45 protein-coding genes (2 of these 45 only partly in view) are annotated in these 57,671 nt (G+C 56.1%); 14 read left to right on the forward strand and 31 right to left on the reverse strand.

Annotation, left to right across the window (positions count from 1 at the left end; genetic code table 11):
• From KJZ99_06430 to KJZ99_06470, 9 genes are all read right to left on the reverse strand, one after another.
• Nucleotides 1-927, reverse strand: the 5' end (the start) of a protein-coding gene (locus KJZ99_06430; GenBank protein MCL4305531.1) for a hypothetical protein. Its footprint begins 1,659 nt before the window's first position; the window shows 927 of its 2,586 coding nt (coding positions 1-927); the start codon lies at nt 925-927; its stop codon lies off the left edge, out of view.
• Between the two features lie 137 nt (nt 928-1,064).
• Complete coding sequence (locus KJZ99_06435; protein ID MCL4305532.1) at nt 1,065-3,521, reverse strand: hypothetical protein; 2,457 nt, start codon at nt 3,519-3,521, stop codon at nt 1,065-1,067.
• Between the two features lie 132 nt (nt 3,522-3,653).
• On the reverse strand, nt 3,654-5,945 hold the full coding sequence (locus KJZ99_06440; GenBank protein MCL4305533.1) for a hypothetical protein: 2,292 nt from the start codon (nt 5,943-5,945) through the stop codon (nt 3,654-3,656).
• Nucleotides 5,942-6,232, reverse strand: a complete 291-nt coding sequence (locus KJZ99_06445; GenBank protein ID MCL4305534.1) for a hypothetical protein — start codon at nt 6,230-6,232, stop codon at nt 5,942-5,944. Before KJZ99_06445 ends, KJZ99_06440 begins: the two co-directional genes overlap by 4 nt.
• 144 nt (nt 6,233-6,376) lie before the next feature.
• Entirely contained in the window at nt 6,377-8,926 is a 2,550-nt protein-coding gene (locus KJZ99_06450) for a hypothetical protein (protein ID MCL4305535.1), read from the reverse strand.
• 217 nt (nt 8,927-9,143) lie between these two features.
• Nucleotides 9,144-10,595, reverse strand: coding sequence for a T9SS type A sorting domain-containing protein (locus KJZ99_06455; GenBank protein ID MCL4305536.1), 1,452 nt, complete (start codon nt 10,593-10,595; stop codon nt 9,144-9,146).
• 71 nt (nt 10,596-10,666) lie between these two features.
• Entirely contained in the window at nt 10,667-10,891 is a 225-nt protein-coding gene (locus KJZ99_06460; protein MCL4305537.1) for a hypothetical protein, read from the reverse strand.
• 93 nt (nt 10,892-10,984) lie between these two features.
• Entirely contained in the window at nt 10,985-12,556 is a 1,572-nt protein-coding gene (locus tag KJZ99_06465) for a T9SS type A sorting domain-containing protein (protein ID MCL4305538.1), read from the reverse strand.
• Between the two features lie 6 nt (nt 12,557-12,562).
• Entirely contained in the window at nt 12,563-13,060 is a 498-nt protein-coding gene (locus tag KJZ99_06470) for a hypothetical protein (protein MCL4305539.1), read from the reverse strand.
• A gap of 158 nt (nt 13,061-13,218) precedes the next feature.
• Between KJZ99_06470 and KJZ99_06475 the strand changes: the two genes are divergently transcribed.
• Nucleotides 13,219-14,508 carry a hypothetical protein gene (locus KJZ99_06475; protein ID MCL4305540.1) on the forward strand — a complete coding sequence of 430 codons (1,290 nt, stop codon included), beginning with the start codon at nt 13,219-13,221 and terminating at the stop codon, nt 14,506-14,508.
• A 49-nt stretch (nt 14,509-14,557) separates the two neighbouring features.
• Here the strand turns inward: KJZ99_06475 and KJZ99_06480 are convergent, their stop codons facing one another.
• From KJZ99_06480 to KJZ99_06490, 3 genes are all read right to left on the reverse strand, one after another.
• Complete coding sequence (locus KJZ99_06480) at nt 14,558-17,056, reverse strand: hypothetical protein (protein ID MCL4305541.1); 2,499 nt, start codon at nt 17,054-17,056, stop codon at nt 14,558-14,560.
• 273 nt (nt 17,057-17,329) lie between these two features.
• A complete protein-coding gene (locus KJZ99_06485) occupies nt 17,330-18,787 on the reverse strand; it encodes a T9SS type A sorting domain-containing protein (protein ID MCL4305542.1) in 1,458 nt (485 codons plus the stop codon).
• 312 nt (nt 18,788-19,099) lie between these two features.
• Nucleotides 19,100-22,444, reverse strand: coding sequence for a hypothetical protein (locus KJZ99_06490; protein ID MCL4305543.1), 3,345 nt, complete (start codon nt 22,442-22,444; stop codon nt 19,100-19,102).
• A gap of 199 nt (nt 22,445-22,643) precedes the next feature.
• Between KJZ99_06490 and KJZ99_06495 the strand changes: the two genes are divergently transcribed.
• A complete protein-coding gene (locus tag KJZ99_06495) occupies nt 22,644-23,315 on the forward strand; it encodes a hypothetical protein (protein MCL4305544.1) in 672 nt (223 codons plus the stop codon).
• Nucleotides 23,316-23,366: 51 nt separating this feature from the next.
• On the opposite strand, the gene KJZ99_06500 is transcribed toward KJZ99_06495, so the two are convergent.
• The 3 genes from KJZ99_06500 to KJZ99_06510 all read right to left on the reverse strand — a co-directional run bounded on the left by KJZ99_06500 (nt 23,367) and on the right by KJZ99_06510 (nt 27,146).
• Nucleotides 23,367-25,457, reverse strand: coding sequence for a lamin tail domain-containing protein (locus KJZ99_06500; protein ID MCL4305545.1), 2,091 nt, complete (start codon nt 25,455-25,457; stop codon nt 23,367-23,369).
• 305 nt (nt 25,458-25,762) lie between these two features.
• Nucleotides 25,763-26,083, reverse strand: coding sequence for an MGMT family protein (locus tag KJZ99_06505; GenBank protein MCL4305546.1), 321 nt, complete (start codon nt 26,081-26,083; stop codon nt 25,763-25,765).
• Entirely contained in the window at nt 26,073-27,146 is a 1,074-nt protein-coding gene (locus KJZ99_06510) for a hypothetical protein (protein MCL4305547.1), read from the reverse strand. Before KJZ99_06510 ends, KJZ99_06505 begins: the two co-directional genes overlap by 11 nt.
• A gap of 28 nt (nt 27,147-27,174) precedes the next feature.
• Between KJZ99_06510 and KJZ99_06515 the strand changes: the two genes are divergently transcribed.
• The gene (locus tag KJZ99_06515; protein ID MCL4305548.1) at nt 27,175-27,582 is read left to right on the forward strand and encodes a hypothetical protein; all 408 of its coding nucleotides are present in this window, start codon (nt 27,175-27,177) and stop codon (nt 27,580-27,582) included.
• Between the two features lie 76 nt (nt 27,583-27,658).
• Here the strand turns inward: KJZ99_06515 and KJZ99_06520 are convergent, their stop codons facing one another.
• The 6 genes from KJZ99_06520 to pyrF all read right to left on the reverse strand — a co-directional run bounded on the left by KJZ99_06520 (nt 27,659) and on the right by pyrF (nt 31,726).
• Nucleotides 27,659-28,351 (reverse strand): peptidylprolyl isomerase, encoded by a 693-nt coding sequence (locus KJZ99_06520; GenBank protein ID MCL4305549.1) that lies wholly within the window; start codon nt 28,349-28,351, stop codon nt 27,659-27,661.
• Between the two features lie 78 nt (nt 28,352-28,429).
• On the reverse strand, nt 28,430-29,191 hold the full coding sequence (locus tag KJZ99_06525) for an MBL fold metallo-hydrolase (GenBank protein MCL4305550.1): 762 nt from the start codon (nt 29,189-29,191) through the stop codon (nt 28,430-28,432).
• A 12-nt stretch (nt 29,192-29,203) separates the two neighbouring features.
• Nucleotides 29,204-29,710, reverse strand: a complete 507-nt coding sequence (locus KJZ99_06530) for an RDD family protein (GenBank protein MCL4305551.1) — start codon at nt 29,708-29,710, stop codon at nt 29,204-29,206.
• 19 nt (nt 29,711-29,729) lie between these two features.
• Nucleotides 29,730-30,290 carry an orotate phosphoribosyltransferase gene (gene pyrE, locus KJZ99_06535; GenBank protein ID MCL4305552.1) on the reverse strand — a complete coding sequence of 187 codons (561 nt, stop codon included), beginning with the start codon at nt 30,288-30,290 and terminating at the stop codon, nt 29,730-29,732.
• Entirely contained in the window at nt 30,287-30,883 is a 597-nt protein-coding gene (locus KJZ99_06540; protein MCL4305553.1) for an RDD family protein, read from the reverse strand. The genes pyrE and KJZ99_06540 overlap by 4 nt, the downstream gene beginning before the upstream one ends.
• A gap of 42 nt (nt 30,884-30,925) precedes the next feature.
• Nucleotides 30,926-31,726 carry an orotidine-5'-phosphate decarboxylase gene (gene pyrF / locus KJZ99_06545; protein MCL4305554.1) on the reverse strand — a complete coding sequence of 267 codons (801 nt, stop codon included), beginning with the start codon at nt 31,724-31,726 and terminating at the stop codon, nt 30,926-30,928.
• Between the two features lie 186 nt (nt 31,727-31,912).
• Between pyrF and KJZ99_06550 the strand changes: the two genes are divergently transcribed.
• The 3 genes from KJZ99_06550 to KJZ99_06560 are packed head-to-tail and all read left to right on the forward strand — an operon-like array spanning nt 31,913 to nt 34,746.
• Nucleotides 31,913-33,166 carry an SO_0444 family Cu/Zn efflux transporter gene (locus KJZ99_06550; GenBank protein ID MCL4305555.1) on the forward strand — a complete coding sequence of 418 codons (1,254 nt, stop codon included), beginning with the start codon at nt 31,913-31,915 and terminating at the stop codon, nt 33,164-33,166.
• Between the two features lie 9 nt (nt 33,167-33,175).
• A complete protein-coding gene (locus KJZ99_06555) occupies nt 33,176-33,613 on the forward strand; it encodes a hypothetical protein (protein ID MCL4305556.1) in 438 nt (145 codons plus the stop codon).
• Nucleotides 33,610-34,746 (forward strand): hypothetical protein, encoded by a 1,137-nt coding sequence (locus tag KJZ99_06560; protein ID MCL4305557.1) that lies wholly within the window; start codon nt 33,610-33,612, stop codon nt 34,744-34,746. The genes KJZ99_06555 and KJZ99_06560 overlap by 4 nt, the downstream gene beginning before the upstream one ends.
• A gap of 12 nt (nt 34,747-34,758) precedes the next feature.
• Here the strand turns inward: KJZ99_06560 and alr are convergent, their stop codons facing one another.
• The 3 genes from alr to KJZ99_06575 all read right to left on the reverse strand — a co-directional run bounded on the left by alr (nt 34,759) and on the right by KJZ99_06575 (nt 37,154).
• Nucleotides 34,759-35,862: an alanine racemase gene (gene alr, locus KJZ99_06565; protein MCL4305558.1), complete on the reverse strand. Its 1,104-nt coding sequence runs from the start codon at nt 35,860-35,862 to the stop codon at nt 34,759-34,761.
• Between the two features lie 101 nt (nt 35,863-35,963).
• Nucleotides 35,964-36,569: a hypothetical protein gene (locus KJZ99_06570; protein ID MCL4305559.1), complete on the reverse strand. Its 606-nt coding sequence runs from the start codon at nt 36,567-36,569 to the stop codon at nt 35,964-35,966.
• Between the two features lie 18 nt (nt 36,570-36,587).
• Entirely contained in the window at nt 36,588-37,154 is a 567-nt protein-coding gene (locus tag KJZ99_06575) for a hypothetical protein (GenBank protein MCL4305560.1), read from the reverse strand.
• Nucleotides 37,155-37,459: 305 nt separating this feature from the next.
• Here KJZ99_06575 and KJZ99_06580 point away from each other — a divergent pair, with 305 nt between their 5' ends.
• From KJZ99_06580 to KJZ99_06600, 5 genes are all read left to right on the forward strand, one after another.
• A complete protein-coding gene (locus KJZ99_06580) occupies nt 37,460-38,068 on the forward strand; it encodes a MotA/TolQ/ExbB proton channel family protein (GenBank protein MCL4305561.1) in 609 nt (202 codons plus the stop codon).
• A gap of 1 nt (nt 38,069) precedes the next feature.
• Entirely contained in the window at nt 38,070-38,513 is a 444-nt protein-coding gene (locus KJZ99_06585; GenBank protein MCL4305562.1) for a biopolymer transporter ExbD, read from the forward strand.
• The gene (locus tag KJZ99_06590) at nt 38,411-39,607 is read left to right on the forward strand and encodes a hypothetical protein (GenBank protein ID MCL4305563.1); all 1,197 of its coding nucleotides are present in this window, start codon (nt 38,411-38,413) and stop codon (nt 39,605-39,607) included. The genes KJZ99_06585 and KJZ99_06590 overlap by 103 nt, the downstream gene beginning before the upstream one ends.
• Before the next feature lie 140 nt (nt 39,608-39,747).
• Nucleotides 39,748-41,067 (forward strand): hypothetical protein, encoded by a 1,320-nt coding sequence (locus KJZ99_06595; protein MCL4305564.1) that lies wholly within the window; start codon nt 39,748-39,750, stop codon nt 41,065-41,067.
• Nucleotides 41,064-42,776 (forward strand): hypothetical protein, encoded by a 1,713-nt coding sequence (locus tag KJZ99_06600; GenBank protein ID MCL4305565.1) that lies wholly within the window; start codon nt 41,064-41,066, stop codon nt 42,774-42,776. Before KJZ99_06595 ends, KJZ99_06600 begins: the two co-directional genes overlap by 4 nt.
• Nucleotides 42,777-42,853: 77 nt before the next feature.
• On the opposite strand, the gene pgl is transcribed toward KJZ99_06600, so the two are convergent.
• The 4 genes from pgl to gnd are packed head-to-tail and all read right to left on the reverse strand — an operon-like array spanning nt 42,854 to nt 47,056.
• Complete coding sequence (pgl, locus tag KJZ99_06605; protein MCL4305566.1) at nt 42,854-43,576, reverse strand: 6-phosphogluconolactonase; 723 nt, start codon at nt 43,574-43,576, stop codon at nt 42,854-42,856.
• A complete protein-coding gene (locus KJZ99_06610) occupies nt 43,573-44,637 on the reverse strand; it encodes a glucose-6-phosphate dehydrogenase assembly protein OpcA (protein MCL4305567.1) in 1,065 nt (354 codons plus the stop codon). The genes pgl and KJZ99_06610 overlap by 4 nt, the downstream gene beginning before the upstream one ends.
• Nucleotides 44,634-46,160: a glucose-6-phosphate dehydrogenase gene (gene zwf, locus KJZ99_06615; protein ID MCL4305568.1), complete on the reverse strand. Its 1,527-nt coding sequence runs from the start codon at nt 46,158-46,160 to the stop codon at nt 44,634-44,636. The genes KJZ99_06610 and zwf overlap by 4 nt, the downstream gene beginning before the upstream one ends.
• Nucleotides 46,157-47,056, reverse strand: a complete 900-nt coding sequence (gene gnd, locus KJZ99_06620) for a decarboxylating 6-phosphogluconate dehydrogenase (GenBank protein ID MCL4305569.1) — start codon at nt 47,054-47,056, stop codon at nt 46,157-46,159. The genes zwf and gnd overlap by 4 nt, the downstream gene beginning before the upstream one ends.
• Before the next feature lie 192 nt (nt 47,057-47,248).
• On the opposite strand from gnd, the gene KJZ99_06625 reads away from it, so the two are divergent.
• From KJZ99_06625 to KJZ99_06635, 3 genes are read left to right on the forward strand one after another with little or no spacing between them, the layout of a single operon-like run.
• On the forward strand, nt 47,249-48,739 hold the full coding sequence (locus KJZ99_06625; GenBank protein MCL4305570.1) for a glycosyltransferase family 39 protein: 1,491 nt from the start codon (nt 47,249-47,251) through the stop codon (nt 48,737-48,739).
• A complete protein-coding gene (locus KJZ99_06630) occupies nt 48,736-50,505 on the forward strand; it encodes a glycosyltransferase (GenBank protein ID MCL4305571.1) in 1,770 nt (589 codons plus the stop codon). The genes KJZ99_06625 and KJZ99_06630 overlap by 4 nt, the downstream gene beginning before the upstream one ends.
• Nucleotides 50,477-52,462, forward strand: a complete 1,986-nt coding sequence (locus KJZ99_06635; GenBank protein MCL4305572.1) for a hypothetical protein — start codon at nt 50,477-50,479, stop codon at nt 52,460-52,462. The genes KJZ99_06630 and KJZ99_06635 overlap by 29 nt, the downstream gene beginning before the upstream one ends.
• A gap of 76 nt (nt 52,463-52,538) precedes the next feature.
• On the opposite strand, the gene KJZ99_06640 is transcribed toward KJZ99_06635, so the two are convergent.
• The 3 genes from KJZ99_06640 to KJZ99_06650 form a co-directional block, all read right to left on the reverse strand.
• Nucleotides 52,539-53,738, reverse strand: coding sequence for a T9SS type A sorting domain-containing protein (locus tag KJZ99_06640; protein MCL4305573.1), 1,200 nt, complete (start codon nt 53,736-53,738; stop codon nt 52,539-52,541).
• 659 nt (nt 53,739-54,397) lie between these two features.
• On the reverse strand, nt 54,398-56,080 hold the full coding sequence (locus KJZ99_06645) for a choice-of-anchor J domain-containing protein (GenBank protein ID MCL4305574.1): 1,683 nt from the start codon (nt 56,078-56,080) through the stop codon (nt 54,398-54,400).
• 150 nt (nt 56,081-56,230) lie between these two features.
• Nucleotides 56,231-57,671, reverse strand: partial view of a proprotein convertase P-domain-containing protein gene (locus tag KJZ99_06650; GenBank protein MCL4305575.1) — the 3' portion only. It continues 257 nt past the right edge of the window; the window shows 1,441 of its 1,698 coding nt (coding positions 258-1,698); its start codon lies beyond the right edge, outside the window; its stop codon occupies nt 56,231-56,233.

Raw genomic sequence — 57,671 nt, forward strand, 5'->3', positions numbered from 1 at the left:
GTTGTTGCAGGCTCCGTTACAGTCGTTCCACAGATTCTGTTCGCCCAGAACTTCCACACACTCCCGCGCATCCGCCGGCTGACACTCGACCACGCAGCTGTCCGAAATTTGCAGAGAATATGCACCCGCGTTTGTCGAGTAGCCGTCAATGATGATGTAGTACGTTTGGAACGCGTTCAGCGTCAAACCCAAATAGGATTGAAGCCCGAGGGCGTCGTCGTTGCAGCCGACCTGCGTCGAACCCGGACAGGTTTCGCCCGCGTTCACGTAGAGATACGTATCGTAACTCGACCCCTCCAGCGAAATATGGTAGGTTTGTGTTGCCAGCGGAATAAACTTGTAAATCACATCCGGCGCGTTGGTCTGATTGCAGGGCTGCAGCGGTGCGAAATTGTTCACTCTGCCCATCGTCGTTCCCGAGTCGTAATACGGCACACCGGTGACGACCGTGGCGGGACACGCGTCGCTGCCCTGATCGAGAGCGTTGCGTTCCCGATTCTCCGGACGCTGTGCGTAAAGCTCGTTTAACTGCTCTTTCAGATTCGCGCGCGTCACCTCATCCGGCAGCGACGTTCCCATTCCGCCGAGATATGCGAACTCCAGCGCGCTGATCTGCGCTTCGAGCGGGGTCACCTCTCGTGGGCGAATAATCCGCTCCGCGATAAACGGCTCACGTTCGAGAGGCGTGCTGAACTCAGCAGACTGCTTCGCCGATATATTACCGGATGCAGATACAAGCTCGTTCAGTCGCGTCACCCATCCCGCATCGGGAGTTTGACCTGCGGCGCGAGTCTCCGCGATGCTCTTTTCAAGTTCAGCAATTTCAATTTGGGTTGCAGAAAGACTCGCAGGCAACGTACCGGTTTTAGCGGCATAGACCCAGCACAAACACCCTAACACAACTAAGAATACATATATGTTTTTCATTAGACACTCCTTCAATACCTTGAAGTTCAAGTTAGTGCACAATTTCACATTCTGCAAACCTCTGTGACATTCACACAAAATGAAAAGCGGCCCCATCGCTGGAGCCGCTCTGTATCAAGTCTTCGGTTTGAAAGAAACTATTCGATGCGCCGGAACAGGCTTTCATCCTGCGGCGTGCCGGACACCGGCGGCGGGCCGCATTGATTGGTCAACACATAGCGCTCCTGCGGATCAATCGAGTTATGCTGAATCAGATAGTAGCCGGGCGGCAGATAGGCCCCTCCCACGGCCGTGTAGGTTGCGGGAAAGACCGCGTCAATGTTGGTTGAGTGCCAGAGTGTCGCGTAGCCCTGTTCCACCTGCCGGAAGTGAATCGGATAGAAATTCACCTGAAACATGTTGATGAACACGCTGTCGGGAGCCGCGCAGCCGCGCCCCAGACAGAGCGACACATCGCGCTGCAGTTCAATCGTTCCGCCCGAATTGACCAGCACGACCGAGTTGTTGCCCTGCGGCGACGTCGCCCAGTGAAAGACACAGCCGTCGTTGTCGTTGCCCACGATGCGAATGCGACCCGACAGAAGATTGCAGCTCGACGGCAGGTCCGCGTCATACATATACATCTGGTAATTCGCGCCGTAAAACAGCGGCACCGGATAACCCGTCACGGTCACATTGTAACTCTGCACCGCCGGACCGTTCGCGCTGTCAATGAACGTGATTTGGAAATTGTGCGGCTGGTCCGCCGAGCACGCCTGACCGGTGATGTAGTTGATATGCATTCCCCAGAAGCGCACCGAGTTAATGAGTCCCGGAGCGGAGTAGTCTTCGTAGAGCCGGTTGGGCAGCCAGTAGTCCGTCGCAAACGCGCTCCATGTCTCATCCGGCAGATGCGGCAGTTGCGAGAACTGCGAACCGTCTTCACACACTGGCCGTGTATAGCATAATCCCGGCGTGCACTGCTGTCCTTCCGTATATTGACCGCCCAGCGTCGCGCAGACGCTCGGCGTCGTGAATTGACAGGATGGATTGGACGGATCGCCATAGCAGCAGGAGCCGCGGCAGTTGGTTATGAGCAGTGTGTAGCTGCCGCAATCGCCCGCCGCATTGCCCTCAATGGTCAGGTAATAGTATCCTGCCTGCAGCGACACGCACTCCAGACTGGACAACCCCGTGCCTTCACAGCCGTCGTTGTTCTGCGCGATGATGTTACCACAGCAGGTTGATGTCAGATACATGTAGCTGTTCCACGCGGGCGAAGAACCGCACAGCGAGAAGGTGTAGTCCGAAGTCTGCGGAATGGTGATGCAGTAGGTGCGGTCCGCACTCGGCCTGAGTCCGCAGTCATTGCCCGCTCCGCAGGTGGAGTCTTGAATTCCGACGGGCGAGGTGAAGACGACAATGCCCGCGTCGATTTTGCAGCCCGAGCAGGGGAAATGGTCCAGCGAGAAGAAATACTCGCGCGGCGCGGGCATCCCAGCGACAAACGCCGGCATCACACCGAGTGCATACGTCCCGGGCGGAAAACAGACCGTCATGAAGGAATAGGACTGACAGGCCAGCGCCGACGCCGTGAAGTAGAAGTTGGGTTGACACGTCGAGACGTCCGAGATGAAAATGCCCGCGTTGAATTCCGCAACGAACCCGATGCGCAGACTGCACGACTCAAAGAGCGTGAACCGATACCAATCCACATCGCGCAGGTTCTGTCCCTGCGGTCCCAAGTAGGTAAAACCGCGACCGAATACAAACTGACACGGGCTGATTTCCTGCCAGTTTACACTTCCGCCATAGTTGGTGTTGCCGCAGCCGCCGTTGCAGTCCTGACTGGCGTGTGCGGGTGAATTAGCCGTCTCGGCGCATTCCCCGAACGGAGCTGTGTTGCTCGTCCCGATATTGCAGTTGTTCTCAACATGCAGAACGTAGTTACCCGCGGAGGTTCCTGCTCCGTCCACGATAATGAAATACTCCTGCCCGACATTCAAACTTACCTGCAACCGCGACTGCAGAGTGAACCATGCGTCGTCGTTGCAGTCCACGTGCGTGTTGCCCGGACAGGCGCCGCCCGTACGAATATACAGGTAGGTGTCAAAGTCCGAGCCGAACGTGTCAATGAAATGAATGCCGGTGTAGGTGGGAATGTAGCGGTAGATTTTGTCGGGCGCGTTGGTCGTCCCACAGGGAGTCAAGGGAGAGAAGTTGTTCGTGGCGCCGAGCGTTGTGCCTGTGTCGGTATACGGCAGAAGCTGCGGAATCAGCGGAGCGGGACAGGTATTGGCCCCGTCATCGAGCGGCGTGCGCTCGCGCGGCCGCTGCTCATACAAGTCGGCCAACTGTGCCTTGACGATCGCAAAGGTCGCCTCGTCGAGCGGCTCGGGCTGGCCATTGTTTTGCAGCCTCCACTCCAGCTCCTGAATCTGCAGCTCCAGCGGAGACAGCTCCTGCTGCCGCACGACCTGCGCGGTGGCAAAGTCAATCGGCGATACAACCTCTGACTGAGTTGCATCCTCCCACATCGCCGGATTGTCCTGACCCACGGCAAGACCGTAAACCAGACTGCCCAGCATCATCATGATGATTCCGGTTCTTTTCACGCGGCACCTCGGGTAAAATTGGACTCGTAATGTAAGCCAAAACCATCCTGCTGTCAACGCTTTTCAGGTGTTCAGAAAAAAAGAGCGGCTCGGGTCCGTCACCCAAGCCGCTCACGAAACCTTGCACGAAGCTTACTGCTGTCCGACTCTGAGAATCAATGGTCCTTGCTGCTGACCCGCAGCCGGCGGAGAGCAGTTGGCTTGTCCGAGGAAGGTCACAAAGTCAATTCCAATCGGAATAAAAACACTGCTTGCGTTGGGTCCGGCCCAAGCGGGAATGGTGCCTGCGGCTAAATAGTCCGCCGGGAATTGCGGATTGTTCACGAGCGAGTAGTAGAGCGTAAATGTTCCAGCATGACTCTGCCACCAATGCAACGGGTAATTCAAACTCGGATCCCAGAGAATCGTCAGGCTGTCAATCTCACATCCGGAGCCGGCCATACAGAATGCCAGGTCCACAGTCAGCGGATACGGCTCCGCGCCTAAATACGAGATGGCAGAGAGATCTCCTTCCTGGGATGACGCCCATGCGAAACTGCAGCCGGTTGGATTTGTTCCGTATATGGACAACCAGCCTGTGGATATGGGACACGGCGGGACCAGCTGCAGGTTATACTCGTACATTTCGTAAACACCGGAGACGATTACTCCGGTCGGTGTGCCGATGAGTGCTGCGGTATAGGTCTGCGACTCGTTGCTGGCCGTATCCACGAACAAAACTTCAAACGACGCGGGTTGTTGCACACACACGTCTCCCCAGAAACCCCAGAACCGTAAAGCTTGAATGTTCCCGACGGTATTGTAGTTGTCGTAGCAGCGCCAGCCGGTTTCAATGTCGCTGTAGAGGCCGGTCAAGCCGTTTTCAACGGGCCGCGGACTGTGCGAAACTGATGAACCTGTAACACAAAGCAGAGACGGGCAGGCATCGGTTGAGCACGGTTCAAACATCCTGAATCTGCCACCCAGCGCCTCACATTCTGCCTGACCGATATAGGCACAAGTAGGATCGTACGGATCCCCGTAGCAGCAGGCCCCTTGACACTCGCTCACGGTCAGCACATGCGGACCGCAGTGCGTGCTGTTGAATCCTTCGACGGTCAGGTAATACACTCCGCGAGTCAAACTTCTGCAGTTGATGGTGGACAGACCGATACCGCCGCAACCGTCGTCATCGAACGCAATCACTCCGCCGCAACAGGAGCTGGTCAGATAGATGAAGCTGTCCCAAATGACGTCCGGCCCGCAGAGCGAAAGAGTCCAGTCTCCGTCGTGGGGAATCGTCACACCATAGGTTACTTCCTGACTTCCGCGCAGATTACAATCATTGCCCGCATCGCACGTGTTCCGCGCGATGCTGCCCGGCGCATTAAGCGCGGCATCAATCCGGCAGCCATTGCACGGAATCAAATCCAGCCGCACGCGATACTCCCGCATGTCATTAATGCCAGTAACTGCGCGCGGCGTCACCACCAAGTCATAGGTCCCCGGCTGGAAGCAGGGGGAGATATAGGTTCCTGTTGAACAGGCAACATCCAACGTCTGGAACTGATACAGGGTAGACCACGGACAGGATGCAGATATAATGAACATGTTCACGACGAACTCGCTCGTGATTGTGACACTCAGCGAGCAGGCTTCCGTCAGCGTAAAGCGATAGGCGTCCGTGTCGCGGAAATTGCCGCCGTTCGGTCCGATATAGGTGAAACCGCGTCCACAAATTGTTTGAAACGGCAGGATTTCCTGCGAAATCGGGTCATTGCCGTAGACTTCGCGGAGGCAGCTGCCATTGCAATCGGTGGCGGGATGCAGAGAGTCGCGCACTTCGGGACACTCCATCACATCACCGGGCTGGCAGGTGATCTCGCAATTATCATAGATGTTCAAGACGTAGTCGCCGAAACTGCCCGTACCGTATCCGTCTACGATGATGAAATACGTTTGTCCGGCCAGAAGCGTCAACGTCACCTGAGACTGCAATCCGCCGAAGTCATCGTTGCAGGCCAACTGCAAGGCGCCCGGGCAAGCGCCGGCTGTGTTCACATACAGATAGGTATCGTAACTCGACCCGAGCAGGCTGATGGTATATTGCATCGTCACCGACGGCTCAAATCTGTACACAACGTCCGGCGAGGCCGTAGGAGCACAGGGCGCAATCGGATTGTAGTAATTCCCCATGCCTGCGGTAGTCCCGGTGTCGGTATAGGGAATTCCCGTCACCAGGGTCCCCGGGCAGAAATCGGCTCCCTGATCCAGTGGATTCGCATTCTCCCGAATGTTGCGCTGCATGTAGAGTTCATGAAGTTGTTCTTTCAGAGCCGCGCGGGTCACGGCGTCCGGCTCTTCACTGCCCAGCCCGCCACTGAACTGAAACTCCAGTTCTCGAATCTGCTGCTCCAGCGGGGTCAGTTGTTGTGGGCGAATCACCGCGCCGGGCGCGAAGCCTCCATCTCCTGACTGGAGAGGATAGTCATACTGCACGTTTGCAGGGTGGTTCGAAACCAGCGGCAGCAGCTCCGCCAGCCGCGCAGTCCACTCAGGATTGATTGGGAAACCGGCTTCCTGGTCGACGCGATTCTTGCTTCAAGTTCTGCAATCTCAACCGCCGGACTTAGTCCAGAGACCAAACTCGACTGTTTCGCGGGGGTCATGATCGCGGCGACAACAACCCCTGCGAACAGGACAATGCCAGACAAACGTAGGAACAACCTCATCCAAGTCTCCTTATAGGTAGTATATGACCAATGTAGTCCTATTCGCATCACCTGTCAACGTTATCCATATGTAAAAAAAGAAAAGAGCGGCCCACAAGGGGCCGCTCTAAGGGAGCAGCATGAAGCACAATCATGGATAATAAACTACTCGGTCTGCTTGACCAAAGTCAACCCAGTAGGCACACCGCTCAAACTGGAATATGTGCAGTCGTTCACCAGAATGAAGATTCGGTTCGGGTCAGGAATGTTGACACTGTTCCACGTGAAGTGTCCGGCAGATAGTGCTCCTGACGCAAACAGGTCATAACCCGTCGGGAAGACTGCTTCCGGTGTCAATGTCGAATACACATAGACATAGGAAGTCTGCGGCATCCACCAGTCAAATTGAAACAGGTTTGTGCCTATCCACTTAATGGTGACACTATCCGGAGCGAAGCAGGGCGAACCCAGACAGAAGGCGAAATCAAACTGAACCCCACCCGGCCATACTCCGTCACCGAACGGAGACGTGCACCAGTACCAAGTGCAACTTGGGTCGCCGACCTTGGCAACGCTGACAATCCCGGAAGCCAGAAAGCACGGCGGACTGATGGTTGCCGTATACTCAGATAGCGGATACACCCCGAAGTATGTGAGCGGCAGTTGGGTTCCCGTGGAACTCACGTTGTAAGTCTGTGTGTTTGAACCTGACGTAAATTGAACTTGGAAATTCTCCGCATACCCGTTGCAGGACACAGGGAAACCCCAGAAGCGGATTGAGCCGATTGGACCATCGGTTGCGTAGTTGTCGTATTGCATGTAACCGTAGTCGATGTGTGACCGATATCCGTTGCCCGCTTCGTCGGGAAGAAACGGCAGTTGACCGAACTCGGTTTGACCATCGCAATTCGGGCGCGTATAGCAGGCTCCCGTGGAGCACGGTTCAAACAAGGTGAAGACACCTCCATAGTCGGCGCAAACAGTCGACGATGTATACTCGCAGATCGGATCGACTGGATCTCCATAGCAGCAGGATCCAAAGCACTCCGTCACCGTCAGAGTGAACGGTCCGCAATAGGTTGAGCTATACCCTTCGACAGTCAGATAGTAGACACCGCGATTCAAAGAAAGACAGTTAATGACGGACAGGCCGACACCGCCGCAGCCGTCGTCGTTGCTTGCAATCACTCCACTGCAGCAGGAACTGGTCAGATAGATATAGCTGTCCCAGACATTGTTTGGGCTACAGAGTGAGAACGTCCAATCCCCCGCCCAAGGGATGGCAACGGCGATGGTCATATCTTCCGACGGCCGCAGCGAGCAGTTGTTCACCGAGCCGCAGGTTGTGCTGCTCACGGACGCCGGGGCTTGCACGCCCACGTCAATGCCACAACCGCTGCAGGGAATCAACTCCATCCTGACGCGGTATTCGCGGAAGTCTTCGATTCCCGTGAACACGTACGGACCGACCCACAGAGCATAATCGCCCGGCTGAAAGCACTGTGTATAGTAAGTCGAAGTTGAGCAAGCATACATGGAAGCCGGAGGATCGTAGAGCGGCGACCACGGGCAGCTGGAGGTCAAAACGAACAACTTGCTGACGAACTCGGCCGTCAAACGAATACGAAGCGAACAGGCCTCGGTCAGTGTGAAGCGGTATATGTCGGTATCTCGAGATTGCGAACCCGATGGTCCGAGGTAGGTGAATGCGCGGCCGCACACCGTTTGAAACGGAAGGATGTCCTGCCATGTCGCAGTTCCCCCGTGAGTGATGTTGTTGCACGCGCCGTTGCAATCCAGATACGCATGGGTCGAGTCATTCAGTGTTTCGGGACATTCTAACAAATCGGATGCTTCACAAGTGATTGTGCAGATGTCGTAAATCGCCAGTGTGTAGGCTCCCGCGTTTGTTGAATAGCCGTCGATAATGATGTAGTAGGTCTGGTTGGCGTTCAACTGGAGCTGCAGATAAGACTGCAGGTTGCCGTAATCGTCGTTGCAGCCGACCTGAGTCGTGCCCGGGCAGGCTCCGCCTGTATTCACATAGAGATAGGTGTCGTATGACGATCCCTGCAGAGATATCACATATTGATACGTAAACTGCGGAGTGAATTGATAGATGACGTCCGGTGCATTCGTCGGGTTGCACGGAGTGATTGGATTGTAATTGTTGACACGTCCGGTTGTGGTGCCGTTGTCGTAATACGGGATGCCGGAGACAACCGTCGCGGGACAGGCATCATTGCCCTGGTCGAGCGGATTGCGGAGTCTGTTGATTTCACGCTGGGCGTAGAGTCCGTTCAGCTGTTCTTTCAGGTCGGCAAATAAAGACGGGTCAGGCTCACTATTGCCTAACCCGCCGGTGATTTCAAACTCGAGCCGTCGAATCTGCGCCTCGAGCGGTGATAGTGATTCGGGAAGTATCACGGCGCCGTCGCCAAAACCGTCATTCGGTTTCGCTTCGGGCGGGGGATACGAGGCATTCCCGGGGTGACCTTTGACCAACGGCAGCAGTTCGCGAATTCGGGCCGTCCACGCCGGGTCGGCGGGGAATCCGGCCTCTTTCGTGGCCGCGATCAAAGTTTCGAGTCGAGCAATTTCATCTTTGGCATCAGTCCAACCGGAGAGTTCCTTCAACCCTCCGCTGCTCTGCGCTGCGGCAAACAAGGAAACCGTGCAGGCCAGCAGAAAACAAGCAATCAAGAGCTTTTTCATGGCCTTCTCCTTGAGGTGGATTGACGGAATATACCGCAGACTCTCTTGAGATTCAATACTTATGCACGATGTGATATGATAAAGAGCGGCGTGCATTCATCGTGCAAAATAGTCCGTCAACTTCATCTATAGAAAGCTATGTTGTGCTCCGTTCACCAAAACAAAAGAGAGTAGCTTTGACAGCTACTCTCAGATGGAAACAACGCAAAACGAATCGTTACTTCAGCAGCACCGCTTTCTGAGCAACACTATGGGAGGGCGTTTCGAGCCGGACGAAATACGTTCCGGTGGCCAAGCGGTCGGCATTCCATTGCATCCGATGATTCCCCGCCGCAAATGACCCTTCGAAGAGTGTCGCTGTCTGCCTGCCCAGTGCGTCATACACAACTAATCTGCCGGTGACATCGCGCGGCAAGTCAAACGAGATATTCGTGGTGTTGTTGAACGGGTTCGGGTAGATGGGGTGCAGGGAAAATTCCCGCGCGAGTGGAGTGAAACTGTTCACATCCAGCGCGGGGTCCGGCCCCGTTCTGACCAGCCACATATCCCAGTCCACCGCTCCGAAGGACATCGTTCTGCCGCCTATCACAAAGCCGCCGTCTGAAGTCACAGCAACGGATTCGCCGACCTCCGAGTTGGAGCCGCCGAACGTACGGTTCCACAGCGAGTTTCCTGTTGAAGAGAGTCGCATAATCCAGAGGTCGCTTCCGCCCCAGCCGTACGAGTCCGACTTCCCGGCAATCACGTAGCCGCCATCAGAGGTTTGTCGAATGGAGTAGCAGATGTCATCGTACTGACCACCGAAGCTCTGAATCCACTGCACCGTGCCGTTGCCATCCGTCTTGACGACATACATGTCGCGCTCACCGTCACCGTCATTTTGTGTATACCCGGCCAGCGCGAAGCCACCATCAGACGTTTTGATCATATCATAGGCGACATCTTCGCCAGCGTAGCCATAGGTACGACTCCACAACACTTGACCAGTGGAGTTCGTTCTGACCAGCCATGCGTCAACCGAACCTGCACCAAACGATGACGTGTACCCTGCCAAGGCGTAGCCGCCGTCGGGAGTCTGCGTGATAGCATAGCATATATCGTATCCGGATCCGCCGTAATCCTGAGCCCATTGCAGCGCACCGGACGCATCACACTTGACCAGCCACATATCGGACGCACCGCCGCCAAATGAGTTCGTCATGCCGCCGATGACAAACCCTCCGTCGGAAGTCTGCTCAAGCGAATAGCCGTTGTCGTTCATGCTGCCGCCCCAGTAGCTGATATTCTGCGGAACTCCTTCCGCTGAATAGGTGGCGAAATACACGTCGTCATTGCCTGCGCCGAACGAGTGCGTTTCACCGACCATGGCATAGCCGCCCTGCGAGCGAGTGACCACATCCCAGGCAACCTCGGTCATCGAGCCGCCCAGCATCCGTGTCCATTGAGCGTTTCCGTTGACATCCGTTTTGACGAGCCACGCATCCACGTCATTCGCGCTGAAATGTGTCCTGCCCGCCAGGATGAAACCGCCGTCACCCGTCTGCTTGACCGCATTGCAGTAATCTACTCCCGTCCCGCCGTACATGCGGCTCCACAGGCTGTCCGGAGGCTGCGCCCAGCAGCAGCAACTCCAGCCGGTCAGTGCGATAGTCCAGAGCAATGTTTTCATTTCGAAACCTCCCCAATGGTGAATCGGACAAAACACTCCACTATTGAATTTCGGGATTGCCCTTCCGAAAGTCAAGCCATTTCCCAAACAAACTCAAATTCCCTTTCACTCCAACCCCTATCCTCACTATGTTCTCTTTTCTTCGCAAACGCACCCAAGACCTTCCCGCGCGCGTCAGCACCCAGCGCGCCGCCAGCAGGCAACCTGTCGACGTAGAGTCCGGCACCAAGAGGATAACCGATAGGGTCATCCTTGGGCACACCCTTGGGACGTTGAAGATTGAGTTCGTGCACCATTTCACACTCCGTAAATTTCTGGGATGGTCGCGCAATAAAAGAACGGCCAGGGTCTATAACCCAAGCCGCCGAGTGCAAGAGATCTATTCCGCTTTACTTCAGCAGCACAGCCTTCTGCACGGCATTGCGTTCCGAAGATTCCAACTTGACGAAGTAGACACCGCTGGAAAGCCCGCCGCCGTCAAACTGTTTCAGATGCGTTCCCGCAGAAAGCTTTCCGTCAAACAACGTCTGCACGGCACGTCCCAGCGCGTCATACACGACCAAACGTCCTGTCATTTCGCGCAGCACATCAAACGAGATATTCGTCGTGTTGTTGAACGGGTTCGGATAGACGTTCAAAACGTACTCGGTCGGAGTTTCAATTCTCAGTTCCACGGCATCGCTCAAGAACAACGTGTCCGTGTGCCACGGGACGAAGGTCACGTTTCCGCCGACTTCATCGCCACGACCGAGTGGATTGTTCACAGGATGAAAGGGGCCGGTCAAGTCACCCCACCAATTCAGGATTGCGTCTGCCCAGCCAATACCGTAGCCATCCAGAACGCGCTGGTTTCCGTAAAACAAATTGTCGCGAAAGATGCCCGCACTCTCATGAACTTCGATAACCGATCGCGTTCGGCCAATCATTTCTGTCACACGATTGTTGGAAAAGAGTGAAGGGCCTTGCATCTGCACCGCGAGGATTCCATTCTCAATCTGTCCATCCCGAAAAGTGTTATGCTCAAGCAGGACACCCGGGCAATCGGGCGATCCTCCTTCAGAGTAAATATAGGCCACGCACTTCCCTTGAAAGAAGTTCCAATCTTCGGGTGTGTAGTTGCTTTCGAAGGTGCAGCCGCGTATGACAGCGGGCGAATCACAGGGACATTCCAGTCCCAGAATAGAGTTGGTCGCTTCGTTGTCGCGAAAGACGCAATTTTCAATCACGCACGATTGACCGCGAATGTACAGATAGGAGGTTGTTCTTCTTCTAATCTGTTCGAACACGCAGCCGCGCAGAGTGACGTTGTGTGCGTTTACAAAGTAGATCGTATTCCCAAGTCCGTTATCGGAAACCGTGCAATCTTCAAGCAGAGTTTCGCTCCCCGCCTCAATCAATGCCCAGCCGCCGCCTCTTCCGCGAATGATACAGTTTCGCGCAATCAGCTCAGCCTGATCCAAATCAATGCAAGCGTATACGCCATCTATGAAACGGCAGTTTTCCAAAATCGTCTTGACACCTGACTTGACGCCGATGTAGACTGAATCAAAAACACAGTTTCGAACTACCAATCCAACTGTAAAATTCTCCAACCCTCCTGTCATCCCCTGTTGCAGGCGAGGAAACATTTGCGGACCATTGCGAAACGAGATGTTCTCAATGACCGTGCCGATTTGATTGGACACGACTGCAAGGCATCTTGCCGAGCGTGAATTGGGAAGAGTTGAAGGATCAATAATTGGAAGAGCAACGTCACCGGAATCCTGTCCTACTTCACCCATCAGCACAAAGGGCCGTGACGGCCCGGTGAGGGCTTCCGCATAGACGCCGAGGCTCACCAACACCGTATCGTTCGCGTTTGTCGCGTCAAGTGCAGCTTGAATCGTCGCAAATTCGGACGGTACCCGCAGGACCGCCCCGTGGCAGACGGTTGCAAAGAAAAAAATCAAAAGCCGTTTCATAACGGGCTACGGGTTGCAGGCAGGCATCGTATTGCAATCGTTCCAGTTGATGTACGCATATCCGCGAGCAGTGCACAGACAATTCTCGCAATACTCGTCCTCCGCTCCGCATGCGCGCAAACAGGTTAGAAGCGTGTACGTGTGACCAACGACGAGCGCGTAGGCGGTTGGGTCGATTTGCACACAATCATCGGACTGGCAGGATGTGTGCGTGCTCCCAATCAGCGTGCCATCATCGTAGAGCTGCACGCATGCGAAACAGAATTTGCAATTCTCCGTGCCATTTGCGCAGGTTAGTACCGCTCGCAAATGGTAGTTCGCCGAACACGATGCCGTAAAATTCACCGCGTTGCAATCCAGAGTTGTTGTCCCGTCGCATGTCCCCTCTTGAAACGAACAACTTCCGTCAGCGACGCATACACATTGTATGCAGCTTTCCGGTGATTCGCCTTGTGCCCAAAGAAGCGCGGGAAGGGCGAGCAGGGCAATGAATAATCTACGCATGCCAGACTCCTTGATGCTTCGGATTCCATCGGAGAACCGCTACGGCGCGCCTGCCGTCCCCACATCCCCGCTCAACGAAGAGAAGTTCTCTCTTCAAAGTTAACTCCAAATTCCTCGATTGTCAATGACTCCACTCCAACCCTCAGAAAGACCCCACTATGTTCTCCTTCCTTCGCAAGAAAACACAAGACCTTCCCGCGCGCGTCAGCACGCAGCGCGCCACCAACACACAACCCGTCGTGATTGCCAACGACGCGATTGCTCCGCCGCGCAGCGTGACGGGCAATCTGTTCAGCGCGACGCTCGACGGCAACGAATTCATCTGGACCGGCACCAATCGCAGCGAGTTTTATCGCTACCTGCGCGACCACGTGCCTATCATCTCCTCCGCCGTCTGGGCGTGGGTGCATCTGTGCGCGACGCCGCAGAGCTACTCTCTGTCCGGCAGCGAGCGCGAGAAGCGTCGAGCCGACGCAATTCTCTCCGCACTTGACAAACGCCTTCTCGAAAACCCGCTCGTCCGGCGGGACGGCATGGCACACCTGACGGAGCAGTTTTTTCTCGAACTGTTCACCACCGGAAGATTCTGCGGTGAACTGATTCCATTGCCCGACGGCAAGGGGATAGACTACTTTCACACGATTGACGCCGACCTGATTCAATGGGAACGCGACGGGCGATGGAAGGCATATCTCGAAGATGAAACGGGCCGGCGCACGTATCTGAATCCGCAGCGCTTCTTCTACGCATCGCTCGGCACGGATATCACCAATCCGCGCGGCATCGAACCGCTCGCCTCCATTCCGTTTGTCGCGCAGATTCAGGAAGCGATGCTCTCGGATATGGCCAGAAGCGCGCGCATGGCCGGCACGCCGCGGCTGCAGATTAAAGTCTCGCCGCCGAAGACCTTTCCGCATGAAACGGACCGTGAATATCAGGCGCGTGCCAACCGCTACTTTGACGATACCGTCGCACAGTTTCGCAAACTCGCTCCCGACGACAATGTTTTCACGTGGGACGACGTCGAGATTACGCTCATCGGCGGCGACACACACCGCAACTTCACATGGCGGCTGAATCGCGAGCAGGTGATTGAAGACGTGATCACAGGACTCAGACTTTATCCGTGGGTCGTGGGCCGTTCGCACGGCACAACCAAGAACTGGGTTGAAGCGCAATTCAATCTACTGATGCAGATTGTGGATTCGGTGCAGCATCTCGGCAAAAGCCTGGGGAATTTCCTGCGCAACACGGAGCTGCGCATGCAGGGCAATCTCTGCGCATGCGAGCACGTCTTCGCGCCGAATCAGGACCCGTTTCAACTCTCCAGAATGCAGGCCCGCAATATCGAGTTTGACACGATTGACAAGAAGGTCAAGCGCGGCTATATCTCGAAGGACGACGGCGCGCGCGAGTTGGGTTATTCGCGCGCGTATGCTGCGGAATAAAAGAAAAGGCGCCGCTTGCGCGACGCCTTTCCGCTGAGTTCAACACACCTTACGGACAGGCTTTCAAGACGACGTAGTTGCGGTATCCGTCCGCGACATTGCTGTCCGTCCACAGCGCCTGTCCCGCGGGGAAGTTGGCCGTGTGGCGCAAAGACCATTGCGGATCTCCGCCGCGCGGATCACCGTCGTTGTTGGAAACAGTCGTGCTGTAGATTTCGTACGTCCCGCCGTCGGAGACAAAGCGAATTTCTGCGGTGCTTGCGGTCGTCCATCTGATGGTCACACTGTCAGGCGGCAAGCACGGCTGGGTTGCCTCGCACTCGACCAGCAGATTCACGTCACCGCACGCACTGTTGGCCAGCGACACATGCAGATAGTAGGTTCCCGGATCAAGGGCGACACTGCCGGTCTCCGTCCAGCGCGGTCCGGTGGGATTCTGCAGCCAGTAGTTCTGGTCCTGCGAGAACACACAGGTCGTGCGCGGCAGAACACAGTCGGTGAAGATTGAGAACTGCACGTCGCTCGTCGTGTCCACAGCCGCCGCTGTAACTGTGTAGTCAGCAGCAGCCGGCACGACCAATTCAAAGAACTTCTGAGGGCCGGTGTAGCCTCGGTCTCCGGCGCAGCCGTCGCGATACGTCCGGCAAAGCGGCGACTGACAGCCATCACAGGTGTTGACGAGTGTCGGCACGTTGCACTCAATCGGCGGGGCGGTCTGACAAGCGATCGGATCGCAGTCGTCTGTGGGAGCAGGCTGCACATCGATGACAATTTGATAGGGACCGGTGTAACAGTCGCCCAATCCGCCCACACGAATACCTTGCGTCTCCGGTCCGCAGCCGATAATCCATCCGCAGCCGGCGCAGGGGCTGGTTTCTGCACAGCCGTCCGGATAGACGAAAGTATTCCCCAAGTCAAAGGCACCCGGCGAGCACTCCGGTCCGGCATTCACCCATGCGACATGCCACACATCTTCAGGCACGGTCACAAGAAAGTAGTCCGCATCGCCCGGTTCACAGATGTTACCGGCCAGTGTGTCACCGCCGGTCAGTGTGCGCACGTCGAACTGTCCGCACGAGTTATTCGGTTCGGTTTCCACGTTTGGCGCAGCACATATTTGATTGATGTCGCAGGCTTCGACCACGGTTTCGTACATTTCCAGCAGGAACGGCCCGAAAGAATTGGCCCACGCGCCGTCCAAGACGATGCAGTAAGTATGTCCGACTTCAAATTCGACGCAATATAACGCGGCATTCCAATAGAACCCGTTGTAGAATGTATAGCAGGGCCGGCTGCTGCAGTTCACAAACGGCCACGGGTTGCCGTCGCGGAAGATGTAGAGATTGGATTCGAACTGCGTGCCGCCGCAGGTAAGAATGTCTGCGAGGTGTGTGTGAGTCGGCGTGTAGGAAAAGACGATATCCGGCGCACCCGTTTCATAGCCGCAGAAGTTGTAATTGTCGGCGTAGCCGGCCGTCGATGCGGAATAGGTGTAGGGCAGGGAGAGGATATCAATCGCGTCTTCGCAGGTTTCGCCGCTGCCTCCGCCGCCTTCGCACGGCGGGTAGAAACAGCCGCCGCCTTCATAGACATTCAGCGTGTAGGTTCCGTTGCCGCCGCACTCATGGCCGTCCACCAGAATGTAGTAACGGAAGCCGACATTGACGTTCACTCCGGTGATGCAGCTGTTGCCGAATTCGTGGACGGTCGCACAGGCATGCAGGTAGCGGCCCTCGCAATCGGTCCACGACTCCCAGACTTCAACGTGCGGCTGAAACTCCGTCGAGGTCACTGAGATTCCGAGGAAGCGGTTGGCCGTCGGCACATACTCATAAACCACGTCGCGCTCGCCGCAGGCAAAGCTGTTGCAATCGGGGAAGTAATCGTCCTGATAGCTCAAGGTGTTGCGGGTGTCGCAGTACGGCAATGCAGAAATTGTGAGCGGGTCATCGCAGGTTTCACCGCTGCCGCTGCCGCCGCAATCGGTGCTCAAGCAATTGTAACCGTGAACGACATTCAGCAGGTAATCCCCGCTCTCTCCGTCTACTCCGTCCACCACGATGATATACGTGTAGCCGCTGTACAAGGTAACGCCTTCAATGCAGCTTTGGTTGCCCGAGAAGTCGTCACTGCACTCGTAGTACCAATAGCCATCGCAGCCGGAATCGGTTTCGTAGAGCGTCAACTGCGTGTTGTAGGACGAGCCGAGCAGGGAAATCGAGACAACCTGATCGAACGGAGGCGAATAGAGATAGACGACGTCCGGTGACTCAAACGTCGCCGTGCACTCTTCGAAATAGTCGTCGCTGTAGAAGCTCGTCGAACCGGTATCGCAGAAAGGGAGCGAACTAATCAAAGTGGCATCCCAGCAATCCTCGCCGCCTTGATCGAGCGGGTTGCGCGGGCGCTCCTGCCGGGTCTCTTCAGTTTGCTGCGGGACGAGTGCCTGTGCGCCGTCTTTCTGCGCTCGCAGGGGCGGTCGCAACTGTTCCGCTGTCGCCAGAGAACAGGCCGCAAGTATCATCAGAAGTGTAAGTGTCTTTCGCATGTCGTGTCCTCAGGTTATCCTATTCAACGTGTGGCAAATGAAAACCGCGCGTCCACAAGGAACGTGCGGTCCCGACTCAATTTTGCAAACCCATCCATGAATTGACTCATTAAACAATATAATATGTTAGAATGCGTGCGTCAATAGAATCAGGCGATACAAATAAACTCTCGGCAGGTCGCCTATTATCGGGTTAGTTTCTATTGCCATAGAAAACAAAGCGGCTCGACGCTTAGAGCATCGAGCCGCTGAACAGACGAGGAACGAGTGGCGTTACTTCAGCAACAGCATCTTCTGCGTAGAGCTGAAGGAACCGCTGCGCAACACGTAGAAGTAGATACCCGTCGGCAGACCGGCGGCGTCAAACTGCACAGTGTGCGAACCAGCTTCCACGCGGCCATTCACGAGCGTCGCAACGGTTGCGCCGAGGGCATTGGAAATGCTCAAGGTCACCTGCGCGGCTTCGGGCACGTCAAACTGAATGCTCGTGCTCGGGTTGAACGGATTCGGATAGTTCTGATGGAGCGCGTATTCCGTGATGAGCGCGCTGTTGTTCAGACCCGCTTCGACCGTGCGCGTACCGTGACTGCGGCGGATCCCGTTGAGGTCTTCGGTGAACAGCTCGTAGCTGTAGGTGACTCCGGCAATCACGTCGCGATCGGTCCACGAATAGTTCGTGCGCGTCTCGCTGACTCCGGCACCGGCAATCTCAGCAACCTGCGAACCGTTGCGGAAGATTTCGAAGTGGTCGTTGCCGTTTTCAGTGGCGGTTGCCCACGCGAGCTGAATCGCGCCGTTGGTCGCACCGGCCGTGAAGCTCAACATCTCGACGGCGAGCTGACGCTCGAAGAAGACGCAGAAACAACCGTCTTCTTCGGCTTCAAAGATGGCGTGCCAGTAGCCGCCCGGAGCCTGACATTCGAGGCCCGTGGAGTCATAGCTTGCCACCCATGTCAAACCGGCGGGCATCAAAGCGCCCGGGCAATGATCCAGGACGAAGACCGGCTGTCCGTCCAGCGGGCAGCACCAGTAGACTTCGATGGGCGTGCCGCAATACTCGAGACAGAACGTGGAACCGATTTCCACCCACGTTGGCGGCATCGGCGGGCAGGGCTGCGTAACTTCGCAATCCGGAGGAATGACCAGCACGCCCTGGTTGGTGGTGCCGTCCACGAAGTTCTGATTGATGTTATCCACGACTTCGTTCAGATCGCTGACGCTCTTTCCCGGAGGCAGAGCACCCAAGTTACCGCCTAAAACGGCATTCGCCATCGTGAGAATTTCGGCTACGGTGTAACCAGTGAACGGTCCGGCGCCGACTTCCAACCAGCTGAAGTCACCAAAGCCCGGAACACCAGCAAGCCCAAAACCCACACTGATTGACAGCGCGGTGACCTGGCCCGCAAACACACCTGCACTCGTGGAAGAGGGATCAGTATAGTTCTGCGTCAGGACGCCCGGCGTGCTGCCTGCCGGCAAGAAGGTGCGGACAGCGTTTGCACTGGTGAAGTGAATAGTGAAGCCGCCGCCAATCGTCAGGCCTGCCGGAAATACTGATGGAAACCAGGCGTCGCGAATACAGCCGGGATTGCCGCCATTGCAATTGTTTCCCCAGCCGCCTTGAGTCTGAGTCCGGTATTCACCGGGATCAATGGTGCAATCGCCGGGCTGTGCGCCCGCAACCGCAGCGAGCAAAAAGATTCCGCAAAAAAGTGTCAGGAGTTTCTTCATGTGTTCGTGCTCCCCAAGAGAGTTTTTTATCCAGAATTAGATGTGAATTGTCATATTTTCGTGCGCTGAGCAATATACGACACGTTCAGGCGCAAGTCAACTCTCTATGTTACTATTTCATTATAACTTAAAGGGTCAGTTCTTTTCGTAAATTGAAACAGGATTTCGGCTTAGGTTGCCAATCAGCAACCTTTCAGGTGTTCAGACTTGAGAGATGATATATCTATGCCTCTTGACTAATTCAACTGACCCAAATGGCGACGGCCCTCACAAAGAGGGCCGTCTGAGAGCGATAATGAAAGTTGGTGAAGTCTACTTGTTCGGAGCGGCTTGCTCAACAATTTCGTTGGTCATCAGGAACGCTGGATTCTCGAGTATCGCGCCTTGCACGGCAGCATCCTTGGGCTGCAGGACGGCCAATTCAACCTCGTCCTGCGATGCAAGGTCGCTGGCCACCGCAAGCACGGCCTCTGCGGTCACGGCAAAGAACATCTGTGCGGCAGGTTCATTGATGCATCCGGAGCAGTCGAAGAAGTTCGCGCCCACCGTGGCAATCAGATTGGCGGGATTCACGATGTTGTTCTGATCGATTGAACGATACACGTAATATGTGTTGGCGTTCTGAACGGCGGACCAGCGCAGCTCGGCGGAGTCGGTAGTCGGCTCGATGCGAATGGTCAAGCTTTCGGGCGCAACCACCACCGGAGGCGGGCAGGGAACACCAGTCATATTGAGCGCATAGTTTCCGCAGTTCGTGCCGAAGCCGTGTATGAGAATCTGATAGTTGGTATTCGCTTCGGCAATGAAACTCGCGGTGCTTTGCAGGGTGTAGTTTCCGCCGCAATAGTTATCGTCATTGCAGACAATCAGCGGGGCGATGTTCGGACAGGTTCCGCCGTAGATACCGAGGCCGGTGTCATAGCCCGAACCGCAGAGCGACACGGTGACGTTCTGACAGGAGGTCGAGTAGTAGTTATACACGACTTCGCGCGACGTCGAACCGACACACGGCAGATAGTTGTTCACCATACAACAGGTATTACCGAAATCGCTGAAGGGCAGCGAGGGAATTTGAAGTGCGGTGTTGCAGACATCGCCCGCGGGCGCGCCCTGCTGAGCGCCGCCGGAGAAATACACCATGAACTGTCCTTCACTCGTGCCGTAACCGCAGACAATGATGTAATAGGTGCGGTTGGCTTCGGCATTGAACAGCACGGAGCTTTTCAGGCCGTTATTGCCGCAGGCGTCATCGTTCCAGGCCACCACAGTAGAACCCGGGCAGGGCCCTCCGGTGCGCACTTCAAGTCCGGTATCATAGAGCGTCAGATTGTTATCGCAGGTGTGAACCTGAATCGTCTGGCAGACCGGCGACGTATACTGGAAGAAGACTTCCTTGGAACTGGGACCGACGATGGTCGCAAAGTCGTCGCGAGCCGGGCGTGTGTCGCCCGAATAGTTGGCCGGAAGACTGGGGACGATAATCGGTGACGAACAGTCGTCGTTGTAGACTTCCAATTCGAGCGAGGACATTCCCTGCGCGCCGTTGTAGCCGTCCATGTGGATATAGTAGGTCGCGTTGGCCGAAGCGTTGAAGACAACCGTGCTGGCCAAGGCATCGCTGCCGCAGAAATAGTCGTCGTTGCAGCCCGCGCTGAACGAACCCGGACAGGCTCCGCCGTAGCGCACTTCGAGAATCGTGTCGAAATTGATGAAGCAGGTCTTGGCACGCATGGCCTGATTGTAGGGCGACACCCAATACCAGTGCACATCCTGCCCGTCATTGGGTTGACAAGTGGGATTCACGTCGTCGTTGCCGCAGTAGTTCGCGCCGTAGGTGAAATACGGGACTTCGGTGATTTGATAGCCCGGACACTGCGCGTTGCCCTGCGCACCCGCTGCAACGCCGGTGACGTTCAGCACGAAGTTGCCCCACGCCGTGGCGTAGCCTTCGAGCACGATGACGTATTGCACGCCGCCCTGCGCGTTGAACGTGACCTGGCTTTGCGTGCCGCAGAAGTCGTCGTTACAGCCGGCGGTCGTAAACCACTGATTGCAGTTGCCCTGAAAGACAAACAGCTCGGTGTCGAAATTTGAACCGCACGTCGAAACCGTGACCTGATGGTCGCAAGGCAGTGTCAAGGTGTAGATGACTTCCGGCGAGTTGTTTGGGTAGTTGCAGGCGACTGTGTTGAAGTTGTTCGAAGCGAACAGCGTGCTTCCCGAAGCGGAAAACGGCAACGTGGTGATGTGCGTGAAGCCGGGTTGACCGCAGGAATCATTGGGCGGACCTTGCGGCTGCCAATAGCCGGCGAAGTTTGCGCCGCTGTTGTTGGGATCAAGCCAATCGCGCAGGCGGCCGCTCTGAGTTCCGTCACCTTCCCATGCGACAGAGAGCTTGCCGTATTTGGCGATATTGTTGGTGTTGGGATCGCAATCCCAATTTCCGCCGTGCAGCGGACCGACCACGAAGCCGCCGGAGTTAATCATCGGCGAGCCGGACGACCCCGGTTCCATTTGTCCATTGTCGAGAATCGTCTGCCAATGGGTGTTCGGCCCCTGACCGTTCCAATCGGTGCTGGTCGCTGGGTGATAGTCTTCATGCGCCTTCTTCACGTCGGCGCGCGGGTGATGAATTCCATAGGAGCTTGAGGCCGCAATGTCTGGACGATACCAGCCCATGTAGGCGGGAATATACGGGGTGTTAGGCCGTGGTCGCGATAACCGCAGCAGAGCATGGTCCGTCGGCGCGTGCGACATCAGCAGCGTCGCATTGCTAATGACGAACGACGTGTTTCCGTCTGTGTTCGGTGAGCAGTTGGGGCTTTCGTAGTTGAAGAAGAAGAGCCAGTTATTCTGGTTACCGTTCAGGCAGTGGTTGGCAGTCAGAAAGAGCGGATCGCCGTTCTGCAATGTGTTGTTCAGCATCGTTCCTGAACAACTTCCGCCCATCGGATCGATGATCATGGCGACGGCGCGCTTTTCTTCCTGCATATAGGCGAAGCAGTTGACGTTGATGTGGCAGGCCATCGCGTCTCCGAAGTTATCCAGCGCATCACGGTCGCGGGCTTCGCGGTCGTAGAAGTGGCGGTAGCCATGCAGCACACGCATGACGGACAGTTCGCCGATGTCCTGCTGGTCGGCGGGAACGAAATACTCAAGCGTGACGGCTTCACCGGAAGTTATCGGCGTAACGTTGGTACCATCCCAATTGTCAATGTAGGTATAGGGGCCGAAGACCATCGAGCGGTCGTCGTTATACAAGTACAATTCGCAGGGTTTGACGATGCGCCACTGGTCGTAGATCAGCCAGAGGTCTGTGGCATTAGGCGACACGATACGCAGCCGCCAGATGCGCGAGCCGTCGGGCAGGATTTCCCACGTGCCTGAATTATTCAGGTTGAAACTGACTTCCTGCGGGCGGGCGACCTGTGCGGGCGGGACAAGCTCCTGCTCAAGGGCGAGTTCGTAGTTAACTTCATCTTCCAGCAGGAAGCTGCGATTGTCCAGCGCGGGCAGCGTCACTGTGGCAGGCGCGGACACGGCGAACTGCGAGCTGGGCGGTAGCGGCGCCGAAACGGATTGGAATTGGGCCAAGGCGGCCGAGTTGCAGCACCATAGAAGCACAAGCACACATAGCAACACATTCGTTCTGTACATATCTGCTCCCTCTTTCCAAGTGGACGAACAAACGCGTCGCCTGCAAAGAAACGACGCGCCAACAGTGAGAACAACCGAAACATCATCATATTAGGATATTAAATTCCACAACACAAGCGTTGAACAACCCGAATAAAAATAACAGGCCAGAAAGCCTCCTCATTAACCTCTTGAAATTCATACTTTGGAGTCCCACCTCATGATCCTGCAATCCCGATCCCACCCCATCTCCCTCTTAAGCAGTCCAGAGCCTGCTGCACAACTCGACGAAATTAACGGACTGATTAATCCACCATTGGTTCCGTTATCAGCCGAAGATATTCACGTGCGCCGCTGCCGCTTAGCAGGAGATGCGATCGACAGCCACTTCGGCTGCTTTCGCACAGGCGATTTAGCGCGTCTGCTTGCGCTCACACACGGCGCACCGGCTTTAATTGGCCATAACCGTTACTCGACGGCAGTCGCACGGTTTTTTGGCGGCACGCTTGAATCTCATTTGAATCACCGCTACATCGTGCCGAATTTTTATTGGCCGAAAGCGCACAGCGGAGCCGAAGATTTCCGTGTGCTGTTGGACTGCGGGATTATCACGGAAGCATCGATAGCATTCACGTTTGAAAAACCTGCCTGTTCGGTCTGTGGCCACGACATTCGCGACTGCGAACACGACCCGGGCGTGCAATACGGCAAGCGGCTTTGCCATTACTGGTATGACGGAGTGGACCGCGTGCTGGAAGGGAGCTTTGTCTATCGCGGGAGCGAACCGGGAACGGGGATACTGGCGGAGATGAAGAACGTCAGGCGCGGCGTGAAGCAGAAGCGGATGACGATGCGATTTCGCGGGAGGGTGTATGAAGTGATGGTATCGTGAATAAAGGGCCGGTCTGTTGACCGGCCCGCTGCAATAGGAAGTCAGTTATGCCTATTCAACGCACTCGCAGTGATCCACAAACAGGTAACGGAAGAACCGCGACACATCCCCAAGCACGAGATACTCCTGGCAGACGCTTTCGGCTGGACAGGTTGTGTGAAGCGTGCACAGGTTGTGAAACGGTGCTTTAAAGCAGCGTTCGCTATTGGGCAGATCGCAGCCGACCCCTCCTGCACCTTGACAAACACAGTTTTCTCCAGATTGCACGCAAGCTGAGGCTGCACACTCTGGCGAGGGATCAAAGGGCGGGGAAGGAGGCGGACAGTCGGGAACTCGGCCATTGCCATAGTCTTTGTTCTTGGGTTCGCACCTCCAGCCCTTGCGGTCTTTGCAGCCGGAGCCACCGGCGACTCCCGCAAGGACACAATAGGAAGGATTAAGCGGCTGGTGCGCAATCAAAGGCGCAAGCGAGGCATATGTGCCAAGTGTGGAGACGCGGGCAAAGTCAATAATGTGCGGGACACCTCCGATATTCATCTTCATCCCGTCGAGCGACAAGACATTGCGCGATCCGTCAGCGAACAAGTCGAGACGGTCATCCCAGCGCACCGTCACAGAGGAGAAGTCAGGCGCGATGGCACCTGTGAACTCTCCGACAAAATAGGCGATCTGCAGGAAACTGTCCGGCGACGCGGTCATCATGATACTATCCACGCGAATTGGATATTGTCCGAGCGTATCATCAGGTGGATAGAGCAGCGATCCCACGTAGTCTTGAATGTGATTATGCCGGTTAAGCGGTGCATTTGCAATGACACGAAAGAAGCCCACGTCGCCGGTGGTATCAAACGGCAAGGTAACGGAGTTGGAAGTAGTAAAAGCAATGCTTTGCCAGACGCCGTTTAAGTCAGGGGTATGCTCGAGAGTGTAAGACTCAGCGAGGGGACCTGGATCCCAACGGAAGATGAGGCTGTCCGGCTCTGCGGGAGGGGGCGATTGTGCCGCCTTGCGCGACTGGATGGTGAGATTACCGAAGCCAAAACCGATTGGCGGGTGTTCAATCAGTTGATACACTTCCAAGTCCAGGACCCACGGGCCCACCGTGGACGAGCCGGAGTCACTGCCAACCGCGATGAAATACTCCCCCGGGTCCAGAACTATTGAGGAGAAGAGTCGGGGATCATCGCCAATGTGTCCGGAAGAGGCCGCTTGCAGGAAGAATGCCTGACTGTTGCGAACCACTTGCAGACCTACCGCGGAGTTGAGGCCGCCTTGATAGGCACATGTCCCAGGATCGTCGTTGGAGCGAACAACCGCCGTAATCCGCGAAGGAAAAGCAAGATGAAAGGAGAAGACGTCCAGTTCATTCGGGTCTTCGATTGTGCCCCGAATACATGCCACATTGCCTACTAATGGCAAGGGATTCGCAGAGAAATGCGCGTTGTTCGGTTCTGTTTCCTGATTAGGGCACACGCAGGGAATGCAGGGATTTGCTGCGCAGTTCAGAGTCGCGCTCCACGCGCCGCCTAACTGCGTGCAGTTGAATTCTGTGATGTCTGCGCAGTCAATGCCGAGCTCCCCGTAACAACAACGACCAAGCGCAGCGCAGGGGCTGTTTGGCATGCCGGGTGTACAGAAGCGAAAACGGCCTGTTGGCGAGAAGGGAAAGGTGGATTCGTGCCAAGCGGAAGGGTTGCTGGTCCACGGCTGAAACTGATCGCACTTTTCAAGAGAGTTGCCGAGGTTCGCACCCGACAAGTCAGGGAAGTTATCTGTCAGAGACCCGTCTATAAGCAGGGAAGCAGGGAGATTTCCGTCATACAGCGCGAGGTTGTCCCCATTATTGTTGAGCGTCCAAGCAGCATCAATTTCCGCGCAGATGATGCTTGGAATGCCTGGCGTAGCAGTTTTGCTTATGACGAGATAGCCGTGCGCGCTGATAATTGTGCCGGGGGGTATCTGGATGGCTCCTTCCGTAGACGGCGGCGGCCAGACGTTACCGTCGGTTAAAACCCAATTGCCAATGGGAATCGGAAAGGGCGTCGTATTGAAGAGTTCCACCCATTCGATGTCTGTAGTGGCCGTATCATCGTACATGATCTCGTTGATCAGAACGGACCCGGGCTGTGCCATAGCAACCATAACAGTTTGGCATAGTGCGAATGCCAGGCAAATATTGGTTCCCTTTTTCATTTGCCAGCCTTATCTGTGTTATACAGAAATCATCGACTTTGCTGCAAGATTCTTGGCCTTTGCAAAGAATCTATCCGAATGCTCAAGGATTGTCAATGAATTTCCATGGCGACAGAAAAAATTGGGATAGCAGTGACCTCTGTAACTGGTTGATATTGCGATGTGACCACGGCGATACAAGACGAACTAAACGAAAAGAGAGGCGTGACCGATAAAAAGACAAGTCTGTCTACAATACGAAATGCGGCCGAGGGTCACTTCTTCCATCCGAACCTTTTGAAATCGACTTTGTCGTTTTTCGAGAATTCGACGCCTTCCTGTTCGAGGAGTTTGCGCTGAATTTTTGCGGCGAGCGGATTACTGCGAATCGAGATGTAACCCTGTGCATTGATGACTCGATGCCAGGGGACACTCTCGACGTCGTCTTCGCTGAGCGCGTGCAGGGCATAGCCGACCATGCGGGCGTGGCGCTCGAGTCCGGCAATCCGCGCAATTTGTCCGTAGCTTGCGACTTTGCCGCGCGGCACGCGCTTGACAACGGCATAGATACGTTTGTAGAGCGACTCAGACGTCATAGTTCAGAAGTTTGTAAATCATCAGCGCGCGGACGGTGAGTTCGCGGTCCTGAGCATTTTCTTCGAGCGGATAATACCACGAAAGGTAAGCAGGTGCTTCTTCGAGCGTGAAGTGCCACAGGCCGTCGGCGTCCTGCGCGACTTCCAGTTCATCATAAAGCCACTGCAGATGAGAGACATTACCGACGACTCCGGCGCGCGCGCCGAGTTCGAGGTCGTGCAGCATGCGCACAGGTTCGGCAAGATAAGTTTGCTTGTCGGGAATCAACAGCCGCGACGCATCGGGCAGGAGAACTTCCGGCTGCAGTTCGACTTCGTTCAAGAGCGCGGACAGCAAGTCGCGTTTGGCCAACTGCTGTTCAGCGGGTGGCTGCCACCAGACCATCGCGGAATAGGCGGGGATTGTGGGCGGAGCGGCACTGTGGTCGGCCAGCCAGCGCTGCCACTCGTTCTTGATAATTTCGAGATAGCTTTCGAGCAGCAGATGTGTGCCGCGCGTGGCACGTGCGAGCAGATGGAGACAAACATCGCGCACGAGCGGACGCTGCTGCGGGGAAAGCTCCCACGTGACATCTTCCTGAGCGAGCGTGGGCAGCACGACGAAGTCAAGCACACGTTCAACGGCAGGATGGTCTTCCGCGCCGGCTTCACACAGCCAGAGCACGGCGGCGGCGGTGGAGCCGAGCTTATTTCCAAAGGAGCCGTTTTCGAGCTGTTGCACGGCGAGTTGCTGAACACGCGGATGTTTGAGAACCGCAACTTTGGCGTTCGCGGTTTCGATCCACGATTCATCGCGGCCCAGCACGTCGCGCAGAATACGGAAACGCAGAATGGGGCCGCTCTGTTTGTAGAGTTCCTGAAACGAAGGTGGCAGGTCGGGAATCACGGAGATAATGAATTTGAAGTAGAGACTGCGAATGAGCGACAGCGCGCGCGGCACAAACGGCAAGACACGAATTAATATGCAAACTGCGGGTCGAAAAAGCAAACGGCATGTTTTAGCAGAAGACAAGTCAACTTCGCGGAGCGGTTCAGCGCGGCGTGTTTCTTGCAGCGGCGGCATGACTGCATCTAACACGAAACGGAGTAGCATGGAAACCGGGCAAAGGCAACCCTACAAGGTCTGCACAAAGTGCGCATACGAATGGAACACACTGGAAGACCTGGTGGCCGACTTGAGCTTGCGGGTTGACGGCTATCAGGTGTGCTTTGAGCGGGCCGAGGACGGTCTGTTCATGCTCACGCACGAGTGTCCGAACTGTCAGACGACACTGTCTATTCCGGCGGCGGAATTCGCACATTGGAAAACCGGACCGGATTATTATGCGCTGAAGCTGTTGACCGACGAGTGTGCGGGTCATTGTCTGAATCCGACGAACCTGGAGCCGTGCAGCGCGCAATGTTTTGTGCGATGGGTGCGGGACGTTTTGCAGTTTCTCAAGACACATCAGGTCCCGCAGCACGTAGAGAAATCCGAAAACACGGCCGTGCAATCTTAGCGGCCATATCAGGACTGTATGACAGCAAACAGCCGCCTGAGTGGGCGGCTGTTTACGTGAGCGAAGAGAGTGAAGCTTAGACGCCAGCTTGCGAGCGCGGGACGATACGGACGGACTTCATCACGACTTTGGACGTCGGCGTGGAACCTTGAACTGGAGTTTCAGCAATCTTGTTGATGATGTCCATACCCTTGATGGTCTTGCCGAAAACGGTATACTGGTTGTCCAGATGCGGAGTGGCCACGTGGCAGATAAAGAACTGTGAGCCTGCGCTGTTGGGGTCGGGCGTGCGGGCCATCGAGAGCGTGCCGGGTTCGTGCTTGCGGTCATTGAATTCCGCGTTGACCGTCCAGCCCGGGCCACCTGTTCCGGTGCCGGTGGGGTCGCCGCCCTGAATCATGAAGTTCTTAATGACACGATGGAAGATGGTGCCGTCGTAGAACTTATTGTTCGCGAGGTATTTGAAGTTTCGCACATGATTAGGTGCTTTGTCAGGATAAAACTCGACGACGATGGTTCCCTTGATGGCACCACCCTCCTGCTCAATTTCCACAACGGCGACGCTATCTCCGTCCACCGGATAATCGGCAGGCCACTTTTCGAGTTTGGGTGTATTATTAGACACTGGTTTCGCTTGCTCCTGTTCGTTCTTGACTTCGGTCTTTTTCTCTTCCTGCTTGGCGGCGGCTTTGTCGTCCGCCTTTTCCGCCTTGCCGCATCCGGCCAAGACGAGGCCTGCGCAGGTCAGCAGAATCCAAAAAGCTTTCATGGGCACTCCTTTGGGGGTTATCTTGAAAAATGAGTTTTGGTATTACGCGCGCGATAGACCTTCACGTCACGCTTTCGATTACAGCGTCAGCAGAGGTCCGAAGGTTCTTTGCGCCGTGAGATGCACGGCAATTTCGGGATTGTCGAGCGCCGTGCGTGCGCTGTCACGGGCGAGGTCGGGATGATTGTTTTCCTCGGACAGGTGAGCGAGCACGACGTGCTTCAGAGAATTATTCCGGCAATCACAGAGCACATCGGCGGTCTGGCGGTTGGACAGATGTCCGGTGCTGGATGCGATGCGCTGTTTCAGAACTTCAGGATACGAGCCGGTGCGGAGCAGTTCTTCGTCGTGATTGCTTTCGATAACGGCGACCGTAGACTCGCAGAAGGCTTCGTGCAGCTTGGGCGAAACTTCGCCGAGGTCGGTCGCGACGGTCACCATCTCCTGTCCGCAGTGAATCTGGTAAGCGACGGGTTCGGCAGCGTCATGCGAGATATCGAGCGCGCGGACGGTGAACGGGCCGACGTCGACGGCGACGCCGTTCATCGGGAAGGCTTTTTGTTTGCGCATGAAGCCCGGGGAGATTGCGGCAAGCGTTCCGGCCGTCGCGTACACGGGAATCGAAACTTTCTTCAGCAGACCGTCCAATCCGCGTGTGTGGTCGCTATGCTCGTGCGTGAGAAAGACCGCGTTGATGTTCTGCGGGTATTCTCCGGCGTGCTGCAGCGCGGCGAGCAAGCCGCGAATGCCGAGACCGGCATCGACGAGAATCCGTGTGCCGTTGTCACGCAGGAGCAGGGCGTTGGCTTTGGAGCCGGAAGCGAGGACGATGACTTGCAAATCTAAGATAGGTTACTTTTGCACGACTATCGTGTCGGCGAGGATGTCGTGCAGACCTTGTTTCTTTTGAGTGAAAGCGGCCATCAGGAATCCGATACCCAGAATAACCGCCGAAAGATACTTCCCAAAGTAGCGGCCCGTAGCGCGGGCGAAGCTGATGCGGCGCAGCTGTTCATCGGTGACGACGATGCCGATAATCATTTTGCCGACGGTGGCTTGACGATATGAACTCTCCAGCAGGGTGAAATAGAGCCAAGGGACAATCAGGCCGAGCGCATTGCTGAAGGTGAAATCAAAGGGGTCGATATCCCACGAGAACGGCACGCTGACGATGGCGAGCAGAATGCTGTCAATGGCAACGGCGATGACGCGCCGCCAGAAGCCGGCATACTGCACAGGCATGACGTTGAGGGATCCGGACGCAGTTGCCTGAGTTTGCGGAGTAATAATCTCTCTGCCGCAGCTGGTGCAGAATTTGGCGCCGTCAGGATTCTCTCTCGAGCAGTTCGGACAGAACATGTAGGACTCCTTCTGGAGTTTAGCGGCTTCCCCGCTTGGCAAGAGGCACACCCTTGCTGCAGAGGGGACAGTCGGCGGGTTCCCAGGAATCGAGCGTAAGTCTGACGACCGCGCAGGGAGACGGAGACAGCGTGGTTTCGCCGCGCTGGATGAGCGCCGCAATGCCGACGACGATACCTTCTTCGCGTTCGACAGCTTCCTTGACTTCACCTATGGAGAGTCCGGTGGTGAGCACGTCTTCGCAGAGCAGAACGCGTTGCCCGGGGACAATTTTGAATCCGCGCCGCCACTCCATTTTTCCGTCAACGCGCTCGGGGAAAGCCAGCGGCACACCGAGCGCTTTGGCGACTTCGTGTGCGACGAGCACGCCACCGGTCAAGGGTCCGACAACGAGATTGGGTGTGGCGATGCGGAATTGCTCGACCATCGCACGGGCAAACTGCTCAGTCAGTTCCGGTCGTTCAAGCAGGCGGAATTTTTCGATATAGACGTCGCTGTGACGGCCGCTGGAGAGCAGAAAATGTCCTTCGAGAAAGGCCCCGCAGTTGCGCAACAGTTGTAAAGCGATGTCTTTGTTCATATCGAATATTCGTTGGATCGGCCTCTGACGACTAAGGTGCCGGCGAGCAGATCGTGAAGCGCCTGTTTGTTTTGGGTGAAGCCTGCCATAATGTAGCCAATCATCAGAAGCATGCCTGAAAGAATTTTGCCGAAGTGACGTCCGGTCGCGCGGGCGAAAGAGATTTGCTCTCCCTGCAGGTCGGTCACGCGCAGACTCAAGGCAAGTTTACCGAGCGTGGCCTGTTGCGACGAGCTTTCCATGAGAGCATAATACAGCCACTGCGCCACGACGAGGATGATGGTGATAATCACCCAGCCGCCGACAAGTCCGGCCAGGACGGCGGGGTCGGGGTCATCGAGATCCGGCATGGCGGCGAGACCTCCGACACTGAATACCAGCCCGATGAGAAAGAGCACGACGCTGACCATTGAGATGACGAGCTGGTCAATCATGTGGGCAACAAAGCGCAGCCAGAAGCCCGCAAACCTGCGCGTACCGACGGTGGCCGCAGAGGGCGAGGTTGCGGGTGTGGAGGGTTTCAGGGGGACGCCGCACTGACTGCAAAATAGAGCGTCGTCGTCATTGGGTTGACCGCATTTCCAACAGAACATTTTCTTGCCTCCGTAGAAAGGTGGCGAAATTACTTTTTGTGGCTAAGCGGCGCTGGCGGCGGCTCGCAGTTTGTCAACTTCCTTGACTGCGGCCTCGATACAATCGTCGCCGCGCGACGCATAGAGCACTGAGCGGGAGACGTTAAGCAGGGCGGCGCCGTTGTGCTCGCGGACTTTGTTTAGAACCTCAAGGCTTCCTCCCTGCGCGCCGCTTCCCGGGAGAAGCAGGGGAAGTTCGGGAGCGATTTTCAGCACACTGTCCAGCGCGTCGGGTTTGGTGGTGCCGACGACCAGCCCCATATTACCGTTCTGATTCGCGGCTTTGACCTGCTGCGCAATTTCCTGATAGAGGGTGCGTTCACCGATGCTCAGTCCTTGAATTAGAGACGCGCTCGCGTTGGAAGTTGCGCAGAGCACGAACACGCCTTTGGCCTTGTGCCTCCAGAAGGGTTCGAGGGCTGCCATCCCGAGATAGGGCTGGACGGTAACCGCGTCCGCTCCAAGCACGTCGAAGAGCGCCCGCGCGTAGGCTTCATTGGTGTGTTCAATATCGCCGCGCTTGGCATCAATGAGGAAAAGGACTTCTTGCGGGCAGGCGATGCGGAGGCGTTCAAGGGCCAGCCAACCGCCGGAGCCGTAGGCTTCAAAGAAGGCGGTGTTGGGCTTGAAGGCCGCAACTTTCTCCCACAGCGCAATGATAATCTCTTCGAGGAACTTCTGGGCGGCCTCCGCTCCATAGCCGAATTTAGCCGGAATTTGAGCCGGGTCGGGGTCAAGCCCCACACAGAGCGGGGAACCGGCACGGTCAATCGAGGCTTTAAGGCGAGAGAGGAAGGGAGACACTTGCGGGGTTCGGTTTTATGGAATATCCATAAAATATACTGATTTCTTGCCTGAAGTGCAACCCTGATGACCTGCAAGTAATTGGCAGGTGTTGAATTTACGCAGGGTGTTTACTACCTTGCAAGGTGTGTCCGGCTACAGAATCGATAGCCGACAAGCACAATTTAGACAAGATGGGGAGATCGAGTGATTACTGACTACTTCGGTGAAACATGGTTGCTGTATCTGGAAATGGCGCCCTACCTGCTACTGGGGTTTACGCTGGCGGGGGTGCTGCACGCATTCGTGCCGCGGAAATCGGTGGGCAAACATCTCGGCGGCGAGAATCTGATATCGTCGTTCAAGGCGGCGGTGCTGGGTGTGCCGATGCCGCTCTGTTCATGCGGAGTGATTCCGACGGGCGTAGGACTGCGGAAGCGCGGCGCCTCACGGGCGGCAACGGTCTCGTTTCTGATTTCCACGCCGCAGACGGGGGTGGATTCGATACTGGTGACGTATGGATTTTTCGGGTGGGCTTTGGCGATTTTTCGACCGCTGGCGGCTTTTATCAGCGGCGTGCTGGGCGGGCTGGCTGTGATGCTGGTGAAACCCGGAGCACGGGAAGAAGAGTGGATGAAGCATCATCTGCACAGCGATGATGCGCTGGCCGAAGCGGAAGCGCAGAAGAGCACGAGCGAGAAGCTGCGCGATTCCTATCACTTCGCGTTTAAGGAACTACTGGGAGATATCGCTTTCTGGCTGATTATCGGGATTCTGGTTGCGGGAGCGATTTCGCTGGCGGTACCGGACGATTTTTTTGCCGGAAGTTTGGGAAACGGTATCAGCGCGATGCTGATTATGATGCTGTTCGGACTGCCGCTGTATGTGTGCTCGACGGCCAGCGTGCCGATTGCTGCGGTGCTGATGACTAAAGGAATTTCGGCGGGAGCGGCCTTCGTGTTCTTAATGGTGGGTCCGGCAACAAACGCGGCAACGATGCTGGTGATAGCGCGGGCATTAGGTTCAAAGGTGCTGGGTGTGTATCTGGCGGCCATTGCGGGATTCGCGCTGTTGTTTGGGCTGGGACTCGACTTTTTGCTGGCGAACACGCCGCTGACGGTGACGCTGCCGCATCATCTGCACGAGCACGGGACGGCGTGGTGGCAGCTCGGTTCAGGACTGCTGCTCGGATACTTCCTGTTAAGACATTTCTATTATAAACTCAGAAGGCGGTGGGGAGCCGCACCGGTGACTATGAGCGACAAATTACATTTGCAGATTGAAGGCATGAACTGCTCGCATTGCGTGAAGAACGTGAAGGACTCGCTGGAGAAAGTGGCGGGTGTGACGAGCGCGGAAGTAAATCTCGATGCGGGAACCGCGACGGTGGACGGCGACAAACTGGATCGCGCTCAATTGGCGGCGGCGGTGGAGAGTGCGGGCTACAAGGTGAAGGGATAGAGAAACCGCTTGGCAAACATGCTGCTCCTCTATCTGTCGTCGTCACTATACATGGTGGGGTTAATCTGGTTTGTGCAGATTGTCCACTATCCGTTGTTCGAGGCGGTGAAGGATGGAAGTGGAGAGTATTACCGGATGCACGCGGCAAAGACGGGGCTGGTCGTGGCACTGCCGATGCTGGTGCAGATGGGGTGTGCAATTTTTTTCGCACTCAAGCCCGGAGCGGGAAATGCGTGGATGATGCGGGGCTTGCTGGTGGTGCTGGCGGCGGTCTGGCTGACGACGTTTCTGCTCTCCGTTCCGCAACATACCATTCTGGCGAACGGCTACGACGCACACGCGGTGCGCAGACTGGTGAACACGAATTGGATACGGACGGTATTATGGAGTGCGCACGCGGCGGGGCTGCTGTGGATTTGGGCGGAGTGCATGAAGGATAAGCTATGATCAGGCTTTTTATCGTCGGTTTATTTCTGTTTACGGTCAGCCTCTGGGCACAACCGTATGCCATCGGACATCGCGACATTTCCTTCGTGGATTCGGCACGCGGCGCGCGGAATATCCCGACAGATGTTTACTATCCCGCGACCACCGCAGGCGACAACACTCCGGTGGCGACGGCTCCTGCAGGCGGATTTCCTGTCATTAGTTTTGGTCACGGATTTTTGCTGCCGGTCAGTGCCTATCAGTATTTGTGGCAGGCTCTTGTTCCGGAGGGCTACATTGTAGCCTTGCCACGCACGGAGGGGAACTTCTCACCGCAGCATTTGCAGCTTGGATACGACTTGGCGTTCCTGATCCGCAGACTTCAGCAGGAGGGAATGACACCGGCCTCGCCGTTTTTTGGAGCCATCGGGAGCACGTCGTGCGTGATGGGACACTCCATGGGAGGAGGGGCGAGTTTTCTGGCGGCGCAATCCGCCTCAGAGATAACGGCGCTGGCGAATCTGGCTGCGGCGGAGACCTCTCCCTCGGCGATAGATGCGGCGGAGACCTCTCCCTCGGCGATAGATGCGGCGGAGGAGATTACCATTCCTGCGCTCGTGTTTGCGGCTTCTGACGATTGCGTGACACCGCCTGCTGCACATCAGATACCCATGTATTCCGCGCTGGCGAGCGACTGCAAGACCTACGTGAACATCACGGGCGGGAGTCACTGCAAGTTCGGGGAGAATAACTTCACCTGCAATTTAGGGGAGTTGACGTGCACGGGCAGCATTTCGCGTGCGACGCAGCATCAGTTGGTGCTGTTTTATCTGCTTCCATTTTTGAATTACTATCTCAAGGGCAGCGCGACGGAGAATTGTCTGTTTCAGGAGCGGCTGGCAGCCGGCAACGGCATTACCTACACGCGTGCGTGCGCATTGCCCGCGCCGCAGAATCTGTCTATCAGCACCAATGGAACGATGGTGACTTTGCGCTGGATGCCGGTGGCAGGCGCCTGCGGCTATGAGTTGCTGCGCGGCACGGAGGCAGGGTTCAATTACGACGTTAGTTTGCGCATCTATGAAGGAGTGGCGACAAGCTATACAGAAACACCGCCAGTTGAGCAGGCGGTGTATCAGGTGTGGGCGAAGTAGAAGACGCGGGCATCAGAGGTTCGAGAAACTCCGTTCCACTTTCGGACTCAGCCACGTGGTCAATTCATAGGGGAGCGCTTCGATGAGGGGCGAGAGTTCGTGAAGATAGATGGTTTCCCTGTCTTGTCTGCCCCAGTAGACGGTTTCCTCGCCGACAGAAGGTTTGTCACCTGAGATGAAGGCGTAGGAGCGGTCACGGGCCATGATACCAATCAGGGGAACTCTGCGGCCGTTATAGAGGACATGAGCATGGCCGACCATCGTGCGGGGATAGCCTGTGCTGAAACCTAAATCTATTTCCGCACCCCAGCCGTCAAAGGGGGCCTGCCAGAAATGCGGCGAAGGGAATCCATGGCCGCGTTTCAGCTTGCGCACAGCGATGATTCTTCCGGAAAGCGTCATGACCGGTTCGAGCGGAAGCAGATCGGCGACGGTGGGCGAGGGAGGCTGGCCGTAGAGTGCGATACCTGTACGGACGAGGTCGCCCGGCACTTCGGGTAAGGCGAGCGCGGCGGCGGAATTTGCGAGATGTGTCACCGCCGGATTCAGTCCGGCGGTTTTTGCGTTTTGAATAATCTCGGAGAAGACGTTGATTTGCTGCAAACCACGTTCGCGATCCTGCGGCCCGGCATAGGCGAGATGTGAATAGATAGCGTCAAGCTTCAGGTGTTTCAGTTTGGCGAGTTTCGCAAGCGTGTCTTTGTGCCGCGAGTGATGAATTCCGACGCGGCCCAAACCCGTGTCGAATTTCAAGTGAGTGGAAATCGCGCAGCCGCTGGATTTTGAGAGCGACTCGAGATATTCTACTTTATACCAAGAGGTCGCGGCGAAGGACAACTCGTAGTCTGTGAAATAGCGAGCGGGTTTCCCGACCCAATCGGTCATGACGAGAATCGGTTTAGTAATGCCTGCCTTGCGCAGCTTCACGCCGTCGGCAGGCGAACTGACTCCGAAGCCCCATGCACCGGCTTGATTCAGCACGCGGGCGCATTCGAGCAAACCGTGACCGTAGGCGTCCCACTTCACCACAGCGAGCACACCTTTGGGGGCGACACGCGCGGCCAGAGCCGAAAAGTTGCCGCTCAGAGCGGATAAGTTAATGCGAGCGAGGGGCACGAGGAAGCAGTCGGGAGTGTTTCGTCATGAGTCGGGAGGCAATGGGCATTTGAAAAAAAGGCGACCCGCAGAGGTCGCCTTTGTAGTGTCGTGAAACTTCCTCAGTAGTTGCCGGGAATGGCAAGTCCGTCAAGCTTGGCCAGTTCGGTCTGGGCGTTGATGTGCGCGGAGGTGCCGGTAAACATCGGATTAACGATGAAGCCTTCGAGCAGCTTACGGCGCTCGTTCTTGTCTTTGAAAGTCTGGATGCGGTCGAATTCTGCCCGGGCGAGTTCATTGCGCGCCGTTTGTCCGGCGGCGGTCTGCGGATAGTCGCGCGCGGCTTCGGTCACGCGGCCGGCATCATAGAGCATTTGAGCGGCCCGTTCGCGGGCGCGCATGGCGGCGGGAGTGTCCGCATAGTTGTTGAGAATGTCGTCAATCTTGTCCTCTTCAAGCAGTTGCTCGGCCATGCGGACACGAGCCTCGTGAAACATCGGCGTGTCCTGAAACTCGGCGATGACGCGCTGCAGATTGCCTTCCTTCATGAGTCGTGCGGCGAGAGCTTCCTTGGCTTTGATCGCAGCCGGTTCGTTCGGATAGCGTTCCAGAACTTCTTCATATTGTCCGTCTTTGTAGAGCGACTCGGCGCGGTCGGCGGGTGAAGCGCAGCCGAGCGACCAGAGCAGCACGAAAGAGACGGAGAGAATGGTAAGGCAGCGAATCATGTGAAACGCCTTCCGATGCTATTTCTTCTTATTCCGCGCTTCGCTAAGCATTGTTGCGGCTTCTTTATAGGCCGCAGTCTGATTATAGGAGCGGGCGATCTCCTCGAGCTTGTCAATCCGTTTCTGACCGGAAAGTTTTTTGGCTTCATTGAGGAGCGCAACCGCACGGGTTTCTTTGACCTCTTTGGCGCGCGCGGCATTGGGATAGGTCGTAATCAGGGAATCAAACAGGCCCTGATTGTAGAGCTCATCGGCAAGGATGCGCTCGGCATCGGCGGCCAAGGGCGAGTGCGGGTATTGTCGGATGACTTCCCGATACTGTTTGTCATCGAACAGCGTTTTCGCCTTGGCCTGCAGGGCAAGATAAGCCGCACGGGTTTTGGGGTATTTCTCGATGACTTCGTCGTGCTTGCCGGCCTCAAGGAGGTCTTCGGCCATCAGCGCTTCGGCCCTACGGGCGAATTGGGTGTCTGGGAATTTCTGAATGACCTCTTGATACTTGCGGTCTGCAAGGAGTTTCTGCGCGGAGGCTGCTTCGCTTTGGCATCCTGCGAGGATCCCGAGCAAGAGGGCAGCGGTCAGCATGGGGAGCACAATTTTCCGAAAATTCATCGTTCTGGCGCGGTTTTGTTGGAGCTTTGTCTTTTGAACTCAGGAAGTTAAGGATTCCCTTAGCGATTGTCAAGCAGATTTGGTCATTGTAGTGCGAAGATTAAGCCATAACAAGAGGTTGCGAGTCTGCAACGCGGGGAGGCGCGGCACGACACCTGCTCAGAGAGTGCAATTAGGCTCTTCAAATTGTTGACAGTTCCTCGATTGGGTGCTATATTACTTGTTATATCAAAGATTTACCCTACTCCACCTCCACCAACCTTTTCAGGAAGAAACGGATGAAAACCTTGCACCGGATGAATAAGCCCGTCCTCGGCTCCGTGTTGTTGGCCGCACTGGTAATGACGGCAGTCTACTCCATGCTCGCCTATGGCCAGCCGATCAGTGAACGGGAAGTGACGATGAGTGAGAAGATTGGCGCCATAGTAGTATTATATCGGGCATTCGACAGCCTAATCTACTTTTTGCAGGGGTTACTGCTGTTTATCGGCCTCGGGATCACGATTTACTATTACATGAAGTTCAAGCGCGGCGGGTTCCAGACGGATCTGAAAAAGCGCGTGCACGAGATGGCCGAAGAGGTGCCGCTGCAGACGGCCATTGACTTTGAGATCGAGAGTTTGCAGAACAAGTATATTTTTCTGGACTTGATGATCGCCGCCGCGCCGATGTCGGGACTGCTGGGCACGGTAGTAGGTCTGGTTCACGTATTCAGCGAGCAGACGTTCGTGCAGCAGATATCAATGCAGACGATCGCCGGCGGCATGTACGTGGCGATGGTGACGACCGTTTGCGGGCTGATCGTCGCACTGATCGGCGTAATCGGTCGGCACATGCTGAACAGCGTGCTGGCACAGATGCGCGAGTCGCTGGCGGGAGGCAAGTGAGATGCGCAAAAAAGATCCGTTTGCCGAGGCGACCACGTCGCTCATTGATATTGCGTTTATCGTCATTTTGTTCCTGATCATCACGACGGTAATCGCGCCGGAGGACGTGGTTCCGCTGAAGCTGCCGAACAATTTTGACGACGGTTCGCCGTATTTACAGATTGAGAAGGAACTGATTATCCATGTGAAGCGTTCGGGCGTGGTGGAGGTATCGGGCGAGTTGCTGGCGGATTCGCTGGAAGCGGATTCGACGCTGTTTCGTTTGACGGACGCATTCATCGAGCGTTACATCGCGGCCCAGCCGGACGGGAAGGTAATCTTGCGCGCGGACAGCGGAGCGGTATGGGATCGTCCGGTGCAGATCATGCAGGCGTGCGGGAAGCACGGAGTGCCATTGTCGATCGCGCTGGAACCCGCGCAACTCGCGGAGGACGTTCTGCCGTGACGGAGCGCCAAGTTCACATAGGCATACGTGCGCTGGCGTTCGTGCTGACGAGCGTGGTTCTGTTGAATCTGCCGGGTGTGCCGCTGCGCGCGTTGGCGGAACGGTTCGACTGGCTGATGTATATCGATCTCGAAGAGATCCTAATCATGCGCGAACCGCCGAAGCCGAAACCGATTCCGATCCCGATCTCGCAGGCGAAGATTGCACCTCGGGCGACGCCTTCGCCGGTGGTTGCGCCGACGGAAGTGACTTCGAAACCGTCGCAGATCGTGGTGGAAGAGCCGTCGCTCGAGAAGCCTGTCTTTGGAATGGTGCACGAGCTGTTCGACACGCCGCCGGAAGATCGTCCGCAGACAAAGCTGTCGCCGAACGCTTCGCCGCTGCCGGACATAATCACGCAACGCGCCGATGCGGGAGAGTCACGTCCGCAAGCCGCGATGCCCGCACCGATTGAACAGAGCGGAAGGGTCTATAAGGGCGCGGGTGCGCCGAATCTCGAACCGGCAATCACGCCCGGCTATACCGGACCGAGTCTGGATTTACCGCAGGCGACGCAGCCGACGGTGGGCTTGTCGCGCGGGGACGAACTGGCTGTTTCGAAAACTCCAGGGATTGCGCGCGGGGAGATGGATTATCAATCGTCGGTAGGCAAGCAGGCGGGACCGGGGAACAGCGAATCGATATCGTTGGGAACGGACCTGATCGGCGAGAGTGAACTTTCGGGATTGCTGGACTGGCTAAGAGCGAATCCCGGGTCATTCTCTCCGGTGTTGATGGCCTACATGGAAACGGGGGGAGGCGATCTGAAAGGAGTCACAAGCTACGGCGGCTGGGACATCTTCATTCAGTTTTCACCGGACGACGGGCAGTTGAAGATATTTCTGTCGCGCGGTGATCAGGGAATTTTGCTGGCGGATTCCGACTTCAAGCGGCGGTCGCAGATGTTCGGCTTGGGCAGCGTCTCACGGACCGGTCGGGATGTGACTTCGATCACGGCACAGCGCGAGCGTCCCACAGTTCAGAATACGACTGAGTTTTACTCAGTGTTTCAGGGGTGGATGCAGAGCAAGGGGATTCAGTTGGCTGGAAGGTGATCCTTCTCCAATTGGGGCAGTACCGCGAAGATCGAGTCATCGCACGATGAGTTCTTGCGCCAGCACTGTCTACTTATTGGAATTCGCGGGATCAAGATGTGGAAATCAGATAATGTACACACATGACTATGATTAGAGGAATGATGGTTTTCATATGGCTCGCGGTCCTTCTGCCGAGCACATGCTCGTTCGCTCAGTCGCAGACGCAGCAGGAGGCGGATTCGCTGGCGAAGCTGTTGTTCGGCGAGGAGAAGACCGAAGAGCAGGCGACGACACTATTCGAGCGCGGCAAGGAGGAGTTTAACGCGGGCGAAGGGTTCTTGAAGGAAGCCAACGCGATGCGGGCCAGCGGTCAGGATACGACGTTGCGGTCGCGCGGCGGAGTGTTCGGATTGCTTGGTCAGGCGATTGGGGACACGACCAAGAGCTCTAAGGAGCTGGATACGCGCAAGCGCGCGGCGGCGGCATTCAAGAACGCGGCCAAGAATTTCGAGAAAGCGCTGGCGAAGCAGCCCGCGATGAAGGAGATTCAGCTCTGGCTGGTGGCAACATACGACCGGCTGGAAAACTGGGAGAAGTCGCTGCCACTCTATCGGGAGATACTTAACGAGCGGCAGGGCGAGGACAATCTGTGGTTCGCGTATGGTTATGCGGCTTATCGTGCGAAGCAATACGATAAGGCCGTGACGGGATTCGATCAAGCGATGCGCATCCGCGAGCTGGTGACAGGCACGCAGGATTCGGTGCCGAACAGCTATCGGTTGTATCTGGGTGAAGCATACCTGAAGACCTATCAGGACCAGAACGCGTTGAAGATGTATACCGCGGCGATGCGCTACGCGACACCCGAGGACTCCGCCGAGATTCAGAAGACCATTGACTGGATCAACTGGGACAGCGGTGGCATTGCGGCGGCAGAATATCGCGATGCGGCCTATCAGGCGGAGCACGAGGAACGCTGGAACGATGCGCGCGAGGCCTATCTGGGCGGTATAGGTTCGGCACGCACGATCAAGGCGAGAGACTTTCTGACGTGGCGGCTCGCGCTGGTAACCTTCAATCACGGCAACAAGACTGAAGGAATCGCGCGGCTGGGTGAAGTGATTAACCGTTTAGGCGAGGAATGCCCGAAGGATTACAGCGAGAGCTACGGGCGCATGCTGTATGCTTATGGACAGGAGCTTGTGGCGAACGGGGACCGGCGCGGTGCGCTCGAGTATTTTTTGAACAGCACCAAAGTCGCCTGGGAAGGTCAAGGCGGGGGGTATGTGGCGATTGCGCAGATTGCCTCGAACGATCTCGGGCAGTCCATCGAGAACGCCGAGCGTGCACTACGCTATCCACTGACGGCTGACCAGCGCAAGATTGCCTACGAGATGTTAGTGAACTCCTACCGCTCGAAGGGGCAGTGGGACGAGATGAAGAAATACCAAGCCCTTTTGCAAGGGGAGACTCCGTGAAGCAAATGAGATGGTTTATCGCCGCAGGTGCGGCACTGATGATGACGATGGCTGTGTATGCCGACGTGGACTTCAAACTGGTGACGCAGCAAAGCGTCACGGACGCGCGCCAGATTCAGGTTCTGCGCGAAGAGCTGTTTTTGGGTAACGAGACTATCGAGCGGGTGTTGATCAGCGATCTGCTGAACGACGGTTTCGATCAGAACGATGCGGTAGTGCTTTATCCGACGGGGCGGGTGCTGCGGCTGGAGCCAATCAGCGATCGGCTGGATTCGCTGCTGCGCTCATTCAAGCTACCTCCCAACGTGGAAATCTATGAGAGCCGTCAGTATCACAGCGTGTTTGACTCGGTATCGATTATCAGTCGGGGCGGAAAAGCGCTGGGCTACGGACTGCTTGGCGGCCTGCAGGAGCGGCTTGCGCGCGGCTATCGCGGCAACGAAATCGAAGGGTATTTCAAGTTCAGCGGGAGCGGAGCGCAAATCAGAGTGTGGAATTTTGACTCGACGCGAGTGAGTTTCCCGCGTCCCGAACCATCGAGCTATGATACGGTGGTGATTTACTTGCGCGACACGGTGTACGTGCCGGAGATTGTGACGGTGGAAAAGGATCCGGTGGTGATTCGCGACACGGTGTATTTGCCAAGCGAGCTATTGCGTGCGCCGCGCGGATTGTATTATCGGGAAGCGCTCGGCATGCTGGGGGGCGGGTATTCGATGTCGAAGCGGGAATCGTCGCGTGGACATTTAGCCTTTGCGGCTGGCAACGAGTGGGAGTTCGGCGTCTGGGACCGCTGGATAGCCGGCAGGCAGGAGATCAATTCGCGGATTGGATTGCGTTTCGCCGCCGAGCTTGCGCCGTGGAAGAGCGATACCCTCTCGGCGCGATTCTTGAGCACGGCGGGTGAAATCATGTATATTCCCGCGTGGGACAGATCGTTGTTCGCGTTCGCGGGAATCCGCACCTATTTTCAGGATAATCTCTTCTGGGATCGCGTGCGAGCGGGATGGGAAGATGATTTATATGAAGAGCCGTCTGAGCAGGAATTAGGGCACTATGAGCTTGCGGTGAAAGCGGGACTCGACAAACTTGCTCCTTACGGAGCGGCCAAGCGAATCGGTCTGTGGATGCGTGCGGCGGCCACATGGCCGGGTTCGGACAACTCGCGCTACGTGTTCTGGCAGGACGTGCTCTCGCAGAGCGGGCAGGCGAGGCGAGAAGAGTGGGCGTGGACCATGAAGTCCATCTACGACCTTGACGGAAACCTGAACATCAAGATTACAGAACAGACGCAGTTGACGGCGGGAGCGGGAATGCAGATTCTTCCCGAACTGGTTGCCAACTATCAGACGCAAGCGGGGACGGCAGGAGGAGACAACAATACGTTCAGTGCGAACGTGTTTCATCAGTCGGTTGCCTTGCGCTGGACGCTGCTGAGTGCTCCGACGTATCGAATGAGAATCGAAGGCGGCGCGCGGAACAACATCTTAAGCACATCATTTGACGCGCCGAAGAACGCCGAAGAACGTGCGCTGCAGGATTTGATTGAAGAGCAGTTCTTTCCATTCATGGAAGCGCCGCAACTCGACGGTTCATTGCAGCTCGACATTGACATCGTGCAGGTGAGTCTGGGAGTGAAGGCCTATTTACCGGAAGGTGAAGACGCGCAGATCAGGCCATGGGGCGGACTCTACTTCCTGTTCAAGTAGGAAGGTATAATTAGACGAGGAAACGGGCGGCCCCATAGGCCGCCCGTTTCCGTATTGTTCGACTTGAGCTTTCGAGGCTACTCACTCAGCTCGCTGGCCGCTTCTTCATCAAGAATCCAAATCAAACGACCTTCGTGCGGATTGACCCGCGTAGCCGGAAGGCGGTGATCCAAATCCACCAGAACTTCGCGGACGCGCATGGCCTTTGCGGCTCCGGTGACGAGAAAAATCACGGCGTGAGCGTTGTTGAGGACGCGCAATGTCAACGTCAGACGCTTCGGAATCGGGTTGTTCTTAGCCTCCACCGCTTCCACCAGCGCGCCGGATTCGATGGCGGATGAGTTGGGAAATAACGACGCGGTGTGTCCGTCTTCGCCCATTCCGAGCAGGATAGCATCGAATGCAACCGACTCCGGCATGAAACGACCCTTGAGTGTGCGCGCGTAGGCGTCGGCTGCTTCGGAGTTGTTTGCATGTTCACCACACATGCGAAAGACTTCACCGATCTGAACACGACTCAGGAAGTGATCAAAGGCCAGACGGAAGTTTGACTCCGAATGGGAAGGGTCCACGCAGCGCTCGTCGGCCCAGAAGACCTCCCACTTGTCATACTCCATCTCCTGCCTCCATTCGTCTGTGGCGAGCAGCGAAAAGAGCAGTTTTGGCGTGGAACCTCCGGAGAGCGCGATACGAAAAACATCACGTGCGGCGATTGCTTCATCCTGAAGTTCTTTCAGGAGGGCAGCAGCGGCTTCCGCGACGTCGTCGGGGTATTCACAGTAGATGACTTCGGGATTCATGCGAAAAGTAACTCCGGCAGCCAGTCATGGGCCATGCGCACGCTTTTGTCCATGCGCGGATCACGGCCCCAGGCATGCAGTTCGTGAGTGAGTAAGCTGAGCATATCGGCATGCCGGACGTGTCCGACGTGCGAATGTGCGCCACAGGTAAGCGTGTAGTGTTCTCCGTTGCGGATGGCGGCGGCGGCGAAATCATGGTCAAAGAGAAACTCTATGCCGGGCGGTGCGGAGGAGCCCTCAGGGTAGAAGATGATGCGGCGATTGTCCGTGCAGTCTATCGCGGGTCGGCGACCGTGCAACGAGACGCTTTGCAACTTCCAGTCGAGGGTCGAGGCGACCCATGCCGCGACGAGCAAAGCACCGCAGGTGAGCTTATCGCCTTGCGAGTGAATCCGGACTTCGCGAAGCTGCTCAGCGGGAGGGCACTCGTCAAAAAGCTCCGCGACCGCGCCGCGAAATCCTGATAGCTCGGCCCACAGCAAATCAGTTACCACGCATTCCGGCGGAACGCTCTCATACAACTCAAACCACGGCTTCAGCGTGGACGCCGGAGCAAGATGGTCGGTAGCGCAGGTGATGACTCTTTCACAAGTTCTGGCCAGCGCGCGCAACAGCGGATGAGCGAGCGGCAGGGAATCATGCCAGATGACGGCGGTTGCCAGACTGCCTAAGGAGAGCGAGTGAATAAGCGAGAGCGTGCGCAGTTCAGATTCACCGTCAATTTCAAGCATGATGGCTTCGGAACAGATTTGACGATTTTCGCCCTCGAGTTTGCGGCAGTGTGCCGTGACCCAAGCGCGCTGAGCGGCAGGGGCGGATTCGTTGAGTACGACGAGAATCGTGCGAGTGGGATGAACGAGCGCGAGTTCCGGAATCAATTCGCGCGCAGAGTTTTGAGCATCGTGCCTGCAAATCAGGACAAGGTTGAACGCAGTTGCGCGCGTCAGCAGCTGATTTTCGGACTCCGCATTGCGCCACAGGGTTTCAAGTTCCTGCTCGATTTTGGAGACATCAACTTCCTGCGGCGGAGCCAGCGGAGCTAAACTATGGTCGGGACTCACAGCTTTCTCCAGCGATGATTTTCGGCCGCGAGCAAGACGTCGGCCTCTGCGGGTCCCCAAGAACCTGCCACATACTGCGGCAAGGACTCTGAGGTGTCTTTGGCCCATGCGTCCAGCACGGGCTGCACAATGCGCCAGCCTTCTTCGACGGAATCACGCCTTGCAAACAGCGTTTGGTCACCCACCATCGCGTCCAGCAGGAGCCGCTCGTAGGCATCTGAAAGGCGTTCGCCGAACGACGTTCCATAGCGAAAATCCATTTCGACAGGCCGCACGTGCAGCGCATGTCCGGGGAGTTTGGCTTCAAACTTCAAGCTGATGCCTTCGTTGGGCTGAATACGAATGGCCAGCACGTTTTGTTCAAGACGGTCGACAGGGGATTGCGAGAACACCATGAGCGGCACTTTGCGAAAGACGATTGCCACTTCGGTGACACGCTTTGCCAATCGTTTTCCGGTCCGCAGATAGAACGGCACTCCGCTCCAGCGCCAGTTGTCAATATAGAGCTTCAATGCGGCATAGGTATCGGTGCGGGAGGTGGATTTGACTCCTTTTTCATCGAGATACCCCGGCACGGCTTTTCCGGCGACAGCACCGGCAGCATATTGCGCACGCACGGCGACATTGGCGACATCCTGCTGAGTGATTGGCCGCACGGCTTCGAGCACTTTGCGCTTCTCGTCGCGGATAGCCTCCGCAGCCAAACTCGCGGGGCGCTCCATGGCAACCATCGAAAGAATCTGCAACAAGTGGTTCTGGATCATATCGCGCAGCGCACCGGACTCTTCGTAGTATTCCGCGCGTTCTTCGACTCCCAGCGCTTCCGCGGCGGTGATTTGAACGTGGTCTACGTAGCGCAGGTTCCAGATAGGTTCAAAGAGCGTATTGGCGAGTCGCAGCACCAGAATATTCTGAACCGTTTCTTTGCCGAGATAGTGGTCGATGCGGTAGATTTGCTCTTCACGAAAAACTTGGGCGGCGGCATGATTCAAGTCCCGCGCGCTTGCCAAATCGCGGCCAAAGGGTTTCTCGATGATGATTCGGCTCCACGCACCGTGTTCCGGATTGGAAATGCCGACCGCACCCAGCTTGGCAATCGTCGGCTGATAACCCGTGGGGGGGATAGAGAGGTAGATGAGATGATTGTGCGGTCCGCCCGCTCCGGCCATTTCCCCTAAGCGCCAGCGCAGCTTGTCGAATCGTCCGCCTTCGCCGGCGTCAGAAACCACAAAGATACGCTCGGCGAATCTTCGCGCGAACTCTTCATCGGGAATGGAGTGAGGCGCAAGCGTGCGCGCATTGTCAATCACCGTCTGGCGGAAAGTGGACTCATCAAGATCGCCGCGCGAAACACACAGAAACTGCGTTTGCTCGGAAATCCGGCCTTCGCGCACGAGATGAGCCAGAGAGGGAAAGAGTTTTCGCTGCGCGAGATCGCCTGTCGCGCCGAAAATGATAAGGACGCACGGGTCAGCGGGCCGTTCGCTGAGCATCCCGCTGCGGAAAGGATTGGGATCGCTCATTGATCTGTCTTAATCGCGTGACCGCCAAACTGATTACGCAGCGCGGCAAGCAGGCGCAACCCGAAGCCCTGCTCATCACGTGAGGCGAATCTGGCAAACAGCGCGGCGGCAATTGTGGGTGCTGGCACCGCGTAGTCCACACATTCGTGTACCGTCCAGCGTCCCTCACCGGAATCGGCGACCCACGGCTTGACTTTGTCGAGCTTGGGATCATCCTGCAAGGCGCGCGTGGCAAGTTCCAGCAGCCAAGAACGCACCACACTGCCATTCTCCCAGAGCGCGGAAATCGCGGGCAGGTTCAAGTCGAAGGGTCCGCGATGCATGAGCTCGAAGCCTTCGGCGTAAGCCTGCATCATAGCGTATTCCACACCGTTGTGCACCATCTTCACGAAGTGTCCTGAGCCGGTCGGACCGCAATGCAGGTAACCGTTTTCCGGTGCAAGAGTTTTTAGTGCGGGTTCAAGCAGCTTAAAGGCATCTTCACTTCCACCGACCATCAGACAGTAGCCGACCTGCAATCCCCACACACCGCCGGAGGTTCCTGCGTCTACGAAATGTATTCCGCTGGAGGCGAGATCGGCACCGCGCCGCATGGAGTCTCGGAAATTGGAATTACCGCCATCCACGATGACATCGCCGCGACTCAGCAACGGCTTCAACATTGCAATCGTGTCGTCGACCGGAGGTCCCGCCGGAATCATCAACCAGACTACTTTCCTGCCGTCAAGCTTGGCCACAACATCGGCAACACTTGCGGCACCAATAGCTCCTTTGGCAACAGCAACCGCCACTGGTTCTGGTGACCGATTTGTGACCACACACTGATGACCGCCGCGTAACAGCCGCTCGACCATATTCGCGCCCATTTTGCCCAGTCCGACAAACCCGAGTTTCATATTAATCCTATAAATTATAAACGTTTGTGCGTCGATACACCGCAAATCACGTAAGACCTTCAGACAAGACAATTAACCAATTTTCTATTGGGATTGCAATTTAACTCAGCACTGTCCTTGAGATTCTGCGCTGTAACATGTATTATGAACTAATATGTGGCAAAAGCGATTCAGACAGCTTGGGGAGAGGTCGTGCTGAGGGCTGACGCACAGCGTTCGCGCTGGATTTGGCTAATCGCATTGTTGGGATTCGCGCTTAGAATCTACGGTCTGGGTGACGAAAGCTTTTGGCTTGACGAAGTGACCACGGCTAACCGCGTGTATGAGCCGCTCGGGCAACTTTTGTTCGGGTGGGACTCGGAGACGCAGGGGCCGCTTTACTACGTATTCATCAAAGGCTGGGGGTTATTGTTCGGCAACGGGGAGTGGACGCTGCGAATATGGTCGGTGATTTTCGGAACATTGACCATCCCTGCGGTCTACTATCTTGGGCGACACTTGTTCAGCGGCACAGGGGCAATGCTGGCGGCGTTGTTCACGGCGGTGCATCCGTTTGCCATCCACTATTCACAGGAAGCTCGGCCTTACGCACTCTTCTTGTTGCTGGCGACGGTTTCCTTCTATTTGGTGATGAAACTGCTTCGGCAGTTTCGCTGGCCTATCGCGTGGTCATACCTGCTGATCACAAGTGCCGCATTTTACACCCATGCGTTCGGTGCCTTTCTGATTCTCAGCCACGTCCTCATGTTTCTGTGGTTCAGGCGGGCAGATCGATTCCGGGGTGCGGCACGTTATCCCCGCCCGTTTGTCTACACGTTGCTGCTGCTTTCGCTGTTCTGTCTGCCCGAGCTTGCGCAGAATGTACTGGCCGCCGTTTCGAAACTGAATGGCACCAGTCCGGCAGGCTGGATTCCGAAGCCCACTGTATGGGATTTGTTCAAGCTGCCCGCGGAGTATTTCATGGATGCCCGCGTCGGTTATGTTATCCTGCCCATAGTGTTTCTACTGGCCGCATTTAGGGCACTAAGCGAGCCGCAGTTACGATTTGGTATTCAATGGCTCGTGCTCATGGCCATCAGTTTCTGGGTGCTGCCGTGGTTGATCTCGGTCACGGTTACTCCGCTTTTTGTCCTCCGCTATGCGTCGCCGGGATTGCTGATTATTCTGTGTCTGATGGCTACGGCTTCCGCGAGTCTGCAAGCGCTGCCGCGCAGGATGTTTGTGGTTGCTCTACTGATTTTGACGATGTCGCCGCTGTTGAATTATTATACGAAGGTGGACAAAGATCCATGGCGGCAGACGGCGGAGCACCTGAGTGCCCGCGTAAAACCCGGCGACGTTGTGCTAACCTATCCCGGATTTACGACCGCCGCCTGTCTGTTCTACTTGCCCGAGTCGGTCAAAAGTCAAGTTCTTCAAGTGGACGATTTGCCGACGTTTGCCAAAGCTCTGTCCGGCGCGGAACGCATCTGGCGGGTGGAGTCTTATGACGTAAAGAGACCTCACGACATTTCACAATTGGAATACCTGAAACGCTGGAGCACCGAAATCCGGCGGGTCGGGATGAACGACATACTGCCAATGAACCCGCATCGATTCTGGAGCGCACCCATTAAGATCACACTAAGTGCGCACAACAGACCTGTTTTCGGGCCTCCTCTTCCACTCACTCCCAATTCATGATCTTCTCGATCGGCCTGTATGCTGCGATCGTGCTGCTCACGCTCGCCGCGTTGATACTATTGGGTTACAAACCGCGCGCGGAGATAAATGCGGTGTTTGACAAGTACCTGCGGACACCGGCGTTGCGCCGCACCGTCACGGCTTGGTTTTTCGTCATGGCGTTGGTCTTTCTGTTTGTGCAGGGGCTGCGAATCCCGTTCGTCAAGTATGTGATGACCAAAGTTGCAGAGACTGCGACGCTTAACGCAACAGGCTGGGAGCCGGTCCACGCAATCGGCATGTTGCTGCTGCTGACGTGCGAACTATTGATTCTCTCGCATTGGATGATCTACATTTACTACTGCTGGCGGGCGACGCATCACTATAAGCTGCCGCGGACTTTGCCTCTGGGCGAGACTCCTCCGGAAGTCTTAGTGCTGGTGGTATGCTGTGACGAAGACCCGGAGATTCTTGAACGCAGCGTTTCCACGGTTACGAAGCTTGACTATCCGAACTACCGCGCCGTTTTGGTGGAAAACTCGCGCTCGCCGGAGAAGAAGGTCATTTGCACGGAAGTGGCGGAACGTTACGGAATGCAGGTGCATCACGTGCCGAATCGTGGCCACAAGGCAGGGGCAATGAATGACGCGTTGCCCGCACTAAAGGGGGATGCGAAGTATTTGTGCGTCATTGACGTGGACCACGCGGTTGTTCCCGAGATGTTGCGTGAGTTGGTTCCGCTATTGGAAGCGGACGCCAAGCTTGCATTCGTGCAGACTCCGCAGCTATATGCGAACGCCGAGCGAACATGGACAACGCGGGCGGCGGCAATGCAGGAAATGCTGTTGTATGACTCCGTGATGGAAGCCAAGGGCGCAAGTGAGAAGGCGCTCTGCTGCGGCTCCAACTATGTGATGCGTCTGCAGGCGCTCGAGAGTGTCGGAGGATGGGACGAGCGCTCGGTATCCGAGGACCTGCTGACTTCATTCTGGCTGCACGCGAAGGGCTGGACATCGCTCTATTTCCGAAAGACATTTGCGGTCGGGATGGGTCCCGTAACGGTTTACGGCTACTGGAAGCAGCAGCGACGTTGGGCAATGGGCAACACTTCAGTAGCAAAAATCGTCTGGCGCGCGATGTGGGGACGCGATCGTGTACCTTTCAGGCTGGGCATAGATTATCTGTGGTCGTCCGGTTACTACATCATCACGCTCGCGCTTGCGTATCTTGCCACCGTGCCGATGCTGCTGTTGTTGTTTGTCCGGTTTGGCGCGGGGGGTGCGGATTGGTATTTACAGCAAACCATGCGGCCGATTGATTACGTCTACGTCTCGGTCTATCCGCTGTATGTCGCCGTCGCGCTGTTTCCCTATGTGCACATGCGGTTACGCGGCTACTCGCTGCGCAATCTGGTGCTGTTGCAGGGCCTGCTTGCCAACACGATTCCGGTGTATGTCGTTTCAGTGATTAAGGGCCTATGGAAGGATTTGCGCATTTTTGAAATTGCTCCGAAGAAGGCGATGAACATTCATCGGGCCTTCTGGAAGACGCCGCAATCTTACATCTTCGCGGCACTGATTGCCGCAGGCGGCTTGCTGTTTCACATGGCCCGAACTGAGTCCGTTGCTCTTTTTGTGTACATTTTGCTGTTCTGGACATTTATGTACACGCTTTCGTTTGCGCACTTTTTCATATTCACAATTGAGAGCCGCCGCGTCGTGCAACAGGAGTTGCGCGAAGCCGATGAGCAGTTGAAACATGTCCAAGCGCAGCGCGCGAAGAGCTGAGTCCCCGCAGCAAAAGCCGGAACCGAAAGAGAGAGTTCCGGGTGGCAACGCAATTGCAGCCGGACTCTGGTGGCTGGCTGCGGCAACGCTCGCGCTCTCGGTTGCCGGCATGGTCGTTCCCGAACAGAGACTTTGGGCGGTGCATCAGTTCGCATTTCTCGAACTTGTCGTAGCGATTCCCCTACTGCTCGTGGCGGGACTACTGCTGACACCGACCGGAGTCAGACTTTCCGACAAACTGTTCGCGAGAATTCCGAAGTTCCCTGCCATTGGTTGGGCGGGCGCCGCTTTTGCCATTTTTATGCTGTTCAGCGTTTATGGCTCTCTGCTGGGTGACGGGCAACTTTCGATTACGCGGCTTGCGCATGTCGGGGACATGCTTGAATCCGGCAAACCCATTCCACGTGGGAGATTCCTGTCGCAGAAAGAACCGGGCACGATGATCCTGCATGAAGGCGCATTCCGCGTGGCAATGAAAATCGCGGGACCTGACATGCACGTTGCGCCGGGTATCGGGGGACAACAGGCACGCGTCGAGCGGCAGTTAATCTATCGCGGGTTGGCGCAATGGTGCTATCGGATTCTCTCTGCGCTGGCAGGCGCGCTGCTCGTGCTGCTGCTGCTCCGATTCATTCGCACGCGGGAAGACGTTGATGCGACTCTGTTTTGGGTAGTAATGCTCAGCAGCGGTGCGTGGCTGACATTCTTCGGCTATGTGGAGAATTACGCGTGGGTGACGCTCTGCATACTGTCATTCCTGATTGCAGGACTCAAGGCTGCTGAACCACCGCGCAAACTCCCGATTTTGCCGATTGCCTTGTTTGCTCTGGCCTGTGCGATGCACTTCATGGCCATCACTTTGCTTCCTGCCTTGATATTCCTGCTTTGGACATTGCATTTCGAGCCGCGTGATCGGGAGCGGAGCGACTCGGCTGCTCCATTGCGGCGCGGGAAACTGCTGATTGCGGTGTTTGTCGCGCTCGGTTCAGCCGGCTACGTATTTGTGAAGGGGTGGAAAGGCTGGGTGTCAGTGATTCCGCTGCTGCCACAGTGGGTAAAGGATGGTTATGCGCTGCTCTCGTGGAAGCACGGTGCGGACTTGCTTAATCTACTGTTGTGGGCCGGCTCTGCGGCGTTGCTTGTGCTATTGCTGACCAAACGTATTGGCCAGGAAGTTCGCGCAAGAAATCAAGAGATGTTTTTACTCATCGCGGCGGGAGCCAGCGCGTTTTTTGCAGGCGTGTTCAGCCCGAACCTCGGTATGGCGCGAGACTGGGACATTGTGACGACCGCATTGTGGCCGCTGTTGTTCTGGGGGGCGTTTCGTTTGTCGCGACTTGATTTTTCGGAAGCACAACGCGCGAATATGCGGGCACGGTGTCTTGCACTGACGATTCTGATTTTAGTTCCCGCCGTATTGGTACAGACAAGCGAAGCAAGCACTATCGAACGCTTCAAGACACTTCTGAAATTGGACCGCTCGCGTTCCGCATACGGCTGGGAGAATCTGGCGTTGTATTACCAGCGCACAGGGGAGTTGCAGAAGCGGATTGAGGCGTGGCGAGAAGCTGTGGCCGTTGAGCGAAATCCACGCTATCTGTTCAATCTGGCCGAAGCGCTTCGGCTGAACGAACAGATAAGCGAAGCGGACACTCTTGCGATCACAGCAGCCAGCCTGAAGACGGACTTTGTTCCCAATCTGTTTTTTTACGCGGCGGCGCAAGCAAAGGCGGGCCGCTACGACCGCGCAAAGGTTTTGGTGGACACCGCGCTGGCGTTGAAGCCGGACGTGCAGTACGGCAAAGGAATGCAGACTTGGGTGAATCGACTCGTCTTTGCGGACTCGATTGCCGCAAGCGGTGACACGATGCTGGCACTGGAGTATGTAAGTGAGTTCATGCGGGCGGACACCTCCAATACTTTCTGGTTGGAGTACATACAGCGGTTGAAGAATTAGTCTGAGAATGAAGTGAGTGAGCAAAGCGCCCTTCCCGTCTGGGAAGGGCGCTCGCTGTTTGAGTGCCGAAGTTTACTTACTTCAGCAGCATCATTTTACGGACGGCCGTAAATTCACCGGCCTTTAATTGATAGAAGTAGAGACCTGCGGAGAGATTGTCCGCACCGAAGGACACATCATGTGTGCCTGCGCCGAGGGTTCCGGTCATCAGCGTGGCCACTTGACGGCCCAGCGCATCAAAGACGACCAAAGAGACATCGGCGGCATCAGGCAACGAAAAGCTGATTGTTGTGCTGGGGTTGAAGGGGTTCGGGTAATTCTGCAGCAGTGCAAACTCCGTTGGCATGGCTGTCGGAGCGCCGGCTTCGACCGTCACGGTCTGTGCCAGTGCACGGCGTGAGCCATCCAGTGCGACTTCAATGAGTCTATACACATACGTTTCGCCAGCGGACACTTGCGTGTCCACGAATCGATACGAATGACCGATCGGGCTGTCACCCAGACCATGCACGCTGCCGATGACTCCGTTTCCACTATTTGCGGAGCGTTCAATCTCAAAGCGCTCCACGTTGCTCTCGGATGCCGTCGTCCAGAACAGCTCAATCGTTCCGTTGCGGGCAACCCCGCTGAACGATGCGAGTTCAACGGGCAGACCGAAGTCGCAATCACCGGTCACCAAATTGCCGTGGTTCTGCGTGCCGTCGACAAAGTTCTCGTTTATGTCGGTAATCACGTCATTCAAGTCGGAGATTGCTGTGCCGAACGGCAAGCCGGAAACATCGCCGCCGAGCACATCGTTCGCCAGGGCAAACAGCTCTTGAACGGTCATTCCGGCGAATGGATTGTCATCCAAATGGTAGGCGCTTAGATAGTAAAGCGCACCGAGGTTACAGAATCCGGTGACTCCCGCATTGGAGAAGCCGAGCGACACAGCCAGCGCCGTCACCTGTCCGGCGAACACACCAGCGGAGGTGGACGTGGGATTGTTATAGTTCTGGGTCAGAACTCCGCCTGTACCTCCTGCAGGCAGGAAGTTACGGACAGCGGCAGACGTGGTAAACAAGATTGTATAGTCACCGCCCACCGTCAATCCATTGGGGAAAACAGCCGCGAAATTCGCATCACGCACACAACCCGGGTTGTTGCCGTTGCAGTTACCACCCCAGCCACCTTGCGTCTGCGTGCGGCATCCTTCCGGCATACAGGGATCTCCGATCTGCGCGTGTGCAAGCGAGGCTGCAGCCAACATCATCATCAAAATAATCCGAAACATCATCATTGTGCTCCTTTACGCTATTTCAATTCTTCGCATTCATCCAATGAACTTCGCAACAAAGATAGCGCGCAGCCTTGGTCAGCAGCAATCTTCGTGACGGGTATGCTGTATTTTCTTGATGCTCGATGTATGGATAGGATAGCGCATAGCAACGACAAGTTTCTCTATAAGTCACAACTTCCGTCAATACAGTCATTCAAGCTTGACAGGCAGCCAGAATGATGGAAATCGAAGTGCGAAGGTTGATCAATCGAGCAGGAAGCGGAACTGTCCGTTGGAGGAAAAGAGAGGAGTATGTTGCATTTTGCGAAGCAAAAAGCCCCCGCCGAAGCAGGGGCTAATTGAGCGCATCCGGCTGGGAGGTAACCGGATGACAGGGAGAAATCTTTCATGCGTTGCAAAGTCGCAACAGGCTAAATATACACTCGGAATTTGCTGTCTGCAAGTTCAGGCTCAGTGTGAAGCTGAGCGATTCTTGTCATTAATGGATGATTTCGCACACTTTGATTAAGCCGAGTGAAATGCCGAGAGGCACAGAGGGTCAGTGTTGCTAAATTGTCCCAGCAGTTTAGACAAAGAAACGGCGGCTCTTTCGAGCCGCCGTTAGTCAACTGCTAAATCCGGCAGGACTGAAAATCCTGCTTGGAATTTCCTCGCTGTTACTTCATCAACACGAGCTTCTGAGTCGAAGTGAAGCTACCCGCGCGGAACTGCGCAAAGTAAAGACCTGAAGGCAGGTTATAAGCCGTGAAGTACACCGTGTGCATTCCGGCGACCACTTGACCATCAATCAACGTTGCAACTTCCTGACCGAGCGAATTGAAGATCTTCATCGTGGCATTCGTCGTATTCGGCACGCTGAAGCTGATTTGTGTGCTCGGGTTGAACGGATTCGGGTAAGCTACGCCGACGCTGAATTCGCTCGGGACACTGCCCGGCGCATCGCCCGCCGAGGTTCCGGCATGTGTGACGTGGATCGTGAAGTTATTGATCGTGCCGACGTCCGCCTGCTCATTGTCCACTGCGCGCAGTCCCCACGTACCCATGGTTGTGAAACCATCGAACGCGCTCAACTGCTCGAAGGGACGGAAGCTGCCCGTATACGGCGCGCCGCTGCTGGAGTACGTGAACGGATTGGCGGCTTCGTCATCAAAGCGGGTGTTCGTCATATTTGCGCCCGGGGGGAAATCGGTCGGATCTTCGGCAAGCTGCACGGAATCGGCCCACGGAGCGACAAGGTAGAGATCGAGGTCAGAGACCCACGTGTGCGTGATGTTCACCGTCACGTCCACATCTTCGATCAGCACGTCGTCATTGATGACCAGCGTCTTGACTGCGCCGGCGGGATTCTGATCGGGGATGTTCACGACTCCGCCGGTTGACGCGTAGTCGGTGACGACGAGATTGAGGAAAATCATTTCGACATCCACGACCGTGGTGCCGTCTTCGGTCACGTCAACGCCGGTCACAGTTTCCGGCTCATAGCCCATCTTCGTGAAGTTCATGGTGTACGTTCCGACCGGAACATCCACAAACGTGTACTGCCCGCTGGCATCCGTCGTGGTCGTGGCGCCGCCTTGAATGGCAACGGTGACGTTCTGAATCGGGGTGCCCGCACCAAACTCGGTGACCGTGCCGACGATCGAACCCTGCGGACCGGCTTCACCGGCTTCCAGCAGCACGTCGTCAATCTTCAGCACGAACTCGTCAATCGAGTTGTAGTGAATTGCGATATAGAACGGCGCACCCGCATACTGCGAAAGGTCATAGCTATACTGCTGCCACGTTGTCGGAACGTTCGTGTACGTGCCGAGCGTGACCGTGAAGTTGGCCGGCTGATTGCCGGTTGTGGACAGCTTCACTGCAAAGCTCTCGAGGTAGTTCGGGTCCTGCGAAGCGGCCCAGAACGAGAACATGATCTGTCCGCCGAGATTCTGCTGCGGGAGAATCAGCCAGTCGTTGTTCGGCAGCGCCGCGTCATTGTAGTGGCACATCGCGACTTTTGCGCCGCCGTGTGCGTTCGCACCATAGTTGAACGCCTGCCACGTGGAGTTCCGGTTGAACTGCGCACAGAAGCCGTTGTCCACGCTGATCTGCGTCCAGCCTACAGGCAATGCACCGTCGGCTACCGCTTCAAAGTCTTCACTGATGATGACTTCGTCCAGTGTTCCGCGCACATGACGCGGCATTTCCATAGCAGAGCGTTGCTCGCTCAGATTGATTGAGCCGACGCCATACTTCGTGTCAAGTGAGACCTGCGGCCCTTTCGCGCCGTTTGCCCACAACGCGCCGACTAGCGTAAGGCACATAGCCAGCACAAAAAGTTTTGCAAGATTTCTCATGCGTTCCTCTCCTATTGGTTTGCTCCCACCCGTCCGGGGAATCGGGTTTGGGAAAAAAAGAATGAAAAATGAAAATATGAAATCAACAATATGGGATCTGCAAACAGTATCTCGTAATTAGTCGGTCCGACGCCTGTCAAAACATACAGATTACTTCAACAGAATGAGTTTATGCGTTTGCGAAAGTTCGGTCGAATAGGCGCGCACGAAGTAGACGCCGCTCGCCTGCGTTATCGGCTGCCAGTAGAAATGGTGTGAACCGGCATTCAGTGTTCCACTGTGCAGCGTCTCAACCAGACGGCCAGAAATGTCAAAGACCTGTAACGCGATGTCTTGAGTGCGGGTGACGTCAAGCATCAGATTTGCCGTCGGGTTGAACGGATTCGGATAAGCCGGATGCAGTTTGAACTGCTCCGGAACTCCATTCCCGCGGCTGTCGTCCGCCGCCAGTGGAAACTCGAAGTGCAAAGTGTAGCTGTGCAGTGTGCCGAGGTCGTCCGGACCGAAATCTTCCACATGCAGGTTCCACGACCCTGCTGCCAGTTGTGTGTCAAATCTTGAAAGCGGCGAATAAGGACGATAGCTGCCGTTGAACGGCCCTGTTCCCGCGTTGATGGAAATGGCCGCCTCGTCGTCATACCGGCAATTGGCCATGTTCGCGCCCAGACTCGGAGAGAGCGGCGGATTAAACAGGGTGACCGTATCACCGCTGGGAGCAGCCAGCGAAATCGTCAAATCCGCGATGTAAGTGTGCGTGATGTTGACGGTGACGTCCACGTCGCGAATCGTCTGCGCTGCGTCCACCACAATCTCGGCTTCCGCGCGTCCTAAGCCGAAGTCCGGAATCGGAACCGACGCGCCAGTGTAAGGGAAGTCGTTGAACGAGACTTGCGGCATCAGTTCGGCGTTCTGCGTCGTAGTCTCGCCTTCGGAGACTGCAACTCCGTCCACAGTAAGAGAGTCGTAATTGTTCGCCGCGAAGATAATGCGGTAGATTCCTTCGGGAACCCTCGTGAAGCGATAAACTCCGACGTTATTCGTTGTGGTGCGTCCCAAGGTGTCGGCGAGTTCGGAATTCACGACTGTAACCGATGCGCCAACGACCGGAGTCCCGACGATGGCGTTGCTGACCATGCCTTGCAGCTGGACAACGCCGTTAATTTCAATTCGGAAATCATCAAGCGTACCGGAATCGCGCAAGAACTGGTCGCGCACACGGAGCCGCCAGCGGCCAATCGCATCCTGACCGTCAAACCGATTGAGCGTGCTGACCGAATCGATAGGTCGAAATGCGCCGGTAAAGGGCGGCGCACCGTCGTAGATGCTCTGTCCCGCGTCCTGGTCAAACCAGCAATCGGTCATGTTTTCGATATCCGCACCCGGGAAGAGGTCCAGCAGGATGACTCTTACGAACGTGTCAATCTGCACATAACGGAACGTTGTGTCGCGCACCCAGACTGAATCCTGCTCGTTGAATGTCGAGTCAATATCTTCGATCAGCGTGTCGATAATCGTGGTGTCCCGTTCGAGCGTGATTCGCAGGTCGCGCACCCACGTGTGCGTCAGCGACACTCCGACATCGATATCTTCG

The organism is bacterium (genome assembly GCA_023382385.1).
Classification (GTDB): Bacteria; Electryoneota; RPQS01; order RPQS01; family RPQS01; genus JABWCQ01.

Coding starts and splice junctions, on each gene's coding strand:
- KJZ99_06560 (MCL4305557.1), top strand. CDS start 33,610: ATGATCAGGCTTTTTATCGTCGGTTTATTTCTGTTTACGGTCAGCCTC.
- KJZ99_06450 (MCL4305535.1), bottom strand. CDS start 8,926: ATGAAAAAGCTCTTGATTGCTTGTTTTCTGCTGGCCTGCACGGTTTCC.
- KJZ99_06580 (MCL4305561.1), top strand. CDS start 37,460: ATGAAAACCTTGCACCGGATGAATAAGCCCGTCCTCGGCTCCGTGTTG.
- KJZ99_06470 (MCL4305539.1), bottom strand. CDS start 13,060: ATGCGTAGATTATTCATTGCCCTGCTCGCCCTTCCCGCGCTTCTTTGG.
- KJZ99_06485 (MCL4305542.1), bottom strand. CDS start 18,787: ATGAAGAAACTCCTGACACTTTTTTGCGGAATCTTTTTGCTCGCTGCG.
- KJZ99_06640 (MCL4305573.1), bottom strand. CDS start 53,738: ATGATGTTTCGGATTATTTTGATGATGATGTTGGCTGCAGCCTCGCTT.
- KJZ99_06645 (MCL4305574.1), bottom strand. CDS start 56,080: ATGAGAAATCTTGCAAAACTTTTTGTGCTGGCTATGTGCCTTACGCTA.
- KJZ99_06495 (MCL4305544.1), top strand. CDS start 22,644: ATGATCCTGCAATCCCGATCCCACCCCATCTCCCTCTTAAGCAGTCCA.
- KJZ99_06570 (MCL4305559.1), bottom strand. CDS start 36,569: ATGATTCGCTGCCTTACCATTCTCTCCGTCTCTTTCGTGCTGCTCTGG.
- KJZ99_06530 (MCL4305551.1), bottom strand. CDS start 29,710: ATGTTCTGTCCGAACTGCTCGAGAGAGAATCCTGACGGCGCCAAATTC.
- KJZ99_06635 (MCL4305572.1), top strand. CDS start 50,477: ATGTCCAAGCGCAGCGCGCGAAGAGCTGAGTCCCCGCAGCAAAAGCCG.
- KJZ99_06590 (MCL4305563.1), top strand. CDS start 38,411: ATGGGATCGTCCGGTGCAGATCATGCAGGCGTGCGGGAAGCACGGAGT.
- KJZ99_06500 (MCL4305545.1), bottom strand. CDS start 25,457: ATGGTTGCTATGGCACAGCCCGGGTCCGTTCTGATCAACGAGATCATG.
- KJZ99_06575 (MCL4305560.1), bottom strand. CDS start 37,154: ATGCTGACCGCTGCCCTCTTGCTCGGGATCCTCGCAGGATGCCAAAGC.
- KJZ99_06480 (MCL4305541.1), bottom strand. CDS start 17,056: ATGCGAAAGACACTTACACTTCTGATGATACTTGCGGCCTGTTCTCTG.
- KJZ99_06595 (MCL4305564.1), top strand. CDS start 39,748: ATGATGGTTTTCATATGGCTCGCGGTCCTTCTGCCGAGCACATGCTCG.
- KJZ99_06515 (MCL4305548.1), top strand. CDS start 27,175: ATGGAAACCGGGCAAAGGCAACCCTACAAGGTCTGCACAAAGTGCGCA.
- zwf (MCL4305568.1), bottom strand. CDS start 46,160: ATGAGCGATCCCAATCCTTTCCGCAGCGGGATGCTCAGCGAACGGCCC.
- KJZ99_06630 (MCL4305571.1), top strand. CDS start 48,736: ATGATCTTCTCGATCGGCCTGTATGCTGCGATCGTGCTGCTCACGCTC.
- KJZ99_06465 (MCL4305538.1), bottom strand. CDS start 12,556: ATGAAACGGCTTTTGATTTTTTTCTTTGCAACCGTCTGCCACGGGGCG.
- KJZ99_06445 (MCL4305534.1), bottom strand. CDS start 6,232: ATGAGGTTGTTCCTACGTTTGTCTGGCATTGTCCTGTTCGCAGGGGTT.
- KJZ99_06520 (MCL4305549.1), bottom strand. CDS start 28,351: ATGAAAGCTTTTTGGATTCTGCTGACCTGCGCAGGCCTCGTCTTGGCC.
- KJZ99_06455 (MCL4305536.1), bottom strand. CDS start 10,595: ATGAAAACATTGCTCTGGACTATCGCACTGACCGGCTGGAGTTGCTGC.
- KJZ99_06475 (MCL4305540.1), top strand. CDS start 13,219: ATGTTCTCCTTCCTTCGCAAGAAAACACAAGACCTTCCCGCGCGCGTC.
- KJZ99_06490 (MCL4305543.1), bottom strand. CDS start 22,444: ATGTACAGAACGAATGTGTTGCTATGTGTGCTTGTGCTTCTATGGTGC.
- KJZ99_06540 (MCL4305553.1), bottom strand. CDS start 30,883: ATGTTCTGTTGGAAATGCGGTCAACCCAATGACGACGACGCTCTATTT.
- KJZ99_06510 (MCL4305547.1), bottom strand. CDS start 27,146: ATGCCGCCGCTGCAAGAAACACGCCGCGCTGAACCGCTCCGCGAAGTT.
- KJZ99_06460 (MCL4305537.1), bottom strand. CDS start 10,891: ATGGTGCACGAACTCAATCTTCAACGTCCCAAGGGTGTGCCCAAGGAT.
- pyrE (MCL4305552.1), bottom strand. CDS start 30,290: ATGAACAAAGACATCGCTTTACAACTGTTGCGCAACTGCGGGGCCTTT.
- KJZ99_06505 (MCL4305546.1), bottom strand. CDS start 26,083: ATGACGTCTGAGTCGCTCTACAAACGTATCTATGCCGTTGTCAAGCGC.
- pgl (MCL4305566.1), bottom strand. CDS start 43,576: ATGAATCCCGAAGTCATCTACTGTGAATACCCCGACGACGTCGCGGAA.
- KJZ99_06585 (MCL4305562.1), top strand. CDS start 38,070: ATGCGCAAAAAAGATCCGTTTGCCGAGGCGACCACGTCGCTCATTGAT.
- gnd (MCL4305569.1), bottom strand. CDS start 47,056: ATGAAACTCGGGTTTGTCGGACTGGGCAAAATGGGCGCGAATATGGTC.